Source organism: Flavobacterium psychrotolerans (assembly GCF_003097635.1).
Classification (GTDB): domain Bacteria; phylum Bacteroidota; class Bacteroidia; order Flavobacteriales; family Flavobacteriaceae; genus Flavobacterium; species Flavobacterium psychrotolerans.
This window is the reverse complement of the sequence record NZ_QCZI01000001.1, coordinates 1-57,671: the sequence shown is the minus strand read 5'-3', so window position 1 is coordinate 57,671 and position 57,671 is coordinate 1. Positions and strand designations below refer to the sequence as shown.

51 protein-coding genes (1 of these 51 running past the window's edge) are annotated in these 57,671 nt (G+C 35.3%); 36 read left to right on the top strand and 15 right to left on the bottom strand.

The genetic code is table 11. The features are described from left to right. The 18 genes from gyrB to DB895_RS00170 all read left to right on the top strand — a co-directional run. On the top strand, positions 1-1,546 hold the 3' portion of the coding sequence (gene gyrB, locus DB895_RS00255; RefSeq protein WP_116723340.1) for a DNA topoisomerase (ATP-hydrolyzing) subunit B. 395 nt of this gene lie to the left of the window's left edge; 1,546 of the gene's 1,941 nt are visible here — the last part of the coding sequence; the start codon falls outside the window, past its left edge; the stop codon is at positions 1,544-1,546. Between the two features lie 94 nt (positions 1,547-1,640). Next, positions 1,641-2,576, top strand: coding sequence for a malate dehydrogenase (gene mdh, locus DB895_RS00250; RefSeq protein WP_116723339.1), 936 nt, complete (start codon positions 1,641-1,643; stop codon positions 2,574-2,576). A 226-nt stretch (positions 2,577-2,802) separates the two neighbouring features. Next, positions 2,803-5,775, top strand: a complete 2,973-nt coding sequence (gene secDF / locus DB895_RS00245) for a protein translocase subunit SecDF (RefSeq protein WP_116723338.1) — start codon at positions 2,803-2,805, stop codon at positions 5,773-5,775. Between the two features lie 150 nt (positions 5,776-5,925). Beyond that, the gene (locus DB895_RS00240) at positions 5,926-6,558 is read left to right on the top strand and encodes a Crp/Fnr family transcriptional regulator (RefSeq protein WP_116723337.1); all 633 of its coding nucleotides are present in this window, start codon (positions 5,926-5,928) and stop codon (positions 6,556-6,558) included. A 67-nt stretch (positions 6,559-6,625) separates the two neighbouring features. Next, the gene (locus DB895_RS00235; RefSeq protein WP_116723336.1) at positions 6,626-7,429 is read left to right on the top strand and encodes a sulfite exporter TauE/SafE family protein; all 804 of its coding nucleotides are present in this window, start codon (positions 6,626-6,628) and stop codon (positions 7,427-7,429) included. Between the two features lie 76 nt (positions 7,430-7,505). Then, positions 7,506-8,912, top strand: coding sequence for an MBL fold metallo-hydrolase (locus tag DB895_RS00230; protein ID WP_116723335.1), 1,407 nt, complete (start codon positions 7,506-7,508; stop codon positions 8,910-8,912). After that, positions 8,912-9,118 (top strand): hypothetical protein, encoded by a 207-nt coding sequence (locus DB895_RS00225; protein ID WP_116723334.1) that lies wholly within the window; start codon positions 8,912-8,914, stop codon positions 9,116-9,118. The genes DB895_RS00230 and DB895_RS00225 overlap by 1 nt, the downstream gene beginning before the upstream one ends. Beyond that, positions 9,111-9,413: a thioredoxin gene (gene trxA, locus DB895_RS00220; RefSeq protein ID WP_116723333.1), complete on the top strand. Its 303-nt coding sequence runs from the start codon at positions 9,111-9,113 to the stop codon at positions 9,411-9,413. Before DB895_RS00225 ends, trxA begins: the two co-directional genes overlap by 8 nt. Then, positions 9,410-9,607 carry a DUF6132 family protein gene (locus tag DB895_RS00215; RefSeq protein ID WP_116723332.1) on the top strand — a complete coding sequence of 66 codons (198 nt, stop codon included), beginning with the start codon at positions 9,410-9,412 and terminating at the stop codon, positions 9,605-9,607. Before trxA ends, DB895_RS00215 begins: the two co-directional genes overlap by 4 nt. Before the next feature lie 33 nt (positions 9,608-9,640). Then, positions 9,641-9,844 carry a YgaP family membrane protein gene (locus DB895_RS00210; protein ID WP_116723331.1) on the top strand — a complete coding sequence of 68 codons (204 nt, stop codon included), beginning with the start codon at positions 9,641-9,643 and terminating at the stop codon, positions 9,842-9,844. A gap of 258 nt (positions 9,845-10,102) precedes the next feature. Next, a complete protein-coding gene (locus DB895_RS00205) occupies positions 10,103-10,696 on the top strand; it encodes a TetR/AcrR family transcriptional regulator (RefSeq protein WP_116723330.1) in 594 nt (197 codons plus the stop codon). Beyond that, a complete protein-coding gene (locus DB895_RS00200; protein ID WP_116723329.1) occupies positions 10,693-11,955 on the top strand; it encodes a TolC family protein in 1,263 nt (420 codons plus the stop codon). The genes DB895_RS00205 and DB895_RS00200 overlap by 4 nt, the downstream gene beginning before the upstream one ends. 12 nt (positions 11,956-11,967) lie before the next feature. Next, on the top strand, positions 11,968-12,855 hold the full coding sequence (locus tag DB895_RS00195) for an HlyD family secretion protein (protein ID WP_116723328.1): 888 nt from the start codon (positions 11,968-11,970) through the stop codon (positions 12,853-12,855). Between the two features lie 40 nt (positions 12,856-12,895). Next, entirely contained in the window at positions 12,896-13,792 is an 897-nt protein-coding gene (locus DB895_RS00190; protein ID WP_116723327.1) for an ABC transporter ATP-binding protein, read from the top strand. 74 nt (positions 13,793-13,866) lie between these two features. Beyond that, entirely contained in the window at positions 13,867-14,607 is a 741-nt protein-coding gene (locus tag DB895_RS00185) for an ABC transporter ATP-binding protein (protein ID WP_116723640.1), read from the top strand. A 63-nt stretch (positions 14,608-14,670) separates the two neighbouring features. Further along, entirely contained in the window at positions 14,671-15,777 is a 1,107-nt protein-coding gene (locus DB895_RS00180; RefSeq protein WP_116723326.1) for an ABC transporter permease, read from the top strand. Between the two features lie 114 nt (positions 15,778-15,891). Beyond that, positions 15,892-17,016, top strand: coding sequence for an ABC transporter permease (locus tag DB895_RS00175; RefSeq protein ID WP_116723325.1), 1,125 nt, complete (start codon positions 15,892-15,894; stop codon positions 17,014-17,016). 7 nt (positions 17,017-17,023) lie between these two features. Then, positions 17,024-17,776 carry an LOG family protein gene (locus DB895_RS00170; protein WP_243694603.1) on the top strand — a complete coding sequence of 251 codons (753 nt, stop codon included), beginning with the start codon at positions 17,024-17,026 and terminating at the stop codon, positions 17,774-17,776. Between the two features lies 1 nt (position 17,777). Here DB895_RS00170 and DB895_RS00165 read toward each other — a convergent pair whose 3' ends face one another. Then, entirely contained in the window at positions 17,778-19,541 is a 1,764-nt protein-coding gene (locus DB895_RS00165; protein ID WP_116723324.1) for a response regulator, read from the bottom strand. Positions 19,542-19,608: 67 nt separating this feature from the next. Then, the gene (locus DB895_RS00160) at positions 19,609-22,596 is read right to left on the bottom strand and encodes a chemotaxis protein CheB (RefSeq protein WP_116723323.1); all 2,988 of its coding nucleotides are present in this window, start codon (positions 22,594-22,596) and stop codon (positions 19,609-19,611) included. 687 nt (positions 22,597-23,283) lie between these two features. Between DB895_RS00160 and DB895_RS14415 the strand changes: the two genes are divergently transcribed. Then, positions 23,284-23,457, top strand: coding sequence for a hypothetical protein (locus DB895_RS14415; protein WP_243694602.1), 174 nt, complete (start codon positions 23,284-23,286; stop codon positions 23,455-23,457). A gap of 76 nt (positions 23,458-23,533) precedes the next feature. On the opposite strand, the gene DB895_RS00150 is transcribed toward DB895_RS14415, so the two are convergent. The 6 genes from DB895_RS00150 to ric are packed head-to-tail and all read right to left on the bottom strand — an operon-like array spanning position 23,534 to position 28,952. Beyond that, entirely contained in the window at positions 23,534-23,968 is a 435-nt protein-coding gene (locus DB895_RS00150) for an RrF2 family transcriptional regulator (protein ID WP_116723322.1), read from the bottom strand. Positions 23,969-24,020: 52 nt separating this feature from the next. Next, a complete protein-coding gene (locus DB895_RS00145) occupies positions 24,021-25,247 on the bottom strand; it encodes a hypothetical protein (RefSeq protein ID WP_116723321.1) in 1,227 nt (408 codons plus the stop codon). A gap of 2 nt (positions 25,248-25,249) precedes the next feature. After that, positions 25,250-25,966 (bottom strand): anaerobic ribonucleoside-triphosphate reductase activating protein, encoded by a 717-nt coding sequence (locus tag DB895_RS00140; protein WP_116723320.1) that lies wholly within the window; start codon positions 25,964-25,966, stop codon positions 25,250-25,252. Next, positions 25,920-26,087: an anaerobic ribonucleoside-triphosphate reductase gene (gene nrdD, locus DB895_RS14495; protein WP_116723319.1), complete on the bottom strand. Its 168-nt coding sequence runs from the start codon at positions 26,085-26,087 to the stop codon at positions 25,920-25,922. The genes DB895_RS00140 and nrdD overlap by 47 nt, the downstream gene beginning before the upstream one ends. After that, on the bottom strand, positions 26,071-28,185 hold the full coding sequence (locus DB895_RS00130) for a ribonucleoside triphosphate reductase (RefSeq protein ID WP_116723318.1): 2,115 nt from the start codon (positions 28,183-28,185) through the stop codon (positions 26,071-26,073). The genes nrdD and DB895_RS00130 overlap by 17 nt, the downstream gene beginning before the upstream one ends. A gap of 35 nt (positions 28,186-28,220) precedes the next feature. After that, the gene (ric, locus tag DB895_RS00125) at positions 28,221-28,952 is read right to left on the bottom strand and encodes an iron-sulfur cluster repair di-iron protein (protein ID WP_116723317.1); all 732 of its coding nucleotides are present in this window, start codon (positions 28,950-28,952) and stop codon (positions 28,221-28,223) included. A gap of 304 nt (positions 28,953-29,256) precedes the next feature. On the opposite strand from ric, the gene DB895_RS00120 reads away from it, so the two are divergent. From DB895_RS00120 to DB895_RS00070, 11 genes are all read left to right on the top strand, one after another. Beyond that, positions 29,257-29,691, top strand: a complete 435-nt coding sequence (locus DB895_RS00120) for a c-type cytochrome (RefSeq protein WP_116723316.1) — start codon at positions 29,257-29,259, stop codon at positions 29,689-29,691. A 107-nt stretch (positions 29,692-29,798) separates the two neighbouring features. Then, a complete protein-coding gene (locus DB895_RS00115) occupies positions 29,799-31,133 on the top strand; it encodes a cbb3-type cytochrome c oxidase subunit I (protein ID WP_116723315.1) in 1,335 nt (444 codons plus the stop codon). 108 nt (positions 31,134-31,241) lie between these two features. Continuing rightward, entirely contained in the window at positions 31,242-32,024 is a 783-nt protein-coding gene (locus DB895_RS00110) for a CbbQ/NirQ/NorQ/GpvN family protein (RefSeq protein WP_243694601.1), read from the top strand. 45 nt (positions 32,025-32,069) lie between these two features. Then, positions 32,070-33,845, top strand: a complete 1,776-nt coding sequence (locus DB895_RS00105; protein ID WP_116723313.1) for a nitric oxide reductase activation protein NorD — start codon at positions 32,070-32,072, stop codon at positions 33,843-33,845. A gap of 7 nt (positions 33,846-33,852) precedes the next feature. Next, positions 33,853-34,818 (top strand): DUF438 domain-containing protein, encoded by a 966-nt coding sequence (locus DB895_RS00100; RefSeq protein ID WP_116723638.1) that lies wholly within the window; start codon positions 33,853-33,855, stop codon positions 34,816-34,818. A gap of 22 nt (positions 34,819-34,840) precedes the next feature. After that, entirely contained in the window at positions 34,841-35,422 is a 582-nt protein-coding gene (locus tag DB895_RS00095) for a cytochrome c oxidase subunit 3 (RefSeq protein WP_116723312.1), read from the top strand. Positions 35,423-35,424: 2 nt separating this feature from the next. Beyond that, complete coding sequence (locus tag DB895_RS00090) at positions 35,425-35,667, top strand: cytochrome C oxidase subunit IV family protein (protein ID WP_116723311.1); 243 nt, start codon at positions 35,425-35,427, stop codon at positions 35,665-35,667. A 43-nt stretch (positions 35,668-35,710) separates the two neighbouring features. Further along, complete coding sequence (locus tag DB895_RS00085; RefSeq protein ID WP_243694600.1) at positions 35,711-36,085, top strand: hypothetical protein; 375 nt, start codon at positions 35,711-35,713, stop codon at positions 36,083-36,085. A gap of 102 nt (positions 36,086-36,187) precedes the next feature. After that, positions 36,188-36,994: an MbnP family protein gene (locus DB895_RS00080; protein WP_116723310.1), complete on the top strand. Its 807-nt coding sequence runs from the start codon at positions 36,188-36,190 to the stop codon at positions 36,992-36,994. A 54-nt stretch (positions 36,995-37,048) separates the two neighbouring features. After that, positions 37,049-37,900: a hypothetical protein gene (locus tag DB895_RS00075; RefSeq protein WP_116723309.1), complete on the top strand. Its 852-nt coding sequence runs from the start codon at positions 37,049-37,051 to the stop codon at positions 37,898-37,900. Between the two features lie 89 nt (positions 37,901-37,989). Beyond that, entirely contained in the window at positions 37,990-40,005 is a 2,016-nt protein-coding gene (locus DB895_RS00070) for a TonB-copper family protein (protein WP_243694599.1), read from the top strand. A gap of 53 nt (positions 40,006-40,058) precedes the next feature. Here DB895_RS00070 and DB895_RS00065 read toward each other — a convergent pair whose 3' ends face one another. From DB895_RS00065 to lysS, 3 genes are all read right to left on the bottom strand, one after another. Next, complete coding sequence (locus DB895_RS00065; protein WP_116723308.1) at positions 40,059-40,421, bottom strand: DUF5615 family PIN-like protein; 363 nt, start codon at positions 40,419-40,421, stop codon at positions 40,059-40,061. Beyond that, positions 40,421-40,651, bottom strand: a complete 231-nt coding sequence (locus DB895_RS00060; RefSeq protein WP_116723307.1) for a DUF433 domain-containing protein — start codon at positions 40,649-40,651, stop codon at positions 40,421-40,423. Before DB895_RS00060 ends, DB895_RS00065 begins: the two co-directional genes overlap by 1 nt. Positions 40,652-40,747: 96 nt before the next feature. Further along, positions 40,748-42,457 (bottom strand): lysine--tRNA ligase, encoded by a 1,710-nt coding sequence (gene lysS, locus DB895_RS00055; protein WP_116723306.1) that lies wholly within the window; start codon positions 42,455-42,457, stop codon positions 40,748-40,750. Between the two features lie 226 nt (positions 42,458-42,683). Here lysS and DB895_RS00050 point away from each other — a divergent pair, with 226 nt between their 5' ends. Next, a complete protein-coding gene (locus DB895_RS00050) occupies positions 42,684-43,424 on the top strand; it encodes a hypothetical protein (protein WP_116723305.1) in 741 nt (246 codons plus the stop codon). Positions 43,425-43,440: 16 nt separating this feature from the next. After that, on the top strand, positions 43,441-44,145 hold the full coding sequence (gene lipB, locus DB895_RS00045; protein ID WP_116723304.1) for a lipoyl(octanoyl) transferase LipB: 705 nt from the start codon (positions 43,441-43,443) through the stop codon (positions 44,143-44,145). 41 nt (positions 44,146-44,186) lie between these two features. Here the strand turns inward: lipB and DB895_RS00040 are convergent, their stop codons facing one another. After that, complete coding sequence (locus DB895_RS00040; RefSeq protein WP_116723303.1) at positions 44,187-44,807, bottom strand: ribonuclease HII; 621 nt, start codon at positions 44,805-44,807, stop codon at positions 44,187-44,189. A 183-nt stretch (positions 44,808-44,990) separates the two neighbouring features. Here DB895_RS00040 and DB895_RS00035 point away from each other — a divergent pair, with 183 nt between their 5' ends. From DB895_RS00035 to DB895_RS00020, 4 genes are all read left to right on the top strand, one after another. Then, complete coding sequence (locus DB895_RS00035) at positions 44,991-48,050, top strand: SusC/RagA family TonB-linked outer membrane protein (protein ID WP_116723302.1); 3,060 nt, start codon at positions 44,991-44,993, stop codon at positions 48,048-48,050. 5 nt (positions 48,051-48,055) lie between these two features. Beyond that, on the top strand, positions 48,056-49,438 hold the full coding sequence (locus DB895_RS00030) for a RagB/SusD family nutrient uptake outer membrane protein (RefSeq protein WP_116723301.1): 1,383 nt from the start codon (positions 48,056-48,058) through the stop codon (positions 49,436-49,438). Between the two features lie 261 nt (positions 49,439-49,699). Further along, a complete protein-coding gene (locus DB895_RS00025; RefSeq protein ID WP_116723300.1) occupies positions 49,700-51,556 on the top strand; it encodes a S8 family serine peptidase in 1,857 nt (618 codons plus the stop codon). A gap of 225 nt (positions 51,557-51,781) precedes the next feature. Then, positions 51,782-54,031, top strand: coding sequence for a M1 family metallopeptidase (locus DB895_RS00020; RefSeq protein ID WP_116723299.1), 2,250 nt, complete (start codon positions 51,782-51,784; stop codon positions 54,029-54,031). 303 nt (positions 54,032-54,334) lie between these two features. On the opposite strand, the gene DB895_RS00015 is transcribed toward DB895_RS00020, so the two are convergent. The 3 genes from DB895_RS00015 to DB895_RS14350 form a co-directional block, all read right to left on the bottom strand. Further along, positions 54,335-56,356: a heavy metal translocating P-type ATPase gene (locus DB895_RS00015; RefSeq protein WP_116723298.1), complete on the bottom strand. Its 2,022-nt coding sequence runs from the start codon at positions 56,354-56,356 to the stop codon at positions 54,335-54,337. A gap of 47 nt (positions 56,357-56,403) precedes the next feature. Beyond that, entirely contained in the window at positions 56,404-57,054 is a 651-nt protein-coding gene (locus DB895_RS14355; RefSeq protein WP_116723297.1) for a TonB-dependent receptor domain-containing protein, read from the bottom strand. 127 nt (positions 57,055-57,181) lie between these two features. Continuing rightward, positions 57,182-57,469, bottom strand: coding sequence for a hypothetical protein (locus DB895_RS14350; RefSeq protein ID WP_145958728.1), 288 nt, complete (start codon positions 57,467-57,469; stop codon positions 57,182-57,184). Positions 57,470-57,671 lie beyond the last annotated feature (202 nt).

Below are 57,671 nucleotides of genomic sequence, written 5' to 3'. Positions count from 1 at the left end.
ACATTTGAGAGCTACTGTTCATAGAGACGGAAAGGTATATGAGCAGGAATATGAAAGAGGAAAATCGCTTTATCCTGTAAAACAAATTGGCGAAACTACAAAAAGGGGAACAATAGTTACTTTTTATCCGGACAATCAAATTTTTACCCAAACTACCGATTTTACTTACGATACTTTATCGGCGCGTATGCGGGAGTTGTCCTATTTGAATAAAGGAATTACCATCACTTTTACGGATAAAAGAGAATTGGACAAAGATGGTAAATTTGTTCAGGAAATCTTTCATTCTGATGAAGGGCTGAAAGAATACATCCGTTATTTGGATGGAAATCGGGAGCCAATCATTTCTCATGTTATTTCGATGGATTCCGAAAAAGGAGAGATCCCTGTTGAGGTTGCCTTGATTTACAATACGAGTTATACGGAGAATATTTTCTCGTATGTGAATAATATTAATACGCATGAAGGTGGAACGCACCTGCAAGGTTTTAGAACTGGTTTAACCCGTTCGTTAAAGAAATACGCAGATGCTTCTGGAATGTTAGATAAATTGAAGTTCGAAATTGCCGGAGACGATTTCCGCGAAGGGCTAACCGCAATTATTTCAGTAAAAGTAGCAGAACCACAGTTTGAAGGTCAGACCAAAACCAAATTAGGAAATAGAGAAGTTGTTTCGCCGGTAAGTCAAGCGGTAAGTGAAATGATCGAAAATTATTTGGAAGAAAATCCAAATGATGCCCGAATCATTGTTCAAAAAGTAATTCTTGCTGCGCAGGCTCGACATGCTGCTAAGAAAGCACGTGAAATGGTGCAACGCAAAACCGTTCTTGGCGGTGGCGGATTGCCAGGAAAATTATCAGATTGTTCAGAACAAGATCCTGCAAAATGCGAAGTATACCTTGTCGAGGGAGATTCGGCAGGTGGAACCGCAAAGCAAGGTCGCGATCGTGCTTTTCAGGCTATCATGCCATTGCGAGGTAAGATTTTGAATGTGGAGAAAGCAATGCACCATAAAGTTTTTGAAAACGAAGAGATTCGAAATATATTTACGGCACTTGGCGTAACAATTGGGACTGCGGAAGATAGTAAGGCATTAAATATCGAAAAATTACGTTATCATAAAGTCATCATTATGTGTGATGCCGATGTCGATGGAAGTCATATTTCAACTTTAATTCTAACGTTTTTCTTCCGATTCATGAAGGAATTAATTGAACAGGGTCACGTATATATTGCAGCTCCTCCTTTATATTTAGTAAAAAAAGGAAACAAGAAAGAATATGCTTGGAATGATGTGCAGCGAGATCAAGCTAATGAAAGAATGGGCGGAAGTGCCGCAATTCAACGTTATAAAGGTTTAGGAGAGATGAATGCGGAGCAATTATGGGAAACCACAATGGATCCTAATTTCAGAACTTTACGCCAAGTGAATATTGACAGTTTAGCAGAAGCCGATAGAGTGTTTTCTATGTTAATGGGGGATGAGGTTCCGCCAAGAAGGGAATTTATCGAGAAAAACGCAGTTTATGCCAATATCGATGCCTAAATAAAATTTAATCGTTAATTCGGTTATTTGTTTAACTGATTAGCGGAGTTAACAAATAATAGAATTAACAAATTAATAAATAAACACAAATAAAATGAAAGTTACAATAGTAGGAGCAGGAAACGTGGGAGCGTCTTGCGCAGATGTGATTTCTTATAGAGGAATTGCGAGTGAAGTAGTAATTTTAGATATCAAGGAAGGTTTCGCCGAAGGTAAGGCTATGGATTTGATGCAATGCGCTACCAATACAGGATTCAATACCCAAATTTCAGGAGTTACCAATGATTATTCAAAAACAGCCAACAGCGATGTAGTTGTAATTACTTCAGGGATTCCAAGAAAACCGGGAATGACTCGTGAAGAGTTAATCGGAATCAATGCCGGAATTGTGAAATCTGTAGTGGATAATGTTTTGGTTCATTCTCCAAACTCAATAATAGTTGTCGTTTCTAATCCTATGGATACCATGACATATTTGGCTTTAAAAGCAACAGGTTTACCAAAAAACAGAATTATTGGAATGGGTGGCGCTTTAGACAGTTCCCGTTTTAGATATTATTTATCAAAAGCATTAGACAAACCATCAAATGATATTTCCGCAATGGTTATTGGAGGTCATGGTGATACAACAATGATTCCGTTGACTCGTTTGGCTGCTTACAACGGTATTCCGGTTTCTGAATTTCTTTCTCAAGAAGAATTGGACAAGGTAGCTGCTTCCACTATGGTTGGAGGAGCAACATTAACGGGGCTTTTAGGAACTTCTGCGTGGTATGCACCTGGGGCTTCTGTGGCTTATCTTGTTGATAGTATTTTAAATGACCAAAAGAAAATGATTGCATGTTCTGTTTTGTTGGAAGGTGAATATGGTCAAAATGATATTTGTATTGGGGTTCCATGTATAATAGGTAAAAATGGAGTTGAACAAATTGTGGAAATTAAATTAAACGATGCTGAAAAAGCTTCATTTGCTAAAAGCGCTGATGCTGTTAGAAATATGAATGCTGACTTGCAATCAGTTTTAGCATAAGTTTTTATGCCATATATAGAGAAGACTGCAACATTGCAGTCTTTTTTTTGAGATTAATCAATAAATAAATTGGTTAATCTTTAGGTAAATTATATATTTGCTCGTTTTTAAAAAAAAACGGACGTGTATCAAATTTTTAGAATTAAGTTTTAAAATTAAAAAATATACATTTATTAGCGATTATTTTTAAAACTTACAAACAAAAAACAATTAATTATTAGCAATAATGCAGAATAGAGGACTAGTTAAATTTTTTGCAATTTTATTTGCATTGGTAAGTATTTACCAACTTTCTTTCACATTCGTTTCTCATAATATAGAAAGCGATGCCAAAACGTTTGCGAAAGGAAATTCTGAGAAAGAATTAAAATATTTAGATTCCATTGGGAAAGAAAAAGTATTTAATCTTGGGTTTACCGATTTTACTTATAATGAAGTAAAAGACAAAAAAATCAATAAGGGGCTTGATCTTGAGGGGGGAATCAATGTTCAACTTCAAATTTCGGTAAAAGACATAATTAAAGGATTATCCAATAATTCTAAAAACCCTACTTTCAATAAAGCACTGGCTGATGCTACGGCAAACAGACAAGGAAATCAGGATTACATTGATGCTTTTTTTGAAGCATTCGATAAAGCTTCTTCAGGAACTGTAAAATTAGCTTCGCCAGAAATTTTTTCCAATAAAATCATTGGTGATGAAGTAAACTTTAGAATGACTGACGACCAAGTGAAAAAGGTAATCAGACGTAAAGTAGATGAATCTATCGGAAGTGCTTTTGAAGTACTAAGAAAGCGTATCGATAAATTTGGAGTTACACAACCTAATATTCAAAAATTAGGGGAATCCGGAAGAATCTTGGTAGAACTTCCTGGTGCTAAAGACGTAGATCGTATCAAAAAATTATTACAAAGTACGGCTCAATTAGAGTTTTGGGAAACCTATAAAATTGACGAGTTAGGTAATTTCTTAATGGCTACCAATAATGCTTTGAAGCTTACAGAGAAATCAGCCATAGAAATTAAAGAAACCGCAAAAACCGGAATCGATACTTTATTGACTGATAAAGTAAAAGATACCGTTGCTCCTAAAAAAGGTCAAAATCCTTTGTTGGATAAATTTGTGAGTCAAGGAGGAGGTCCGGTTCTTGCTGTTGTATCTCCTAAAGATACTTCTGTAATCAATAGCTATTTCAAAAGACAAGATATTAGAGTCTTATTGCCAGCGGATAAGCGTTATGCTAAATTTGTTTGGGGAAAACCTTCGACAATTGTTGATGAAAAAACAAAGAAAGAAGTTGAAACAGTTGAATTGTATGCTCTAAAAGGTAACAGAGACAACCAAGCGGCAATGAGTGGTGGAGTGGTTACGGATGCCAAAGATTCCTTTGACCAGTTGGGTAAACCATCGGTAACGATGCAAATGAACGGACAGGGTGCGAAAGCTTGGGAAGAATTAACAGGAAAAGCATTTACTCAAAAAAGTAATATCGCTATCGTTTTGGATGATATCGTTTATTCTGCACCTGGAGTTTCTAGCGGGCCAATTTCTGGTGGAAGATCAGAAATATCAGGAGTTTTTGATGTTACTGAAACTAAAGATTTAGCGAATGTATTAAGGGCAGGTAAATTACCGGCTTCAGCTGAAATTGTTCAATCTGAAGTGGTGGGGCCATCACTAGGGCAAGAAGCTATTGATAACGGAACTAATTCTGCTATTATTGGTTTGTTAATCGTTTCGTTATGGATGATGGTGTACTATGGTAAATCAGGTTTGTATGCGAATATTGCTTTAGCAATTAACCTTTTATTCTTATTTGGTATTTTAGCGAGCTTGGGAGCGGTACTTACGTTGCCTGGAATTGCGGGTATCGTGTTAACTATGGGTACAGCAGTTGATGCTAATATCATTATCTACGAAAGAGCAAAAGAGGAATTGCGTGCCGGAAGAACAATTGAGGAAGCAATTAAAGCTTCATTTGGTTGGAAAGGCGCCATGCGCTCCATTGTTGATGCAAACGTTACGCACGTATTGACAGGAGCGGTATTGTTGATTTTTGGAACTGGACCAATTCAAGGTTTTGCTACGACATTATTAATAGGTATAGCTACTTCATTGTTTACGTCTATTTTTATCACTAGAATTTTATTAGACTGGAGCGTAAGCAGAGGAAATAAATTAACTTTTGTTACGGGCTTTTCTAAAAACTTCTTCACGAATTTCCATTATGATTTCCTTGGGGTTAAAAAATACACATACATTTTTTCAAGCTTGGTAGTGATAGTAAGTATCATCTCTTTATCTACTAACGGATTAAATTATGGTGTCGATTTTAAAGGAGGAAGAACTTTTCAAGTGCATTTTGAAAAACCAGTTGCTGCTGAAGAAGTGAAATTGGAACTAGTTAAAGTTTTTGATGGAAGTGCTGAAGCCAAAATTTTTGGTAAAGACAATCAATTAAAAATCACAACTAAATATAAAGTTGATGAAGCGGGTACTGAAGCCGATCAAGAGGTAAATAAAATATTGTACGATAACTTGAAAAAGCATTTCTCTGCCGATATGACTTACGAAAAATTCGTAAACAGTTACGATGGTAAAAAATACGGTATTTTGCAAGCCTCTAAAGTTGGTCCAACTGTTGCAGATGACATCAAAACCAACTCGTATTGGGCGGTTCTAGGAGCTATGGGAATTGTTTTCTTATACTTGATGGTAAGTTTCAGAAAATGGCAATACAGTTTAGGTGCGATTGCGGCGGTGGCGCATGATGTTATTTTCGTATTGGGAATTTATTCTTTATTGTGGAAATACATGCCTTTCGGAATGGAAATTGACCAGCATTTTATTGCGGCAATCCTAACCGTTATTGGGTATTCTATGAATGATACCGTAATTGTATTTGACAGGGTTCGGGAGTATTTAGGCGGTAAAGCGAAAGGAAATTTCAATTCTATCGTGAATCAATCTATTAACTCTACTATGTCAAGAACAATTAACACTTCCTTGACGATGATTTTGGTATTGTTAATCATGTTCATTTTTGGTGGAGAATCCATTAGAGGATTTATCTTCGCCATGTTGATAGGTATTGTTGTAGGAACGTATTCATCCCTATTTATAGCAACGCCAGTTCTTGTGGATACTATTTCTGACGCGGAACACAAAAGAATTGAAGAAGAGCATAACAAAGCATAATAATTTTTTATATACTAGAAAATGCCCGAATTGTTTCGGGCATTTTTTTTGGGATATCATGAATTTAAAAAATAAATAACTAATTTTAAAGGATTGTAAATTGAACTTCTTGTACCTGAAATATAAAACGTAATATAAAGCATAGCACGAATGAAAAACCTACTGAAAGAAACCTACGGAATGCTCTTTGAAGAAAAACTGATTGATGAAATCGCAGAAGTTTCTTTATTACGGGATTTTAAGGAGCAGGACGTCCTGATTGATTTTGGGGATTATATCAAAAAAATCCCATTGTTGATTACAGGTGCTATCAAGATTTTACGGGAAGATTTCGATGAAGGGGAATTGCTCTTGTATTTTATTGAAAAGGGAGATACCTGTGCCATGACAATGGCGTGTTGTATGGGTGAAACCAAAAGTGAAATTAGAGCCGTTGCTGAAACCAATGGAACTGTAGTGATGATTCCTGTGATAAAAATGGAAGAGTGGTTAGGAAAGTATAAAAGCTGGAGGACATACGTATTTAACAGTTATAACAATCGTTTGAAAGAAATGCTTACAGCCATCGATAATCTTGCATTCATGAATATGGACGAACGGCTACTAAACTATCTTCAGGAAAAGGTTAAAATTAACCATTCTAAGGAGATTCATACTACCCATCAAGAAATTGCATTTGATTTACATACTTCAAGAGTAGTTGTGTCCCGATTACTGAAAGCACTTGAAAATGAAGGGAAAATTCGCCTGCACAGGGCGTCAATAGAATTTCTAAAAAGTTAGTTTGTAACTTTAGTTGCAGAAGGAGTTTCTAAATAGGTGCACCTTTGTGGTATCAAAATAGTAACAGATGGAAATTTCTCAAGGTATAGGATATATTTTAGCCGTATTTGTCGGGATGACATTAGGAATGTTAGGCAGTGGAGGCTCTATTCTTTCGGTTCCCATTTTAGTATACGTAATGAGTATTGAACCCACTTTGGCCACTGCATATTCATTATTTATTATTGGGACAACCTCTTTGATTGGAGGCATTCAAAAAGCCAAACACAAATTAGTCGATTTTAAAAAAGTTATTTTATTTGGAATTCCTACCGTAATTACAGTTTTTATTACCCGAAAAATTATTGTTCCCAGAATTCCAACCATCATTTTTTCTACTGATTTTTTTACGTTGCACAAGTCGGTTTTAATCATGATTGTTTTTGCTGTGGTTATGATAGTAGCTTCAATCAAAATGATTAAGCCATCGGTCTTAATACCCATTTCTGAAGGTGAAAAATTAAACTATTATAAAATAGCTATTCAAGGTGTTTTTATAGGTTTGATTTCAGGTTTTGTTGGCGCTGGTGGTGGATTTCTAATTATTCCAACATTATTATTTATGACAAAAACCCACATGAAAATGGCTGTTGGAACTTCCCTTTTTATCGTGGCTTCCCAATCCTTAATCGGCTTTTTGGGTGACATACAAGGTAATCAGATTATCGATTGGAAACTGTTGTTAATTTTTACAAGTTGCTCCATCTTCGGAATTTTCATAGGAAATTTTATTTCCAGAAAAGTAGAAGGCAATAAACTCAAAATAACATTTGGTTGGTTTGTTTTGGCCATGGGAATATATATAATCATCAAAGAATTTTTTTGGTCTTAATGATTTCATAAATGTAACTTTTGTTACCATTTTGTGTTAAAAAATGAATTAATTTTAAAGTATAATAACTATAAAAATGAAAATAGAACAAATATACACCGGTTGTTTAGCTCAAGGTGCCTATTATATAGAAAGTAATGGAGAGGTGGCTATTATTGATCCCTTGCGGGAAGTACAGCCTTATATTGACAAAGCAAATCAAAATCATTCGAAAATAAAATACATTTTTGAAACCCATTTCCATGCAGATTTTGTTAGTGGACATGTTACTTTAGCTGAAAAAACTGGGGCGCCAATAGTTTTCGGACCTCAAGCAAATCCTAGTTTTAAAGCGCACATAGCCACAGATGAAGAAGTTTTTCACTTAGGTAAAATTACCATTACCGTTTTGCATACGCCAGGACATACCATGGAAAGTGCATGTTATCTCCTAAAAGATGAAGAGGGAAAAGACTATGCGCTTTTTAGCGGAGACACCTTGTTTTTGGGTGATGTAGGAAGACCTGATTTGGCTCAAAAAGCAGCTCATATGACAAAGGAACAATTGGCTGGAATTCTTTTTGACAGTTTGCGCAATAAAGTAATGACCTTGCCAGACGAGGTAATTGTTTATCCTGCACATGGTGCCGGAAGCGCATGTGGAAAAAATTTGAGCAAGGAAACCATTGGAACAATTGGTGAACAAAAAAAAGTTAATTATGCCCTTCGTGCCGAGATGACCCGAGATGAATTCATCAATGGAGTCACAGATGGATTGTTGCCTCCACCTGCTTATTTCCCGATGAATGTGAGACTGAATAAAGAGGGATATGAAAACGTGGATGATATCATTAAAGAGGCTATTGCATACGACCCCAAAACGTTTGAACATTTGGCTAATGAAACTGATGCTTTAATTCTAGACGTACGCCATCAGGATGATTTTGCCAAGGGACACATTCCAAAATCAATTTTTATTGGTATTGAAGGCAATTTTGCGCCTTGGGTTGGAGCTTTGATTATTGATAGCAAGCAACCTTTACTATTGGTAACGCCGTCGGGAAGGGAAGAAGAAACCATCGTGAGATTGGCCAGAGTGGGATATGACAATACATTAGGGTATTTAAAAGGTGGTTTTGAAGCATGGAAAAGTACAGGTTTAGAATACGATAGGGTCAATTCTGTTTCGGCGGAAGAATTAGAAGAAAAATTGCTGGAAAAAGTTCCCGTTTTTGACGTCAGAAAACCGGGTGAATATGACGCTGAGCATATTGTAGATGTTCCTTCAACCCCTTTGGATTTCCTGAACGAACATTTGTCTGAATTTCCAAAAAAAGAACCCTTTTATGTGCATTGCGCCGGGGGATACCGTTCTGTTATTGCAACCTCGATATTAAAGGCACGAGGATATCATAACGTCGTCAATGTTTTAGGTGGATTTGATGCGATTAAAAAAACGGGAATAAAAACTACAAATTATGTATGTCCTTCAACTTTAAAATAATGAAAGTACAACTTTTTACCAATTGGCATCTCATGCGCTGGGTTCGATTGACATTTGCCCTATTTTTATTTATCCAAGCGATAGTATTGCGGGAGTGGATGTTTATTACTTTTGGATTGTTTTTCTTCATTCAGGTAATTTTTAATCTGGGTTGCGGCGCTAACGATTGTACAATTCCTAACCATAAAAACAAGAAAGATGAGTAATTTCGATACGATTATCAAATCAGGAAAACCGGTTTTAATTGATTTTTTTGCCACATGGTGCGGGCCATGCAAAACGCTTGCCCCAATTTTGAAACAAGTCAAAGACGCCTTGGGAGAAAGGATCACGATATTGAAAATTGATGTGGACAAAAATCATCAAATGTCGTCCCAGTATCAAGTGCGTGGCGTCCCTACTATGATTTTGTTTCAGGAAGGAAAACAATTGTGGCGACAATCAGGTGTTTTGTCAAAAGAAGAGATTATCAAAATGATTATAGAGAAAACTAACAAATGACAAAAAAAGCATTCATCATCACAGGAATAGGAGTCGTTGTTGGAGCCCTTTCAGGGTATTTGTATTACTTTTATGTTGGCTGTTCTTCAGGAACTTGCGCCATTACTTCCAGACCTTTAAATAGTACTTTATATGGGGCGTTAATGGGAGGGTTACTCTTTAATATGTTCGTGAAATCACCAAAAAAATCATAAATACCGAAAATTAATCAATACAATTGAAATAAGATGAAAAAGAATATGGGGTTAACAGACAAAATTATTCGTATTGCGGCTGCAATTTTTGTTGCAATATTGTATTTTATGGGTACAATAAGCGGAATGATAGCACTCGTTTTAGGCATTTTTGCAATTATTATGGTTATAACCAGTTTCATTAGCTTTTGCCCATTGTATATTCCATTTGGAATTTCAACCCGCAAAAAAGAATAACTATATAAAGGAGCACAATAACGAGGTTTTTAATCAGATTTCTTTTGGATCAAAATTATTGGAATGCTAAATGCAAATCCAATTTATGAAAATGAAAATGTAACAAAATTTGATTGGTTTACGATCCAATACAAAATTGTTCTTTTGAATTTAAAAAGTAATTTAAAGTAACAATTTAAGTTTGAATAGAGTTTTCCTTGCGGAATGTATTTTTAGTTACCTTTGTTAACCAAATGGTTAAACAGTATAGTTAAATTAATGACCACTGAAGAAAAAATATTTAACGCGGCCAGGATTGTATTCCAAAAGAAAGGGTTTGCAGGCGCTCGCATGCAGGAAATCGCCGATGAAGCGGGAATCAACAAGGCGATGTTACACTATTGTTTCAAGAACAAGCAATTACTTTTTCAAGCCGTTTTCATGAATGCTTTTGGTCAATTGGCTCCGCAAATTAACGCCATTTTCAATTCTCAAGATACGGTTTTTGACAAAATAACGAAGTTTACCCATAGTTATATTTCGTTTGTAATTCTCAATCCCTATTTGCCACAATTCGTAATTCAGGAAATGAATAACAATCCCGAGTTTGTAATGTCTTTTATGAACAATGGAAACAGACCTAATCCTACCGTTTTGATTGCTCAAATCGAAAAAGAAATTGCGGACGGAATTATAAAACCCATTAATCCAAAACAGCTTCTGCTGGATATTTTTTCGATGACCATTTTTCCTTTTGCTGCCCAAATGATGGTCAAAGGAATGATTCAAATTTCAGATTCTCAATTCAATGAAATGATGGAAGAACGAAAAACCAGTGTTGCCGAACAAATAATTAATTCGATAAAAAAATGAAACCATTTTTGAAGATAACATTTGCATTATTACTGCTGCCTATTTTATCCCATGCACAGCAAACCTTATCATTGGAAAATTGCTATGATTTAGTCAATAAAAATTATCCATTGGCCAAACAAACGGAATTATTGCAACAAAAATCAGCTTTCGAAATTGATGCGCTCAACAAAGGAAAATTGCCAAAAATAGATTTAAATGCTCAGGGAACCTATCAATCGGCGGTTACGGAATTGCCCATTCATTTACCAAATGTGACGGTAAATCCGTTGAATAAAGACCAATATCGGGCGACTTTAGACGTAAATCAATTAGTGTATAATGGCGGAATGATTGATGCAAATTCCAAACTTAAAGAAGCACAAACTAAAACGCAACAACAACAAGTTTCGGTGAATTTATATCAAATTAAAACCAGAATCAATCAGTTGTATTTTTCGATTTTGTTGTTACAAGAACGAAAAGCGATTTTGATTTCTAAACAAAATCAATTGGTTACTAAAATAAATGAAGTGAAAATTGGGGTTAAATTTGGAGCTATTATTCCTGCTTCGGAGAAAGTGCTCGAAGCCGAAAACTTGAAAATTAAGCAGCAACTTGTCGAAATTCAATTTGATAAAAAACGATTGTTAGAAAATTTGTCAGTGCCAACTTTTTCGACAATTGACGATAATACAACTTTGGTTCAGCCAATGATTTTCAATGATTTTACTGTGGAAAGTAATCGTCCGGAACTGAAATTATTTGACATCCAAAACGAACAACTTGAAGTTTCTAAGGAGGTAATTTCTAAAAATAATTCACCAAAAATAAATGCTTTTGGTCAAGCGGGTTATGGAAATCCAGGATTGAATATGTTGGACAATTCGTTTCAAACCTTTTATATGGTGGGTTTAAAAGCCAATTGGAATGTGTTTGATTGGAATAAATCCAAAACCGAAAAACAAGCACTTTCTGTTTCAAAAGAAATCGTTTCGACAGAAAAAGAGACTTTTTTGCTTAACAATAAGTTACAATTACAGGAAATGGAAAACGAAATTCATAAAACGGAAGCGGTTATCAATACCGATTCAGAAATTATCACTTTACGTGAAGACGTAGTCAAATCTTCAAATTCACAATTGAAAAATGGTGTCATAACTTCATCAGAATATCTGGTGGAATTCACCAATTTATATGAAGCCAAAACCAATCAAAAACTGCATGAAATTCAATTGGCTTTGGCGAAAGCGAATTATAAAATTGTAAAAGGAAATTAAAAATATATAAAAATGAAAAAAATAATCACATTCGTACTTCTGACAAGTTTAGTTTCTTGTAATAAAAATAACGACAAAGCCGATGGTTACGGTAATTTTGAAGCTACCGAAGTTACAATTTCGGCGGAAGCCAACGGAAATATCGAATATTTAAAACTCGAAGAAGGCGAAATTCTGGAACCCAAAACACAAGTTGGCATGATTGATACTACCCAGTTGTATTTCAATAAACAACAGCTAATTGCTTCAATAAGCACTGTTTTATCAAAATCAAAAAATGTGTTGTCGCAAAGAAGTGTTTTGCAGGAACAACTCAAAACGACCTTGATTGAGAAAAAGAGAATCGAAAATATGTTTGCCGAAAACGCTGCAACTAAGCGGCAAGTTGACGAAATTATAGGCAAAGTGAATGTGTTGAAGGAACAAATAAAAAGCGTGGAAACCCAAAACGCGCCCATCGTAAATGAGGTAAAATCGATTGATGTACAAATCGAAAAAATCAACGACCAAATTGAAAAAAGCAAAATTATAAATCCCATAAAAGGAACGGTTTTAGCCAAATATGCAGAACCAAATGAAGTTACGGCGTTTGGAAAACCACTTTATAAAATTGCCGATATTTCCGAAATGACTTTGCGAGTGTATATCAGCGAAACCCAATTACCCAAAATAAAAGTGGGGCAAAATGTAAGCGTTAAAATTGATTCGGACAAAGAAATGAAATCGTATCTGGGAACTATTTCCTGGGTTTCATCGTCGGCTGAATTCACTCCAAAAGTGATTCAAACCAAGGAAGAACGTGTAAATTTAGTTTATGCCGTGAAAGTGAAAGTAAAAAATGACGGAGCTCTAAAAATAGGTATGCCAGCTGAAATGTGGATAAGTAGTCAAAAATCATAAAGCCGAAAAGGAAAAATTAACAATCTAATTCTCTTATAAATTGAGTATTCAAGTCCAAAATATATCAAAATCCTACAATAAAATCAAAGCCATTGATGCCATTTCTTTTGAGGTAAACGATGGAGAATTATTTGGACTTATTGGACCTGATGGAGCCGGTAAAACTACAATTTTCAGAATTCTCACAACGCTTTTATTGGCCAATGAAGGTTCGGCATCGGTTGCAGGTTTTGATATTGTCAAAGATTACAAAGCCATTCGGAATTCGGTGGGTTATATGCCCGGAAAGTTTTCCTTGTACCAAGATTTATCCGTGGAGGAAAATTTGAAATTTTTTGCTGCCATTTTCGGAACGACGATTGAAGAAAATTACGATTTAATCAAAGATATTTATATTCAAATCGAACCTTACAAAACGAGAAGGGCAAGAGCACTTTCGGGCGGAATGAAACAGAAATTAGCATTATGTTGCGCTCTGATTCACAAACCAAAAGTCCTTTTTCTTGATGAACCCACCACTGGAGTTGATCCCGTTTCACGAAAAGAATTTTGGGAAATGCTCAAGCGTTTGCAACAAAAAGGAATCACGATTTTGGTTTCTACGCCTTATATGGACGAGGCTGCTTTATGCGACCGAATTGCCTTAATCCAAAAGGGGAGCATCTTAAAAATTGATGAACCCAGAAATATTATCAAGGATTATCAGAAAATAATTTACGATGTTAAGGCTAAAAATAGGCACCAATTAATTCTGGATTTGAAAAAATATCCAAGTCAATACAGCGTTTTTGCCTTTGGGGAATACATTCATTATATTGATAAAAACGAGGATTTTAACGCTGCGGATTTAGATAATTATCTTAAAAAACAGCTTCATACGGAAATAGAAATTCGGATTTCAAATCCAACAATCGAAGATGTTTTTATGGATTTGTAATTAATTAAAAATCGGTAATAATCCTTTTGAATCTGTGGCAAGAAAAAGATTGCTTCGTGCCTCGCAATGACAACATGAACAAAGAAAAAATCATAGAAGTACAAAATCTTACCAAGCAATTTGGCAACTTTACTGCTGTCAAAAGTATTTCTTTTGATGTGTATAAAGGAGAGATTTTCGGTTTCCTTGGCGCTAACGGTGCCGGAAAAACTACGGCTATGAAAATGCTTATCGGAATTTCAAAACCCACTTCTGGAGAGGCTTTGGTTGCTGGCTTTGACGTAAAAACCAATACCGAAATGGTCAAAAAAAGCATAGGTTACATGAGTCAAAAATTCTCGATGTATGATGATTTAACCATCAAGGAAAACATCACTTTTTTTGGTGGAATTTATGGATTATCCAAAGCAAGAATCAAAGAAAAAACGATGCAATTAGTTGAAGAATTAAGACTCCATGACTCGATAGATAAATTAGTAGGTTCATTACCATTGGGTTGGAAACAGAAATTGTCTTTTTCGGTGGCCTTATTGCATGAACCCAAAATCGTTTTTCTCGATGAACCAACTGGAGGAGTTGACCCCATTACCAGAAGACAATTTTGGGAAATGATATATGCCGAAGCCAATAAAGGAACCACCATTTTTGTGACCACACATTACATGGACGAAGCTGAATATTGCGACCGAATTTCCATCATGGTCGAAGGAGTCATTGAAGCGCTTGATTCTCCAAAAAATCTGAAAAACAAGTATAATGTGGCTTCAATGAATGACGTTTTTTTGAAATTGGCGAGAAATGTGGAATCCCCATAACCCCCAAAAGGGTAACAAAAATAACCTTCGAGACTTTGTGTCTTCGTAGCAAAATAATATAAAATGAAAAGATTCATCGGTTTTGTAACAAAAGAATTCTATCACATTTTTCGGGATAAACGAACGATGTTCATCCTTTTCGGGATGCCAATTGCCCAAATTATGTTGTTTGGTTTCGCCATTACAAACGAAATCAACAATGTAAATATTGCCATTTTGGACAAATCCAAAGATAACGAAACACAGAAAATAATCAATAAAATTGGTGCTTCCAACTATTTTAAAATCAATCAGGAAATTACCAACGAGAACCAAATCGAAAGTGTTTTCAAAAAAGGAAAAGTAAAAGCCGTTTTGGTATTCGAAAAAGATTTCATCAAAAATATGCAAACATCAAAACAAGCCAAAGTCCAGGTGATTACTGATGCTACCGATCCCAATGTCGCCAATACTATATCGAATTATGTCAACTCCATTTTACAGAATTACACCCAGGAAATCAATAAAAACAACACGACAAGTCACCAAATACAAACGCAAATTCAACTGTATTATAACCCCGAATTAAAGAGTGTCTTCACCTTTGTTCCCGGAGTGATGACCATCATTTTAATGCTCGTTTCGGCAATGATGACTTCCATTTCCATCACACGTGAAAAAGAACTTGGAACAATGGAAGTACTGTTGGTTTCGCCTTTAAAGCCTTTTCAAGTCATTATTGGTAAAGTGTTTCCTTATATTTTTCTATCCATCATTAATGCCACAATTATCCTGCTTTTGGGTTTTTTTGTATTCAAAATGCCCGTCGAAGGAAACTTGTTTTTATTGGCTTTCGAAAGCATTTTGTTCATCACCACGGCACTTTCGTTGGGCATATTAATATCGACCGTTTCGCATTCGCAACAAACCGCAATGATGCTTTCCTTGATGGGATTAATGCTGCCAATAATCATACTTTCGGGCTTTATTTTTCCTGTTTCCAGCATGCCGTTGCCCTTGCAAATCATCAGCAACATCATCCCCGCCAAGTGGTTTATCATTATCATCAAAGCCATATTACTCAAAGGAGCAACACTAAATGTGATATGGAAAGAGACGTTAATTCTTATCGGAATGACGGTGTTTTTTATCGCAGTAAGTGTCAAAAAATATAAAATAAGGTTGGAGTAGAAAGAGATAAAAGATTATAGAGAAAAGACAAAAAAAATCATGTAAAACAGTTAAATCCGTGAACCAAAAACATTAGAAACCTTTATGATTTCACGCCTTCGTGGCTAACTAAAAATGAAAACAATACTATTCATCGTCCAAAAGGAATTCCGACAAATCTTTCGAAACAAAGGAATGCTTCCCATTATATTTGTTTTGCCACTGGTTCAATTGCTCGTTTTGTCGAATGCTGCCAGTTTTGAAATCAAAAACATTAAGTTTTCGTATATTGATAATGATCATTCCGTGGCTTCCAGAGAATTGATTTCGAAATTCCAAGCGTCCAGTTATTTCAATATTATTGAAAGGTTTCCTTCTAAAAAAGAAGCCGATTTTCAAATGCAAACGGGAACAGTAGATGTTATACTTGAAATTCCCAATCATTTCGAACGTGATTTAATCAAGGAAAATGGCACTAATTTATCGGTAAGTATCAATGCTATTGATGGTGCCGCAGCAGGAGTAGAGAATGTTTATATTTCACAAATCATAACGGGTTTCAATCAAAAAATACAAACGCAATTGTATCAATACAACGAAGCTTCTTACATGCGACCGGTTAATATTGTTACGATTCCTTCGTTTTGGTACAATAATACCTTGAACTATAAAACCTTTATGGTTCCCGGAATTTTGGTTTTATTGGTCACCATGCTCACGCTATTTTTATCGTCAATGAACATCGTTCGCGAAAAAGAAATTGGCACTTTAGAACAAATCAATGTGACGCCTATCAAGAAATACCAATTCATTGTCGGGAAATTATTCCCTTTTTGGGTTTTGGGATTGGTGATTCTGACTGTTGGCTTAACGATAGCCAAACTCATTTTCAACGTTCCCATATTAGGCAACATTGGCTTGATTTATTTCTTTACCTCGGTTTATTTGTTGGTCATTTTGGGCATCGGATTAATCATTTCCAACCATTCCGACACACAACAACAAGCCATGTTTATTGCTTGGTTTTTCTCCGTGATTTTTATTTTGATGAGTGGATTATTCACGCCAATAGAAAGCATGCCGGTTTGGGCACAAAACGTTACGTTGCTCAATCCTATTCGGTATTTTGTGGAAATTATCCGAATGGTAATGCTTAAAGGCGCTACGTTTTCGGATATTTCCAGACCATTTTATATGATTGTTTGCTATGCTTTTGCATTAAATGGAATAGCCGTTTGGTCATATAAAAAAACTATTTAGTATCTTTATGGGAGCTATGAAAACCACGCCAAAATATACGCTTTCAAAATCAGAATCCCTTTTTGTACAAGGGCCTTTGTCTCGATTTAAGGAGTTAGTTTTTATACTAAAAGTGGGGTTTAATTTCATCAAGGCTTTTCGGAAAATGCACTTTATTGGGCCCTGTGTAACCATTTTTGGTTCGGCGCGTTTTGGTCCTGAAATGGATCATTATAAAGATGCCGAGAAAATTGGTGCCGCAATGGCTAAACTGGGTTTTACCGTAATGACGGGTGGCGGTCCCGGAATTATGGAAGCGGCTAATAGAGGCGCTTACCAAGCCGGAGGTTATTCCGTGGGGTGTAACATTGTTCTTCCGATAGAACAAAAACCAAATCCTTATCTCCATAAATGGATTTACATTCCCTATTTTTTTGTTCGGAAGGTGATTCTCGTGAAATATTCGTTTGCTTTTATTGTGATGCCAGGAGGGATAGGCACTTTGGATGAATTGTTTGAATCCCTAACCCTGATTCAAACGAAAATGATTGCGGGTTTTCCTGTCGTGATTTTTGATACTAAATACCATAAAGATTTGTGCGAACATATTGATATGATGATTAGGCACGAAAGCATCAGCAGGGAAGATATGGAATTGCTTTTTGTGACGGATTCCGTGGAGGATTTGGTGGCACATATACAAAAACATGCCATCAAAAAATTTGGCTTGAAAAAAAAACACTATAATTCCAAATGGTGGTTAGGAGAAAGGAAAAGATGAATTACGATTTCTTTCTTGCAATCATTTTTTTGGTTGCCCATTTCATCATTTTTTGTTCCAAGTCCGCTTTCAGGAATGGTTTTGAGAGATAATCATCCATGCCAGATTCTAAACATTTTTCTCTTTCTCCTACCATAATTCCAGCGGTTAAAGCAATTATGATGGTCTTTTTTGATTTTTCTAGCTTTCGGATTTCAGCAGTAGTTTCATAGCCGTTCATTATGGGCATTTGAATGTCCATCAAAATAAGATCCGGTTTTTCCTCCTTAAACTGCCGAATCGCCTCATTTCCGTCTGAAGCTTCAAAGACGGTACAATCCGGCATAATTTTGTTTAAAAGCGTTTTTGCCAATAACATATTAATCGTATTATCCTCAACTACTAATATTTTAAGGTTATTAGGCATTTCTATTTTTTTGTCCGTTGTTTCAAGCGTTGGGTGTATTAGGACTGTATTGGCGTTTTTTTTTGCTGTTGCTTTTTTAAATTCAATAGTGAAATGGAAATGGCTTCCTTTCCCATATTCACTAATGAGTTCTAAATTGCTGTTCATTAAACCCAATAGTTGATTGGAAATAGTTAATCCTAAACCCGATCCGCCAAATTTCCTTGAGGTAGAACTGTCTTCTTGTACAAAAGAATAAAATATTTTTTTTTGATTTTGTTCCTTTATTCCTATTCCGGTATCTTTTACTGAAAATTGTAAAATAGTTTTGTCTTCCTTAGAAACCGCGATTTGTCTAATATCCAATCGTATTTGTCCGGAAGCGGTAAATTTTAAGGCATTGCTCAATAAATTTACTAAAATTTGCGTTAATCGGATAGAATCAGCAAAAATAAATTGAGGAACGGCATCTTCAATATTTAAAATTAAATCTATTTTTTTTTGATTTGCTAGATGTTTAAATAAGTTAATCGAGTGATGTGCCAGTTCAAAAAGATCGATTTCTTCGACATACAATTCTAAATTTCCGGATTCAATTTTAGAAAAATCTAAAACATCATTAACTACACTCATTAGTATGGTGGCAGATTCATTAATGGTGCTCGTATATTCCAATTGGCTCTTATCAAGTTTTGTATTCATTAACAAATGTGTAAACCCGATAATTCCGTTTAATGGAGTTCTAATTTCATGGCTCATGTTAGAAAGAAAATCCGATTTGGCTTTATTGGCCGTTTCGGCTAGTTCTTTTGCCTTGATTAATTCCATTTCCAACCGTTTGCGTTCGCAGATGTCAACCGCTGTAATCAAGCACTGCTCCCCGTTTTCCGTTACAACACCCGAAAGTATAACACATTTTATTGGATTATCCTTTATGGATATGGATACTTCGCATGATACTTTACCGTGGCTGTTAAATATTTTTTCAAAAAACTGATTGAATACAGGTTTAGTGTCTTCGGAAACAAAGGACACAAAATTACGGTTTATTAAAAACATCCGTTCTAGACCCAATATTTGGGATCCGGAAAGATTGAGTTCTAAAATTTTGCCTTCTTTAGAAAGGGTAAAATACCCGGAAGGGGCAAAGACGTACAGTTCCGCATATTTTTGGTGTGATGCTTCTGCTCTCTCTTTTTCCATGATGAGTTCTTCATTCTGCATTTCCAGCTCAATCTTGTGCACTTCCAGTTCATGAATGAGTTTCATCGTTTCGGTCTCAAAAAGTTTAGCAACTGATATTGCTTCTTTCTCTTTTAGTACCTTTTCCGCTTTTTGGCGAAGAATTACTGCTTTTGATTTATAATTGTCAGTTTTCATGATGATTCCTATTTTGAATTAATACTTTATTGCGGACTCGATTCGCGATAAAGGCTATATTTATTTTTTAAGCAGTGCCTTCGTCCATTTTCTTCATGGTAGCGTCACGAATAAAGCATTGTATTACTTTATGATCATCTACAGAATATACATTACTGACGAATTCAACATTAATTTCTTTTCCGTCGACTGTTTCAAGGGGCAGGTTTTTATACCTTACAAATTCTTTTTGCTGGAGTTCTAAAAATTTGTCCTTATTGGCAACTACATCTTTAAAGAAACCAATCTCCCAAATTGCTTTTTCAACGAATTGTTCCTTTGAATACCCCAGCAAGTTAATCAAAAACGGATTCACATCCATAATCATTCCCGAATCGGCATTAAGGATAAGAATGCCTTCTTTTGCCGCTTCAAACAGGCGATGGTAGTGGATTTCCGATTCCTGAAGTATTTTTTCTTTTGTTTCTAGGGTTTCATTTGTATTTTTTAGTTCTAATTCCAATTTTTTATATAAAGTAATATTAAAAAAAGTGATTACCAGTCCTTCAATGCGGTCATCAATCGTGCGGTAGGGCATGATTCTTACATTATACCATCTTCCGTCAGATGTAGGGATTGGTGTTTCAATAAAGGCTAGTGTTTTCAATACTTGCCTGGCATGACTTTCTATTTTAGGGTATTGTAAATCGGATACCAAATCGGTAAAAGGTCTTCCAATATCAGAACTACGCAATTTAAATATTTTGGAAACATGATCCGTAAATCTTCTGATATTTAATTCTTTGTCTAGGAAAAGGACAGCAATCTCGGTACTATTAAGTAGGTTTTCCATGTCATTGTTAGCCCGTTCAAAATCTCTTATCCTGTTTTGCAATTCTATATTTATGGATTGCATCTCTTCGTTCATGGATTGCATTTCTTCCTTAGAGGTAGTAAGTTCCTCATTGGTCGATTTTAGCTCTTCCTGTGAGGTTTGCATCTGTTCCCGAGTGCTTAGCAGGTCTTCATAACTTCGTTGGAGTTCAATTTCTAATCCATATTGTCCTCCCTGTCTACTTTGATTTTCTGTTTTCGGATTCAGGGCACCTTTTTCGGTTACTTCCGGAACCTCTTTAAAAACTAATAAAATCATGTTCTTAACCAATTCGGGGCTTTCCAGACGCTGAACGGTTACATCCAAAAACTTACTACCTCCATTAGTACCTATTTTAACGTTATGCAGGATTACTGGATCATTGTTCTGTTTCGTTTTTTGGATAGCAGCTGGCAGTTTGTTGCGCAAATCTTCACGAGCCATGGCATAAATATTCCAGTTGGCTTCCCCCGCAGCCGGTTCAAGGTATTCCCCAGTGCGGCCGGTAATGTAAATGATTTCTCCTTTTTCGTTCACCAATATGCTGGCGGGAGTAAAGCGTTGAAGCAAAATTTGATTAGCTATTGTTTGTATGTTTTCAATGCTTTTTTGTGTAGTTTCAGTTTCCGCTTCAGTTATTCCCCTTTTAGGACTTATAAAGGAACTCGGAAAATCAATGAGTTGTTTTTTTAGATGCGAATTACCACTTCCGTTGTGTTTGTAAAATTTTAGTTTGGGATCAAGTATCTCAAAACCTTCATTGCTGTTGCCTAGTGTTTCTGCGGTGCCTAGCAGCATGATTCCTCCGGGATTAATACTGTAATTAAACAATGATATTATTTTTCTCTGCAATTCAGGTTCCATATAAATCAGCATGTTCCGGCACGTGAGAATGTCGAGTCTGGTAAAAGGGGGATCCTTAACCACGTTTTGGGTAGCAAACACCACCATTTCGCGTATGTCGGTATTGATGCGGTAGTTTGATCCATCAACAGAAAAAAACTGGTTGATGCGCTCTGGTGATACATCGGCAATAATGTTAGAGGGGAAAACACCTTTTCGGGCATTTTCAATAGCTTCACTGTCAATGTCGGTGGCAAAAATTTGCAGCGTAAGGTTTCTGATTTTTTTTTGTTTCGCAAGCACCTCTTTAAAAATAATAGCAATAGAATAAGCTTCTTCCCCGGTAGAGCATCCAGGAACCCAAGCCCGTAGTGCATATCCGTTGGGCAATTCATCTAATAATTCTGGAAATATTTTTTCCTTTAGCAGCTCCCAAACGGGTGGATCCCTAAAAAAGCTGGTGACCCCAATCAATAATTCTTTGAAAAGAATTTCCACTTCTTCAGGGTTTTCCTTGCAAAAGCGGACATAGTTTTCAATCTTATCAATCTGATGTACAAGCTTGCGCCTTTCAATGCGCCGAAACATGGTGGGCTTTTTATATAAAGAGAAGTCTTGACCGGTTTGTTGGCGTAGCAAAATGATTATTTTATCAATATTGCTGATGCTTTTGAAATCAATATCTTGATAGGATTGACTCACAGGAATGTGCTTAAGGAGGGCTATCAGTCTAGCGGGCAATTCTTCAACGGGTGCCACAATATCAGGAACTATGGACTGAACAGCACTGCGGGGCATGCCGTCAAATTTTGCTGTGGAAGGTTCTTGAACTAATACAATACCATTTTTTTCTTTAATGGTTTTTATTCCTAAGCTGCCATCGGATCCCATTCCCGAAAGGATAACGCCAATGCTTTTTTCCTGCCTGTCTTCAGCTAGGGAGCGGAGGAAAATATCAACAGGTAAACGCAGTCCCCGTGTTTCAATAGGCTCAAACAAATGCAGTGCACCATTAACCAAGGTCATACTTTTGTTGGGTGGAATTACATAAATGTAATTTGGTTTCACTTTTAGATTGTCACTGGCTTCCATCACTTTCATTGTAGTCGCTCTTTGCAACAACTCGGGTAAAAGACCCGCATGAGTAGGGTCAAGATGTTGTACAACGACAAATGCCATACCATTATTTTTAGGCATGTTTTTAAAAAAAAGTTCAAATGTTTCCAGTCCACCAGCTGATGCGCCAATGCCTACAATGGGGAAATTATTGTTCTCTTTTTCAGGAACCTCATTACTTGGGGGTATTTTTGAAACCATATTTTTTTTGAGGCCAGTTAGATCGTCATCGCTTGTTTTCATTTCGAAATTATAATTTTCTAAAGCTATAGATTTATTGAATGGGACTAGTGATTTTGTATTTGAAATACAAAAATGAACATAAAGGTACTATTATTTCAATTGTTCCCAGATATTTTTATTAACATTTTTTATCTATGAGACCTATTTTTAGAAATTATATTTTGTTAAATTACTTAAAAAAAAGATTTTTCATTTTGTCACCCAACTGAACACTCATTACTGTAAACTCAAAATGACCAACCTATTTTTGCGTCATCATTCAGATAAAAACAATTATGAAGAAAATAAATTTAGTGCTACTCTTTGGAACTCTTTCCATTTCTGCTTTAGGATTCGGTCAAGATACTCTGACAATTTTAAAAATGGACATTTGACAAAAGACTTCCGATAAAAACTTGCAAATCAAACTTGCCAATCAGAATTTCAAATCGGCACAAGCAGATTACAGACAGTCCCATGCATTATTCTTACCCAGTATTTTCGCTTCTCATACAGCATTCTCTACCACAAATCCATTGATGTCTTTTTGGTTCTAGATTGAATCAGGAAATTTTAACAGCCGCAGATTTTAATCCGGCTTTGTTGAATAATCCGGCTAAAACGCAAAACTTCGCTACCAAAATTGAGGTATTATAACCTTTGATTAATGTGGATGGATTGTACGGATGACAGGCTGCTAAATCCAAAATGGCTGCCTTTCAATTGCAAACGGAACGCACCACGGAATATTTGGAATTTGAAGTCAATAAATCCTTTATGCAATTGGCGTATAAAGCGGTAAAAGTAATGGAAAAAGTAAATGCTACGGCTGATGCCAATTTAAAACTGGTAGAAAACTATTTCAAGCAAGGTATTCTGTAAAAAATCGATTTATTGTAGGAGCAGGTTCGTTAATACTTAACTTTCTGTGAAAATTCTAAGTTAGTATGTACACTGATTAATACCTCAAAAAAGTATCACCCGATTTAATACCCAAAGCGAGTTCCTCTAGATTGGTGCTTTCCAACATAAAAGCCAACTCGTTTCTAATTGATTTGAATTTTTCGTGGACGGGACATGGATGTTCTTCGGAGCAGTTATGTAACCCCAATCCACAACCAGTAAAAACGGTGTCACCATCCAATGCGGTTACAATTTGGGAAAGGGTAATTTGGTTTATATTTTTTTTGGGGATTTCAAAACCGCCACCAACGCCTTTTATGGAGTTGATAATATTATTTCGGGCTAATATTTGTAAAATTTTAGCAGTAAAAGCTTCTGGAGAATCAATTTTTTTGGCGATATCTTTTAATCCAACCCGATTATTTTGAAAGGATTCCGAGGCAATAAAGATGGTAGCACGAATCCCGTATTCACACGTTTTAGAAAACATATTGTTTTTTTTACAAATTTAAAGAAATAAGATGTACTGTCTCATACATTTTTTACAGATTTAGCGCTTCAGAAATTTTATATTTTTCTAGATGTAGGCTAGTCACAATCATCAAAAGACCAATTGGCAAACTGATGCTGGTCACAAAAAGATTTTGGTAATACATTTTAAACACACCAAGATTCAAAAACAAATAGGCTCCTTGTACAAAAAGCAACAATTCAGTTGCAATAAATCCCAATAGGAATAGTTTAATTCCCCAGTTTACAAGATTTTTTTTTCCTTTTATAAAGTTATTTTGTATAGCAAACCCAAACAAAAAACCCGTGATAATACCCAACATGGTTAAATGGATGTAGCCAATTACAAAATTCCGAATTTGATGTGAAATCTGGGCGAATTCGGGTACTAAAACCACCAATTGGATTCCGATTTTTAAAAATAAGGAAGTTAACGCAAAACCGTAAACCAGTTTTTCAATAGGCTGTAACGTATTAAAAAATCCTTGATAATGTGGTCGAATCATTTTAATAAAAATTAAAAAAGCCAGCAATTGAAGTGTTACGCCAATGCTGTTAATCCAATAAAAAATAGGATTGGCAAGGTACCAACTTATCGGTAAAGCCAAAGTTAAAACCGTAGCTACAATTAATAATCTATAAAACAATCTGAACTGGAACTCGTTAATATTCGCTTGAAATTGATGAAAAAACAGTGCTAAAACCGCAAACAAAAACCATCCGTTAAATTGGAAATGCAAAAAGAACTGAATTGCAATTTGATAAAAAGGGCTTGCTTTTCCGAGTAGTCCAACTGCTGGGCCCAAACACCAAACGCCAAGCGTGGAAAAAACCATGAAAAACAGCGCAGTTTTTAAGAGTTGCTTTTCGGGGAGTGTGGTTGGTTGTGCATCTTTCCAGATTAAAAGACAAAAATAGTAACTGCAAAAAATGTGTAGGGTGGAAAAAGTGATTGAAAATAATGCATATCCCTGAATGGGAAAATGAACCATCATTCCGATAACAGCGAATTGGGTAATCCAAAATAATCGATTATAAATAGGTTTTTGCTGCGCCTCTTTCGGAACAAAGAAGTGAACAATTAAACCATATAACATCAAATACACCCATCCCAACATAGCAGTGTGCGAATGACCGTGCATTAAAAATTGGAAGTTGACCCATTCAATGGGTGTAACATACATCAAACGAAGCAATAAGCCCATCAATGAAGCGATGAAGAAATTTATAAAACACGCCAATAACCAACTTTTCCTCATAATTATCCTCTATAATGTACTTGAATATTTTCTGTTGAAAGATTTTTGCCGTCCAATTCTCGGAATGAATAGCCCAGTTTTTCTATTGTTGTAACGCCATTCACAAAGTATTGAAGATAATAATCTCCAATATAATTATTGTTTTCCAAATAGTCAATCATCAACCTTATTTCCTTTTCACAAATTAAATCAGAATGAACCGTTGTTCGCACTTCAAATGGAACTTGGCTTTCGAGCAGTAAATGTAAGGATTTCTGAAAAGGTTGAAAAAGTTCCGAGACCGTAATTTTTTCAAAATGAGAGGGTAGTGCTTTAAAATCTAAAGCGACGTAATCAATCAGATATTGGTCAATCAGCTCTTGTAAAATTTTTGGTTTGGAACCGTTAGTATCAATTTTGACTAAGAATCCCATTTTTTTAACCGAAGCAATCAGTTCCTGAATATTTTTATGGAGCAAGCATTCGCCACCACTAAAGACGACAGCATCCAATAAGTTTTTTCGGGTGAGAAGAAAAGCAAGCACTTTTTCGAAAGAAATAGTTCCTTTCCCTAATACAATTTCGGGATTATAACAATACAAACACCGCATATTACAGCCTGCAAACCAAAGAATGCAAGCTGATTTATGGGGGTAATCCAATAAGGTGAAGGGTGTTAAACTGTAAATAGGTTTAGCAGCACTTTCCTTCGGTAAAATGAGTTCGTTGTTTGTGTTCACCTTTTTTGCCAATATTAAAGCTTTCTACGGGTCTGTGATAGCCCATAACGCGAGTGTAAACCAAACATTTGGTTCTTAAATGCATGTTTTTTTCTAAAATCGGATTAGTTGTTGGTTTCATATATTTCGTTTTTATGTTTTTCTAGTAGTGCTTCGTCACATTTTGGACAATATTCGTGTTCTCCGTTTAGATAACCATGAACGGGGCATACGCTAAATACTGGTGTAACGGTAATGTAAGGCAATTTGAAATTGGAGATTACTTTTTTGACAAACTGTTTGCAGGCTTCGGGTGAACTGATTTTTTCGCTCATGTATAAGTGTAAAACGGTTCCGCCGGTATACTTACATTGCAATTCGTCTTGTAAATACAAGGCTTCAAAAGGATCTTCGGTATGATCCACCGGAATTTGGGAACTGTTGGTATAATAAATGTTTTCGTCTTGTCCCGCCTGAATAATATTTGGAAAACGTTTTTTGTCTTCTTTGGCAAAACGGTACGTAGTACCTTCAGCAGGAGTGGCTTCGAGATTGTACAAATTTCCGGTTGCTTCCTGGAATTCTTTCATTCGGTTGCGAATATGATCCAGAATTTCGGAGGCAAATTCGATTCCAGAATTAGAGGTAATTACATCTTTATTTTCGGTAAAATTCACAATCATCTCGTTCATTCCGTTTACACCAATAGTAGAAAAGTGGTTTCTAAAATGTTGCAAATAGCGTTTGGTGTAGGGATATAAACCTCGGTCATACATTTCTTGAATAAACACGCGTTTTTTCTCTAAAGTCGATTTAGATATGTATAATAGTTTGTCTAATTGCGCGAATAATTCGGCTTTATTTCCTTTAAATAAATACCCCAAACGTGCCATGTTAATGGTAACTACGCCAATGCTTCCCGTCATTTCGGCACTGCCAAAAAGTCCGTTTCCACGTTTTAATAATTCCCGTAAATCCAATTGTAAACGGCAGCACATACTACGCACCGCATTGGGTTTATAGGCATTAGGATTTTCTTCTTTATTGCCGTTTTCATCTAATACATATTGGCTTCCAATGAAATTTTGGAAATAGGATGAACCAATTTTTGCGGTATTTTCGAAAAGCAAGTCGGTATTCTCTCCGTCCCAGTCAAATTCTTCGGTGATATTCACCGTTGGAATCGGGAAAGTGAACGGTTGTCCATTTGCATCGCCTTCGGTCATTACCGTATAATAAGCTTTGTTGATGAGGTTCATTTCCTTTTGGAAATGTTCGTAACGCAAATCGGTAAGTTTAGTAACACCGCGTTCTTGGGCTCTTACTAAAAGGTCGTATTGAAAATTATTTTCAAAAAAATGCAAGTCGTTTTTGGTTGGAATCTGTGTTTTTAAATCTTCCGGAACTACCCAGTCTAATGTAATATTTGTGAAAGGAGATTGTCCCCAGCGCGCGGGAACATTTAGATTATACACAAAACTCCGAACGGCTTTCAACACATCATCAAAAGACAAATCGTCCTTGAAAACGTAAGGAGCCAAATACGTGTCGAACGAACTGAAGGCTTGCGCACCAGCCCATTCGCTTTGCAAAATCCCCAAGAAATTTGCCATTTGTCCCAAGGCTTCCCTAAAATGAGATGGTGCTTTACTTTCTACACGACCACGAATGCCGTTGAAACCTTCGTTAAGCAACACGCGCAAACTCCAGCCGGCACAATATCCGGTCAAACAATCTAAATCGTGAATGTGAATATCGCCATTGCGGTGTGCATAGCCTTCTTCTTTGGTATAGACTTTATCCAGCCAATAATTAGCAATGATTTTGCCAGCTACATTGTTGACTAAACCAGCATTAGAGTAGGAGGTATTTGCATTGGCATTGATGCGCCAATCCGTTTGTTCAATGTACTCTTCAATGGTTTGGGTGCTATCAACATAGGTAGTATCTTCATTTAATCCATGAATATGTTCTCGTTGTAATTTGCGTGTATGTCGAAACAACATAAAGGAACGCATGACCTCAAAATACTGTTTCTCAAAAAGATTTTTCTCGATTAAATCTTGAATTTCCTCGACCGCCCATGTTTCTTTGGTTTGTAAGTCGCTAATGGTATTATTAAAAATGGTTTCATCAATTGCCATGGAAACACTCTGGAAGCTTTTTTCAATGGCGTCTTTTATTTTAAAAGGTTCAAAAGGTTTATATTCGCCGTTTCTTTTGATAACATATTTTTCCATAGCATTTGATGAGTTAAGGTTAAGTTTCTTTGTTTTTATTTTTGAGCTAAAAATTCTTTTTCTAAAACTGCCGCTTGTGGAAACAAAATGTTGTTTTCCAAATGGATGTGTTTGTGCAAATCCTGCTCAAATTCTTCCAACATGGAAAAAGTGACGCGATAGGTATTACAGGCATCCGCCGGTGGCGTATAATTATTGGTTAACAAAGCAATTTTACGGAAACGTTCCCCTTCATTATCATGTTCTTCCATCATCATAGCAATAGGATTTTGGACAGTTCCAAAATGAGGCGGAGCAATCAGTTCATCAGTAAGGGTTGCCGCCACCATTTTTTTTATGAATGGAAACAAAATCAGTTCTTCTTTTTTCATATGCTGAGCTAGCTCACCAGCGCAACCTATAAATAGTTCGTTGATTTCGAATAGTTCTGGATGATGGACACCGTGCACATTACACAATTTGTCTAAAAACGGAAGAATTGCTTTTGTTTTTTCTTCCACATAACGGTGATGTTTTTTTTCAATGTAATCGGCCAATAAATCTAAAGGCCAAGATTTAAAATCGATGTTGTTCTCGTTTTTGGTCGTTAAAATAGTATTTAACTGTTTTATCAACTGGGAGGTATCTATGTCTTTTTTATCGCAGGCTTCAGCAATTGTTCTATTGCCTTTGCAGCAAAAATCGATGCCGTATTTTGAAAAAAGAGCTGCTGTTCTGAAATCTTTTGCTACATATTCTCCGATTGTGATTCTCTCTAAAACTTCCATAGGATCTGTTTTTAATTAAAAATTTATTTTACAAAAATAATCATTATTTTTAATAAAAGATAAATTTATCCGAAATTAAATATTTAAATTTAAACTATTTGTTGAATATTGATATTCAGGTATATGTGTTTTTTAGAAGTCTTTTTTTATAGTTTATAATTTTACAAATAAAAATATATCCAAAAGATGATTTTTATCATGTTTTACCTTTTTATATAATCTTTAATTTGCAGAACATAAATAAAAGACAATTTTATCTTTTATTAAAATAGAGTAATATTATTAACTAAAAAAATTAACATTTATGCTTTCAAAATCACAAGCAAGAGCATTTTTTTTGGGAGGAACTTTGGTCACCTTTTTAATCTTTATCGGATTGACCATTTATTCGTTCATGCCCCGAAATGATCAAACCAATTACAGCACGATTGACAAAAATGTGGTAAGGGGAAAAGAAATTTGGGAACGCAACAATTGTATGGGTTGCCATACTATTTTAGGAGAAGGAGGTTATTATGCTCCGGAATTGACAAAAGTAATTGACCGTCGGGGAGAAGGTTATGTTAAAGCGGTTTTAATGTCTCCCATCCCATGGAGTCCAAACGGACGAAAAATGGTTGCCTATAACATGAGTGACGCCGATGCAAATGCGGTTGTTGCCTACTTTAAATGGATTGGCAAAATTGACTTAAACGGGTTTGACCGAGTGGTTTCTCCTTTATCTAAAGCAAATAATTAAAAAACTATATTATGAAATCGCCATATACAACAGGTTTGCGGATGCAAAACACCTATTAATACTATAGCGATAACAAATTTGACTACTAATAAATAAATTTTACAAATATGAAATATAAATCACAAAAAGTTGCCTATTGGTTTTTTGCCTTGTGCATGCTTTTGTTCTCCTTGCAAATCATTTATGGCTTCATCATGGGATTTGACCGAATAGGAATACAAGGATTACATGAAATTATCCCTTTTAATGTGGCACGAGCGGTTCATACCAATTTACTGGTAGTTTGGTTGTTAACCGGTTTTATGGGTGCTGCTTATTATATTATTCCTGAAGAAGCCCAACGCGAGTTAATTAGCGTAAAATGGGCATATGTTCAACTAATTTCATTGGCAATTGTTGGTGTAGTTGCCATTATAGGTTTTCACTTTAACCATTGGGAAGGTAGAAAATTTCTTGAAATCCCAAGAGAATTAGATTATCTTGTTGTAGTAAACGTGTTGCTTTTTCTAGGTTTAATTTTGGGAACACTTTTCAAAGGAAAACGTCAAACCACTACAGCTTTAGTATTATCCATGGGATTGCTTTTCGCCGCTTTACTTTACATTCCCGGAATGATTTGGTTTGATAGTCAGGTGATGGATTCATTCTTTCGTTGGTGGGTAGTTCACTTGTGGGTTGAAGGGGTTTGGGAATTAATTATGGGAGGTATTCTTTCATTCTTATTAATCAAATTAACTGGAGTGGATAGAGAAGTTATTGAAAAATGGCTGTACGTAATTGTTGGATTAACTTTCCTTTCGGGAGTTTTAGGGACAGGACATCATTATTATTATATAGGTGTAAATAAAATTTGGTTAATCGTAGGTGGAATTTTCTCTGCTTTAGAACCATTAGCGTTCCTAGCCATGGCATTATTTGCTGTGAATATGTACCGAAAAGGGGAGAAAAGTCATCCGAACAAGATTGCCTTATTCTGGACCATTGGTTCGTCTATTGTTTCTTTTGTTGGTGCCGGATTACTTGGTTTTGCACACACTTTGCCACAAACTAACTTATACACACATGGTACTTTAGTAACTGCTATGCATGGTCACTATGCGTTTTGGGGAGCTTATGCAATGATAGTTTTAGCGATGATTAGTTATGCATTACCCAATTTAACAGGACGTAAACGGTATGAAAGTACAACAGGAATGATGGCTTTTTGGTTGTCTAACATCGGAATGTTGGGAATGACTGTCGCTTTCGGCGTTGCCGGGGTAGTTCAAGTTTATTTAGAACGAAAAATGAAAATGGAATTTATGGTGGTACAAAATGAAATCAGCATTCACTTTGTCGTATTGTTGATATGTGCTACTATGTTTACTGTTGGAATCAGCTTATTTATTTTTGATTTCGTTAAATATGGCAGACCTACAGATGAAGCTTTAGAAATTGAATAATTATAATAATTGAACATATTTATTGCTGGAACACTTTAACGATAATTTTTTAGAATTTCCCCCAAAAAAGTAAAGGTTAAAGTGTTCTGGCTTTTTTAATAAAAAAAAATGATGTTACAAGAAATACCTTATTACCATGCCGTAGGCAAAGAAAAAGAAGTCTTTGAACATGCTTATAAAAATAAAATCCCTTTTTTGTTAAAAGGCCCGACTGGGACAGGAAAATCCCGTTTTGTGGAATATATGGCCCATCAATTAGATAAAAAAATCATCACTATTAGCTGTCATGAAGAAACTTCTTCTACAGATTTGATTGGCCGATTTATAATTAAAGGAGCCGAGACCATTTGGATCGACGGACCATTGACCACTGCCGTAAAAGAAGGAGCAATTATTTATCTGGATGAAGTTGCCGAAGCCCGACCTGATGTAATTGTGGCCATTCATTCCCTGACTGATCACCGGCGCGAATTGTTTATAGATAAACTAGGAGAGACCGTAAAAGCACATAACGATTTTATGTTAGTTGCGTCGTTTAATCCCGGCTATCAAAGAGGGTTTAAAGAACTTAAACCATCTACTCGTCAACGTTTTATTGCAGTTTCATTCGAATATCCAGAAGCTAAAATTGAAACAGAAATTTTGGTTAATGAAACTCAAATTGACCATGACACGGCCAAAAAATTAGTCGCCATTGGGAACAAAATTAGAAACTTGACAGAATTAGGATTGACTGAAACGGTTTCTACGCGATTGTTGGTAGATGCCGCAAAAATCATTCACAGTGGATTACCGAAAAGATTAGCTGTTCATGTAGCTGTGGTGGAACCTTTAACGGATGATTTGCAAACGGTAGAAGCACTAAAAGATTTGTGTAATTTGATGATATAATGTAGGAACAACTCGAGATTTGTCCCTACATACAAATAATAAAAAATGGGTTTCGAAATAGATGAATATTTAGTCGGGAAATTCTTTAAACACTTAAAAAAAAGTAAAAAAGTAAATCCTGAGATCCTTGCCAGAACGGTTACGCTCAGCGAAATAAAACCGAGACTGACTATTTTGGCTCGTGCTTTGACTGGAAAACCAATCGAAATTTTCCCTGCCGAACGAGAGGGAGGGTATAAAAATAATAATTTTTTCCTGCCTATTTCGTTTGCTGAATTTTCAACTGTCGAGGAAAATAGCAATTTTTACCTTTTCAGAATTTTATATCTCAGCCTGCAACAGCGTTTGGATTTGAATTGGAAATCCTCCGAAAAAGAACAATCATTGGCACTTTCGCAACAAAAAGCATTGGAAACCTCCGAAGAAATTCTAGATGTGTTATTTGAAGAATTTACAGTTGCCGAAGAAATCTATGACAAGGTAAAACGGCATTTTGAACAAAAATCGAATGCGAAAGAAGTCCCCGATTTTTCCTGGATATACGGAAAATGGATGCGGAATGAAACGGAACAAAAAACGGATTCGGTTCTAGAAAATTTCTCAGAGAAAACTAAAAAAGCCAATGAAAACCAAGCTTTAACCACGCTAAAAGCGAAAGCAGTAGAAGAAGTAATCACGATTGAAGTCGATAAAAAACAACAGGAAGATTATGTTTTGTTGCACAATTTCGAGAAGGTAGAAACTGCTGAAGAGTTCAATGGAACTTGGCGAGATTTTGATGGTTCCGACGAACTACATGATCATCAGGAAGCTTTGGAAGAGTTGAATATGAAATTTACAGTTCGTGTTGATGACACAGCGCATTCTGTTTATCAGGCAGATTTTATAGAGAACACTTCTATCTCCGAAAGTGCGGAGGTTGATGCCAAAGGTTTTCATTTGACCTATAACGAATGGGATTACAGCAAACGCACTTACAAAGAGAATTTCTGCAAAGTATATCCCAAATCACAACAAAAAACGGATCCCAATTATTACAAAAACACCATTACAAAAAACGCTTCGACACTTATGGGCTTGCGCAAAATGTTGACTAACGTGAACAACAAAATGCACCAGCAAAAACGCCAAACTCAAGGTGATGAATTTGATATCGATGCTATTACCGACTTGTATGTTGACGTGCATTCGCAAAGAACACCATCAGATAAAATATACATTTCTAACCGGAAAAAAGACAAGGATTTATCCATTTTAATCCTTTTGGACATAAGTCTTTCCAGTGACGGTTATGCAGCAGGAAACAGGGTAATTGATGTAGAGAAAGAGGTTTCCATTCTTTTTGGGGAAATCTTGAACGAATTCAATATTGATTTTTCAATTGACAGTTTTTATTCGAAGACGCGCAACTTTTCGACCTATTTGACGGTGAAGGATTTTGACGAAAATTGGAATACCGCCAAGCAGAAAATTGGAGCGATTGAACCGAATGGCTATACTCGAATTGGAGCAGCTTTGCGCCATGCCGGTGCCCGATTGGATAAGAGAAATACCAAAAACAAATGGGTGATTGTGATTTCTGACGGCAAGCCCAACGATTACGATAAATACGAAGGCAAATACGGAATTAACGACGTGAAGCAAGCGCTTCGGGAACTCAACGGAAGAAATATTAATTCGTATGCCTTGGCCATTGAAGCAGAAGCAAAATACTATTTGCCACAAATGTTCGGGCAAAACCACTATCAAATTTTAACGACTCCGGTAGAATTGTTGCAGTCGTTAGTGAAATTGTATGAGAAAATTAAACATCAAAAATAAATACATAATGAATAATAACATAGATATAGCAACGCTCCCAGAAGGACATCCGGTGAGTATTTATTACCAAGAGAGAGAAATTATTATTGGTCTTTGTGAAGAATTATCAGCCGCGGATGCCGAAGCTGAATTACAGAAATATACAAATATTTTCAATCAACTTCAAACCATAGAAAAGCGATTTGCTAGAAAAGAAAATCAACTTTTTCCATTTTTGGAAAAAAAAGGCTGGAATGGTCCTTCACAAGGAATGTGGTCGTTTCACGATAATTTAAGAGAACAATTTCGTTTGATTCAGTATTATCTTAAAACAAATAACCCGAAAAAAATTAACGTTAATACTCCTTTTTTAGTTGATGGAATTTATCGATTGATGCAAGTGGAAGAAACCGTATTGTTTCCGAATGCCTTGGATTTGTTAGACGAAAAGGATTGGATTATTATGCGCATTGGAGAAGAAGAAATTGGCTGGATGCTTCCAGAATTTCCCATTCCTTTTCCAAATCTAGAATACATCCATCCAAGTGAGGATTTTACCAAAAGAGAAATGACGTTTTCGCTCGAAAACACTTCGCATTATGACGAAGGATATATGACTGTGGAGCAGGTAAATTTGCTTTTTAAAACCATGCCTTTGGATTTGACTTATGTCGATGAAAATGATAAAGTTATTTTCTATAATCGCGGAGAAGAACGCGTGTTTCCAAGAAGCTCCGGAATCATAGGCCGAGAAGTTAAATTTTGTCATCCGCCCAAAAGTGTAGGTACTGTTCTAAAGATTTTAGAAGAATTTAGAAAAGGAACCAAGAATGAATCTTCCTTTTGGATTAACTACAAAGAGCGACTCATTTACATCCGCTATTTTGCCGTTAGGGATGTTGATTTGAAGTATAAAGGAGTGATAGAAATGTCTCAGGACATCACCGATATCAAGAAAATTGAAGGCGAAAAACGCTTATTGGACTGGGATTAGATTGTAACTAAAACATAAAATTATGACTACTCTTAAAATCGATTACAAAAATATTTATTATCCTCCGGGAGGCATCTTGATGTGGATTATTATTTTCTTGGAATTGATCACTTTTGGAATGGCGCTCGTGGCATTCTCTTTTTACGCAAGCGAACAGCCAGAATTATTTCATCACTCGCGTTTGCATCTCAATACCACTTTTGGGGCAGTAAATACTGTTTTCTTGTTGACAAGCGGTTTTTTTATGGCCAATGCCGTACTTGAATTTAAAGAGAATAATCGAAATAAATCTTCGCTGTATTTTAAATTGGCCATGCTTGGCGGATTGTTGTTTTTAATCCTGAAAAGTGTGGAATACTATCAAAAACTGGAAGCGGGTTTGACACCGGAAACCAACGTTTTTTTTGCTTTTTATTGGTTGCTGACCGCTTTTCACCTTATTCACGTCATCATGGGACTGGTAATCTTAGTCTGGACCAATTATGGAATGATGAGAAAAATTTCGGATACCAGCATAGAAGACGTTGAGGCTTGCGCCGCTTTTTGGCACATGTGCGATTTGATATGGCTTTTATTATTTCCTGTTCTCTATTTAATCCTATAATTATGAAAAAATCGTTAGTTATAACCTATGGAACATTGATTTTACTGACTTGGACAACAGCTTTAATTTCTGCTTCAAATGCAATTTCTGAAATTACTTTTTTTCTAATTATGGGAATTTCTGCAATTAAATTTTTAATGGTTGCCTTCCAGTTTATGGAATTAAAAAAGGCAAATCCATTTTGGAAAACCAGTCTGAGTATTGCCTTAGCATTGATCATTCTATTAATTGTGTTCGTCGGTTAGGTTGTTTTAGATTTTTCACACCAAAAAAGGTTACATTTGCAAAATGAAAATTAGCATATTCATATTAGCGTTATTGATGCTTCTGAAACCAATAATTCCGGTTTTGGAATATGCTGTTAATTATGATTATATTTCAAAAGTACTTTGTGAAAATCAAGACAAACCAACAATGCATTGTAATGGGAAATGCCATTTAATGAAAGAATTGGCGAAAGCTTCTGAAAACGAAAAGCCAATTTCATCTGATAAAAAATCGGCATCCCAAGAAAATGAAGTACTTTTTTTTCAAAATGTTAAATCATTTCAAATCAGGGCTCTTTATTTTCAAAATTCAGCAAAAATAAACGCCAGCTATTCTAACTTATATTCTCACCTGAATAGTTACACTATATTTCATCCACCTACAATTATATCATAAATTTTATCGAATTATAATTTGCATTGTTATCATCGGACAAAAGTCTTTTGATGATTTCAATTTGCACATACAATTTAAAAATAACTTTTAAGAATATAATAAATGAAAAATACATTTAAAAAGATAGTAGCAGTATTAATAGTTACAATAGTTCTTGTTTCTTGTACGAAAGATAAAGATGAAGTTTCAGAAAAGGGGAGTTTAAAAATTCAATTTGAAAATGGATTTGCCGAAAATGGTCTTGTTTTAGGAAGTCCAACAGTTGCCACTTCAAACAACGAGGTTTTAAAAATCAGTAAAATCAAATTTGTTATCAGCACTGTTATTTTAACAAAAGCGGATGGGTCAACATTTACTTACCCAAAAAACCAAAGTTATTTTATTGTGGATGAATCAAAACCAGCAAGTTTGCAAATAGCCCTTAGCAATGTCCCAATTGGGGATTATAAAAAAATGACCATCGGGATTGGAGTTGACAAGTCGCAATATGACCTTGGCGAATCTAACCAAGGGAATCTTTGGACACAGGCCCAAGCCGGAGGAATGACTATGACAGGAAGTTGGTCAGGTGGATATAAATGTATTGATTTTGTAGGTACATTCACTTCTCCAACAGTTACTTCGGACGCATCTTTTATGATCCAAAATGGGAAATCAGGAGCTGATTATAACTATACCGAAGTTTCGTTAGGCTTGACAACCAATGCTTTGGTCAGAAATAATAGTACACCTCAAATTCACATGAGTACCGATTTGTCTCAAATTATTGATGGAACGAACAAAATCGATCTTACTTCTAGGAATCATATGGGAATGGTAATGATTATGGATGGTGCAGATTTACTTCTTATGACGGAAAATCTATCTTCAATGTTTTCTGTAGAACATGTTCATAACGACCCCAATTAAAGAGTTAAAAAGAAGAGCGTTAAAAAAAGCGTATAAACTTTAAAAAAAATCAAAATGAAATTTCAACTAAAAAATATACTAGCTGTAGTGGCGATAGCATTTGCATTATTTTCTTGTTCCGATAATAAGGATACGACCCCAACCATTAATGAATTAGATGGACTGACAAAATTTAAAGAAATAACAAATACTTCACATACTATTGAATTATATACTCATGCTGGAGCTTTAGAACAAGGATATAATGAAATCAGTTTAAGAATAAAAGACAATGCAAGTGGTCAATATGTAAAAAATGCCACCATTAGCTGGGTACCAATGATGCACATGATGACGATGACACATTCTTGTCCAAAATCGGAAGTAGAGAAAACAACTACTGAGGGAACGTTATATGAAGGAAATATTGTTTTTCAAATGGCACAAAACGCTACCGAATATTGGGATTTAAAAGTAGATTACACCATTAACGGGACTGCTTACACGGCAACTTCAGTAATTGATGTTCCAGCTTCGGTCAAACAAAGAGTGACTACTTTTACGGGTTCCGATAACGTAAAATACATTTTGGCTTTTGCCGAACCGCATCATCCCAAAGTGGCTTTGAATGATATAACCGTTGGTGTTTATAAAATGGAATCGATGATGTCATTTCCTATCGTTGATAATTTCAAAGTTAAAATTGATCCCAGAATGCCAAGTATGGGAAATCATGGTTCACCCAACAATGTTGATTTAACGCAATCTACTTCTGATAAATTATACCATGGAAAATTTTCATTAACCATGACTGGTTTATGGAAAATTAACCTGCAGCTTTTAAATACTTCCGATGTCGTTTTGAAAGGGGAAGCCATCACGGATTTAGTTCCGGCAAGCAGCATTTATTTTGAGATAGAGTTTTAATTCTGTTTCCTTTTCTTAATTAAAAGAGGCCAAAGAAATCAAATGCATTGGTAATTGTTCTGTTGGCCTTTTTTATAATTTTATCTACTATGAAAATAAAATTACAAGCGTTTCTAATGTTGTTTTTTATTTCAATCCCTCTTTTTGCACAAGAACAAACCAAAGATTCCCTCGTGCCAAAAACACTTCAAGAAGTTATCGTAATTGGCAATAAAGCGCAATTGTATCAAAAGCAATCCAAATCATTGGCTACAATAGATGATTATTTACAAAAGTCCGGAAAAGTCGAAATGATTAAAAGGGGTGGTTATGCCTGGGAGCCCATCATTAACAGTATGGCTACCGAAAGAACGTTGATAACTATTGACGGAATGCGTGTTTTTGGGGCTTGCACCGACAAAATGGATCCCATCACATCTTATGTTGAGGTTTCTAATTTGTCAGAAGCTACCGTTACTTCAGGCCAGCAAGGGGGCTGTCATGGAGCGACTATTGGAGGATCGATTGATTTAAAAAGAAATCGAAGCGGATTTCTAAATTCTGGTTGGGATACTTCCATAAATTCTGGTTTTGAAACCAACAGCAACCAAAAAATTATTGGGACTGCCTTGAATTATGCGGAAAGTTCATTTTATGTCGATACTGATTTGATGTTTCGGGATGCCGATAATTATACTGCAGGAAACAATCAAGAAGTTTTGTTTTCCCAGTTCAAGAAATTCAATGTTTCAGGAACCTCTGGTTTTTCTTTCGATAAAAACAAACTGGTGGAAGCTTCGGTCATCTTCGATAAGGCGACTAATGTGGGTTATCCGGCACTTCCAATGGATGTTTCTTTGGCAGAAGCTTTAATTACTTCGCTGAAGTTCGAATTTGTTCCGAAAGCAGAAAAAATTACTTCGGAGCTCACGTTAACCAATTGGGAAACCAAAATATATTACAATACTGTCACGCATAGGATGGACGATACCAAACGTCCTTTTGTCCCCATTCACATGGATATGCCGGGTTGGAGCGATACTTATGGGTATTATTCAAAAATAAAGGGAGTTTTTAAAAATCATCATTTTTTGGCCGACTTGAATTCGTTCTACAACCGTTCCGTTGCCGAAATGACCATGTTTCCAAGTGATCCAAACGAAAGTTTGATGTTCATGTTCACTTGGCCGGATGTGCGAACGCTTTATAATGCCCTGTTTCTGGAGGATAATATAGTCTTGAATTGTCATTCTAGTTTGAAGTTTTCGACAAGCATTGCCCATCATTTTAACAAAGTTTCCAGCCAACTGGGTTTGGAAAGTTTGCAGATTTTTTATCCGAATATGAAAGGCACTAAAAGTAGCATTCTAAAGAGTATAACTGCGAATTACTCTTACGATTTAAACGGCTTTCAGTATGGTTTGGGATTGGGTTATGGGGAGCGTGCTCCATCGGTATCTGAAGGATTCGGTTTTTATTTGTTTAACAGTTTTGACCGATACGATTACATTGGGAATCCGGAATTAAAGAACGAAAAATCTGTGGAAGGCAATGCTTTTTTGGGATATAAAAACAAAAAAATGAGCACTAAAATTTCGTCATCCTATTTTCATATTTCGGATTATATTGTGGGGAAACCGGATGCAACTTTAATCCCAATGACTATTGGCGCAAGCGGAATAAAAATCTATACCGCATTGGATTATGCTACCATTTTTAACACCGATTTGAATGTGGATTACCAATTGAATACAGAAATTAAATGGTCGGGACAATTGGTTTATAGTTACGGGAAAGACCATGAAAACAAGAATTTACCCTTTATAAGTCCGTTGCGTTATTCCTCTTCTTTTATTTTTAAGAGAAACAAATTTTCCTATGAAATCGCCGTTCATGGAAATGCAACCCAAACGCAATACAGCCCATTTTATGGGGAAGACAGAACACCGGATTATGCGATTTTGAACTTCGCATCGAGTTATTCGTTCCGTTGGGATAAAAGCAAATGGAATGTCGGAGCGGGGGTAGAGAATATTTTGGACACCTATTATTCTACTTTTTCAGATTGGAACAACATTCCTCGAAAAGGAAGAAACTTCTTTTTGAATGTTAGTTTTGGGTTTTAACAGTTTTGAATTATAGTCGTAAAAAAGTAAGGAGCTTCGATTGAAGCTCCTTATTAATATGTCAATAAATTTAAGTATTCTTTATCAATCTCGATCATGAAGTTATTGTGTTCTTTATCTATTGATTTGATTTTTTCGAGATTAAGACTAAAAATTTCGATTAGTTTTTCATTTGAAATATTTCCTAAATTTATCTTAATCAATTTTTTTGGAGATTTATTAACTAGAAATGAATTTTTGAAATCAAAATCTTTAGTGATCAAAATGAAATTATTTACATCCGAAAATTTAGCAATTGTATAATCTGCTGTGAACCATTTGTCAAGAATGGTATTAATATGTACACATTCTATACCCGAATTGTTTATGTGTTTGACAAATTTAATTGAAATATGAACATCACAAAGAAATTTCATTAACTTACTTTTTTTAATACGTTGCCTGAAATAGATAATTTAGCATAATATATTGAGGCTAAAATATCTTCTTTTTCTAATTCAGGATGGTCATCTAAAATTTCATTTATTTCCATACCAGAGCCAAGCATATCTAGTATAACTTCTACCGGCCAACGCATATTTCTAACCGTTGGTTTGCCATGACAAATTTCTGGGTTGATTGTGATTCTTGAAATAAGATTTTCCATTGGTTGTAATTTTTAATCAAATATAGAGAAAATGAATTTAAAAAAAAAATCTGCCTTTGATGCAGATTTTTGATTTTTAACCAATTGAATGAAAACTTATCCAATCAATTCCACAATTTTATGATCATCTACTAAGATCACTTTTACCAAACCATGTTTCGCCAAGCCTTTCATGGCAGCATCCCATTTCTTGCCGCTCAATTCTGATTTTACTTTTAATAATCCCAAATCCATTTTGTCATTATTGATTTTCAAAAGGTCGATGATTAATTTTTCTTCGTCTTCCAACTCAATTTGAACCTGTTTTTTCTCTGGTCTCATTTGTGGGAAGAGTAACACTTCTTGAATAGAAGCATTATTAGTCAAGAACATCATTAAACGATCCATTCCAATTCCTAGTCCGGATGTTGGTGGCATTCCATATTCTAAAGCTCTAAGGAAATCTTCATCGATAATTCCGGTAGCTTCATCATCTCCTTTTTCAGATAATCGCATTTGGTCTTCAAAACGCTCTCTTTGGTCAATTGGGTCATTTAATTCAGAATAAGCATTCGCAACTTCTTTACCGCAAACCATCAATTCAAAACGTTCCGTCAATTCCGGATTGTCACGGTGTTGTTTGCACAAAGGCGACATTTCCTTTGGGTAATCTGTGATGAATGTTGGCTGAATGTAATTTCCTTCGCATTTCGCGCCAAAAATCTCATCAATCAATTTTCCTTTACCCATAGTTTTATCAACGTCAATTCCCATTCCTCTTGCAGCTTCAAACAATTCGGCTTCGTTTTTCCCAGAAATATCGAAACCAGTAAAATGTTTAATAGAATCGGTCATCGTAACTCTTGCATAAGGTGCTTTGAAGTTCACGGTATGTTCTCCAAAAGTGGCTTCGCTAGTTCCGTTTACACCAATTGCGCAATGTTCCAACAAGTTTTCGGTGAATTTCATCATCCAGTTGTAGTCTTTGTAGGCTACATATATTTCCATGGCAGTGAATTCAGGATTATGCGTACGGTCCATTCCTTCGTTACGGAAGTTTTTCGAAAACTCATACACACCGTCAAAACCACCAACAATCAATCTTTTTAAGTACAATTCATTTGCAATACGCATGTATAAAGGCATATCAAGAGAGTTGTGGTGCGTGATAAAAGGACGCGCTGCAGCTCCACCAGGAATTGGTTGTAAAACAGGAGTTTCTACTTCTAAATAACCTTTATCGTTAAAGAAAGAACGCATCGCATTAAACAATTTTGTTCTTTTGATAAAGGTTTCTTTTACGTGGTCGTTTACGGTTAAATCCACATAACGACGACGGTATCTTTGTTCAGGATCAGAAAAAGCATCGTGAGTTTTTCCATCAGCATCCGTTTTTACAACAGGAAGTGGTTTCAGGGCTTTTGCCAAAACGGTCAATCCATAAATATGAACGGAGATTTCCCCCACCTGAGTTTTGAAAACCGTACCGCGAACCCCAATAAAATCGCCAATATCCAATAGTTTTTTAAAAACTACATTGTACATTGTTTTTTCCTCATCATCAGAAATGTCATCTCTCGAAACATAGATCTGAATTCGTCCTTCAGCATCTTTCAATTCTGCAAATGATGCCTTTCCCATGATGCGCTTTCCCATCAAACGTCCTGCTAAAACAACTTCCTTTCCTTCGTACTTCTCGAAATCGGCTAGGATTTCGCTGGAATAAGTGGTTGTGATAAATTCGGCTGCTGGATAAGGTTCAATACCTAAATTGCGTAATTCGGTGAGAGCTTCTCTACGTAGTATTTCTTGTTCGGATAATGCCATTTTATTCTGATTTTAAGAGCGCAAAGATAGGCAAATTTGAAAATGTGGCAATTTGAAAAGTTGAAAATGATTTTAGATTTTTTTGGAGCAGAAATTTGGGTCTTTCTGTTGTCATTTGTCCCGCTATTCACTATATCTGCGCAAAAAAAAGCGCAGGATGTCGCTGCTATCAGGGCTAGTATTTAAACTTTTTTGTACTTTTGAAGCAATAGAAAGAAGGAAGAACATGAAAAAAACATTTTTAGCATTCATTATCGGCTTCAGTTATTGTTTAACCAGTTGCACCTTAACGGAGAATATTTACATCAATGACAATGGCTCTGGGAAGTTTTCCGTCGAAATGGATGGTTCGGGATTGATGGCCATGATGCCAAAAGATTCCTTAAAAGGTGAGAAAAGCGTAGATTCCATTTTTTCATTCAAAAAAATATTTATTGAGAGAAAAGATAGTATTGCCAAACTTTCACAAAAAGAACAAGACGTTTTGAAAAAACTTGAAAATTTTAACATGCGCATGAAAATGGATCTGGTAGCAAATCAATTATTGTTTTTTATGAATACGGATTTTAAAAGTGTTGCAGAACTTCAAGATATAATGGCAACAATGAACACCTACAATAGCTTTCAAAACACCATAAAAAGCAAAACGGAAGCCAATTCATACATTCCAAGTAGTGGTTTTGGCAGCAACAATTCTGTTTTGAGTTATTCTTATGATAGTAAAAAATTCATTAGAAAGGCAACTCTCATCCCAACGAACAAGGTATTGAAGGATTCAACCCAAAATTTCAAAATGGTATTTGATGCTTCAAATTACATCCTTAAATATCATTTCCCAAAACCCGTTAAAAAAGTTTCAAATGCCAATGCCTCATTTAGCGAAGACAGAAAAACAGTGACAATTCAATATCCGTTTAATGTATATATGGAAAATCCAGACAAATTGAATTTAGAAGTTGAGTTTTAATATTTGAAAAAGACAAATGAACAAAAATATCCAGCTTCAAGATTTAGGTTTGAAAGGCTACAAGGAAACATGGGAATATCAGGAAGAATTATTCAAGGGTGTTGTCGATATAAAAATCAGAAATAGGAGAGAGGATGCCAATCTGGCAACACCAAATTATTTTCTTTTAGTAGAACATCCGCACGTCTATACTTTGGGGAAAAGTGGAGATTTATCCAACTTGCTTTTGTCCGAAAAACAACTCGAAGCCAAAGGTGCTACGTTCTATAAAATCAATCGAGGTGGAGATATCACTTATCACGGACCGGGACAAATTGTGGGCTATCCTATTGTTGACTTAGAAAATTTCTTTACCGATATTCATAAATATTTACGCTTCTTAGAAGAAGTGATTATTCTTACACTCGAAGAATATGGAATTGCTTGCGGCCGAAGCGAAGGAGAAACCGGAGTTTGGTTAGATGTAGGGACACCATTTGCCAGAAAAATTTGTGCGATGGGCGTTCGGGCTTCCCGATGGGTAACCATGCATGGATTTGCTTTAAATGTAAATGCCGATTTGGGTTATTTTGACAATATCATTCCTTGTGGTATTCGAGGAAAAGCCGTTACTTCTTTAAACGTAGAGCTTGGTGTGGAAAAAGTGAATGAGCAAGAGGTGAAAGAGAAAATCCTAAAGCATTTTGCAGACTTGTTTGCAGCAAAGTTTGTGACTTCTTAAAAACTTAAAAAACTTTGCTGCAAGAAATTAAATCTCCAATTTCATTGCTTTTCCTTCTCCTTTGGAGAGGGCTGGGGTGAGGATTCCGGCAACAATCGGAATGTCATTCGGTGGTATTTCGTAATGCCATATTTCCTAATCGCTTCACGGTGTTCTTTAGTCGGATAACCTTTGTTTTTTTCCCAATTGTACATCGGAAATTCCTCGTGAATGCGGTTCATGTATTCGTCACGATAGGTTTTTGCCAGTACGGAAGCGGCGGCAATACTCGTGAATTTTGCATCTCCTTTTATGATGCAACTGTGTGGAATGTCTAAAACGGGTTTAAAACGGTTGCCATCCACAATAATATATTCGGGTTTTGGCTCCAGTTTTAAAATGCTTTCCTGCATGGCTTTTATAGACGCATTCAGGATATTGATGTCATCTATAACAGAATGGTCAAGATGGGTTACGGCAAATGAAACGGCTTGGGTCTCTATTATAGGTCTTAACGTTTCTCTAACTTTTTCAGATAATTGTTTGGAGTCATTTAACAAAGTATTCAGGAAATCATCAGGTAGAATAACTGCTGCAGCAGTAACCGGACCGGCCAAACAACCGCGACCGGCTTCATCAGTGCCTGCTTCTAAGCTTAAACTTGAAAATTTTAGTTTTAACATTCCATTAATTTTGATAAAAATATAAAATTACATTCAATTCGGTATAATGTTTTTGCATAACGATAGGTATGGTGTGCTTAATCTAGGTATTTAACAAAATTAGAAAGAATAATTAACATATAACATTAGTTTAATTAAGATAAATTTAAGAAGTTTGCAGGCTAATTAATTTAAAAAAATGATATGAGATTAAAATTCAAGTGGATTATTACGCTAATAATCGCATTAACAATACAGATTTCGTTTGCTCAAGAGAAAACTGTTACAGGTGTAGTTTCAGACAAATCAGGAACACTTCCTGGTGCAAATGTTGTTGTTAAAGGTACAAAAAGAAGTACACAAACGGATTTGGAAGGTAGATTTTCTATTAAAGTAAAATTAGGAGAAACCTTAGTTTTTTCTTTTATAGGGATGACTCCGTCAATTATTGTTGTGAGTTCTTCTGATCAAATGAATGTGAAATTAGTTGAAGAAGGAGAGAAGTTAGGTGAAGTTATCGTTTTAGGATATAATTCATCCAAAAGGAAAAATGATATTACGGGCAACTATGTGAAAATAGGAGGTGATGAGCTTAATAAAGTTCCAATGGTGAGCATTGATCAAGCTTTGCAAGGTAAGGTTGCTGGACTAACCATTTCCGCTACATCAGGAACACCTGGTTCTGTTCAAAACATTAGAATAAGGGGTGCTCAGTCACTATATGGGGGTAATGAGCCCTTGTACGTAATTGACGGAATGCCTGTCGCTTCCGGAGATGTTTCAGGTGATAGCGATAGTTCTTCATTGAGTATATTGTCGTCATTATCATCGGACAATATTGAGTCAATGACCGTTCTTAAGGATGCAAGTGCAACTTCTGTATATGGAGCAAGAGGTACAAATGGAGTTATATTGGTGACAACAAAAAGAGGAAAAGGCGGTGATACTAAGTTTTCAGCCACATCTACAGTAGGTTTTCAAAATAATGCGGTTAAGGGGTTAAGACCATTAAATGGAAGGGAAAAGCAAACGTTGTTAGAAGAAGGGGTTTACAATACTTTTGGTGATTTTGGAGCAAGTTTCACAAGAGACCAATCTTACCAATATATTGTTGATAATAGTATAGACCCATCTCTTGTTGACTGGGTTGCTGGAGGTTCAAAAGAATATAATTGGCCAGAATTAATGAAAAATAAGGGAGCATTGCTTAATAGTTTAGATTTCAGTGCCCAAGGAGGAAATCAAAAGCAAAATTTTTACATGTCCCTTGGATATAACAAGACGGAAGCTACTGTAATAGGTGCTAATTTCAAAAGAATTACGGCCTCTTTGAATTATTCAAATCAGCTTACAAATAAGGCAAAATTTACTAATAATTTATCGGTCTCTAATGTAGATCAGAATGGTATTCCAGAGCAGTCTGCTTTTTTTGCAAATCCAAACTTAACAAAGTATTTTATGAACCCATGGGTTTCTCCTTATGGTACTGATGGTTCTTTAAATACCGATATGTCTGGAACATCCCTTTATAATACAATCTATTTGTCAAAACATGATATAACAAATAATAATCTAACAAGGATTTTAAATAATACAAACATTACTTATGAATTCATGAAGAATTTGAAATTCACTTCAAGTCTTGGTATTGATTATTCTATAAATTCATATCGTAACTTTCAGAATTCAATTCATGGAAATGGTTCCGATACCAATGGCTATATTCAGGAGAGTATAGATAAAATTTTTAAATATGTTTCTCAAAACTCTTTTGACTATAATTTTAGAATCAATGATGACCACAAATTTGAAGCAAAAATTTTAATGGAATTTGACAAAACTAAATTTACAGGGTTATATGGATATGGGGAGGATTTAGTGCGTCCTGAATTTCAGTATATAAATGGAACTAGCGCAAATTATCAAGCATCTTCGTACTTCACGGACGCAATGAATCTTGGGTATTTAGGATTAGTAAACTATAAATTTAAAAATAAATATATATTAGATGTGTCTTTTAGAAATGAGTCAAGTTCTAGATTTAATAAAGAGACAAGATCTGGTAATTTTTATTCAGTAGGAGCAGCGTGGAATATAAATGAAGAATCCTTTTTGACGAACATAGAGTCAATAAATTTATTAAGAATGAGAGGTTCATATGGGACTACAGGTAACTCGGCAACAGGCGGAGTTCAATATCAATCAACTTTAGGGGCTGCTTCATATAATTCTGCTGGGGCAATTAGTCCATCTTCATTTGGTGGTAAATTACAATGGGAATTGGCAAATAAATTTGACGTAGGTGTTGAATTTGAATTGTTAAAAAGTAGAATCAACGGTTCCGTTGCTTATTTTAAATCAATTACTTCTCAAATGCTGCAACCAAATTTCCCTCTTTCACCTACACAGGGATTTGATAGTTATGCTACTAACGGAGGTAAAATGTACAATAAAGGAATAGAGGTTTCTTTAAATTTTGATTTAATACAATCTGACAAATTCAATTGGTCTATAGGCGGTAATTATTCAACTGTTGATAATGAAATTACCGAGTTAAGACAAACTGACGGGTCACCTTATGTTATTACTACTGGAACAAGAAGAAATGAAGAGGGACATCCTGCGTTTGAATGGTATATGAGAAAATGGGCTGGTGTAGATTCTGCTAACGGAAATCCATTATGGTTTATTAATGGAAAAGATGGCGCAACAACCTCAGTTTATAACGATGCAGAAGTTGCTTTTCAAGGGAAAAATGCACTTCCAACTTTTTCAGGAGGTTTTAATTCCCACATAGAGTTGAGTGATTTTTTCTTTGACTTTAGTTTTTATTTTGCTGGGGGTAATAAAGTGTTCCAAGATTGGGCTTCTTATACTTCAAATGAATCACTTTCATCTATAAGTACCTATAATGGTACTGAGGATTTGTTAAATAGATGGCAAAATGCGGGAGATGTCACAGACGTTCCTAAAGTTGAAGCAACCGCTACAGGAAGTGACGCCTCAAAAACATCTACCCGTTTCCTATATGATGGTGATTATGTTAGGCTAAGAGATGTAACTGTAGGTTATAACTTTAAATCAAATATATTATCAAAATTTAAGTTAGATGGATTGTCATTTTCTGTAAGAGGTACAAATATGTTAACCTGGGTAAAAGATTCCAGATTAAAATATGACCCAGAAGTTGATGCAACTGGATTTACTAGTTTGACTTCTCCTCCTGTTAAATCTGTTGTATTTTCTGTTAACGTTAAATTTTAAAAATTATGAAAAAGTTTATATATTATAGTATATTTTTTGTTTCCGTATTAATTTTAGAGTCATGCTCTAAGGACTTATTGGAGCCCACTTTGGATAATGAGATTACACCAGAGTCTATTAAAACTTCTAGCGACATAAGATTAGTTGCTAACGGTATGTATAAGAGTATGAGAGCTACGGAATATTATGGAAGGGACTACATTATTTATGATGAAGTTAGAAGTGATAATGCGTTTTCGAGCGGCAGATCAGGCCGTTTTGTTACTGTTGGGGCTATGAGTATGACAGATAACGATAGTTATTCAGGAGGGACTTTTTCGGCTATCTATACACCAATTTCAAATGCAAACATCGTGATTAATTCAGATGTGACAGGTGATCCTACAGAGATTAAGCATATTAAAGGAGAAGCATATGCAGTTAGGGCTTTGTGTCATTTTGACTTATTAAAACTTTTTGGGCAACAAAATATAACTGGTCAAGGAGGAATGGAGTCATTAGGTGTTTCTTATATTACAGAATATAAGGGGGCAAATGTATTCCCAGTTAGAAATACTGTTTCTGACGTCAAACAAAAGATATATGCCGACTTAGATGCTGCAATAGCAAATATGTCTGAAGATTTAAATGATAATGAAGGTGTCTATATGACAACCTATGCTGCTCACGCCATAAAATCAAGAGTTGCTATATACTTTAAAGATTGGGAAATAGCTAAAACTGAATGTGAAGCTGTTATGGCAGGGAATTATAATATTGTTTCAGCAACGGCATATGCAAGTTCATTTGGATTGTCATCTACTTCAAATAATAGAATTTTCGAATTAAAATCTACATCTAATGATAGTAATGGAATTGACGGATTGGCCAATATTTATAGAGGAAATTCTTATGGGGACATAAATGTCCTTTTAGATTTAAAAAGCAAATTCAGTACAACTGATGTAAGAGGAAAATCTACAATGATTAATTCTGTTGGTGGAAAATTAAGGAATATTGGGAAATATCCTTCCGGAAGCCCTTTTGCCGATAATATCAAAGTTATAAGATATGAAGAAATTGTTTTAAATTATGCCGAAGCTTTATTTAGATTAAATCCTTCTGATTCAGAAGCTTTAACTCAGTTAAATTCTATTCCAAGTAATAGATCAGCTGCTCTTTATACTGTTGTAAATGAAGATAACATTCTTTTAGAAAGAAGAAAAGAACTTTGTTTTGAAGGATTTAGATTTACCGATTTAGCAAGAACGGGTAGAAATATTCCATTAGTGGATCCAATTAAACAAACTCATGGAGGGGTAGATTTCGGTAATTTCAATTTTGCGTTCCCTATCCCAATTAAAGAGATTAATTCAAATACTAGTTGTATACAAAATAAAGGATATTGATAAATGTTTTGTATTACGATTTAGTAGTATTTTTATAAATCATTAAATAACGGAGTTTTTTAACTCCGTTATTTTTTTTTAAATTAAATTTTAAGTATTTAATATATTGTATTTTATAAAAAAATCATAATATGTATATGATAATCTAATAAATATATTAAAACTTTATAGACAGCTGTTAAACTTTATTTACTTTTGTCTGTAAAATTAATTCAGATATGAAAATTTAGTTCTTAAATTTCTATAATTCAATAAAAAATCATGAAAAAAATATTTTTACTTTTATTATGCCCTTCTTTTTTGTTCTCGCAAACAGTATCAGAAAGAAGTTCAATTATTAAGTCCGTTGATAAAAATAAATTATTAGATTTAATAGAGAACAGATATCAAGATAATATAAAACAAAGTGCTCTAATTGAATCGTTTTTAATAAAAAATAGTTCAGCGCGAAAATTAAAAAATTCTTTAAAAAGAATTTACAATAACATTCCTATATATTATAAAGAATATAATTTAGGCTCTTCAATTACAATTGGAGCTAATGAATTATACCCAGGAGGCTCTTTGGGACTAAATGTTACAGGTCTGGGGATGGTAGCTGGTGTTTGGGACGGGGCTAAAGTCAAAAATACCCATCAGGAACTAACCGGTAGAGTAACACTAAGTGATGCTGCATCTACTTTTAGTGAACACTCTACTCACGTTACGGGTACAATTATTGGTAAAGGAATTAAACCAACTAGCAGGGGAATTGCTTACCAAGCCTCAGTTTTAAGTTATGATTATGCTTCCGATACTGATGAAATGATATCTTTTGCAAATAAGGGTTACTTAGTATCTAATCATTCTTATGGATATACTCCCGCAAATTTACCGAATTGGTTATTTGGTAGTTATGATGATTCATCCGTTGCTTCTGATGATATTGCTTTCACTTTTCCTTATTATCAGATTGTAAAAGCTGCTGGAAACGATAGAGAAGATACCTCTTTATCTCAAGTAAATAATAAATTTGGATATGATTTATTGACAGGAGATGCAAATTCAAAAAATGTACTTACTGTAGCCGCTGTTCAAAATTTGCCCTTATACATTGATAGTGGCGATGTAATAATCTCTTCATTTAGTGATTTTGGACCTACAGATGATGGAAGAATAAAACCAGATATTTCAGCAAAAGGAGTTGACGTTTATTCATGTATAAGTTCAAATAATAGCTCTTATGGTTCTTTAAACGGAACATCAATGGCAACTCCAGCAATTACAGGTATGATATTGTTGTTGCAAAAACATTATAATAATTTGAACCCTAATAAATTCATGCTTTCATCTTCAATTAGAGGCTTGATATGTCATTCAGCTCGAGAAGCTGGTAACAATATGGGACCTGACTATGAATTTGGATGGGGACTTGCCAATACAATGCAAGCAGCTGAAATAATTTCAAATAGAAATGGGAATACTATTTTAGATGAAAATATTTTGAATAAGAATCAAGTTTTTACTAAAAACATATATATTAATTCAGTTCAGGATTTAAGCGTCTCAATTTGTTGGACCGATCCTGCCGGAATAGCTAATTCTGCCGATGTAGAAGACGATCGATCTCCTCGATTAATCAACAATTTAGATTTAAAAATTATCAAAGATGGCGAAGTTTTCTATCCTTGGAAATTAAATCCAGACGATCCATCAGCCGCCGCAACAAGAGATTCGGATAATGAAGTTGATAATATTGAAAAAGTTCAAATTGATAATGCGCAACCGGGAACATACACTATTCAGGTAACACATAAAGGGACTTTAAAAGGGGATTTACAGTCCTACTCGTTGATTGCGAGCGGTACCTCAGGGTTGACTCTATCAAGCAATAAATTTGATTTTGATAATAATATCGTTCTATATCCAAACCCGGTATCTAATATTTTAAATTTTTCAGTTCCTAGAAATATTCCTATTTCTGCACTTACAGTGTTTGATGTTTTAGGCAAAGTCGTGAATACAAATTCGCAACTACAGGAAAATGCAATCAATGTTTCCCATTTGGCAAACGGGATCTATTTTGCTAAATTTTCTTATGAAGGGAAGTTTATATTGAAAAAATTCATCAAACAATAAGCTTTTCAAATCAAAAACAAGCGTGTTTCACTTATTTTAATTAAATAGATATTTTTGATTTTTTTCTAAACAGATAATTACTCTAGCGAATGATTGATTAATATTTTGGTAAAATTATTGATTTTCTTTTTTAATTTAATATAAAGTATTTAGTTTGTATAACTTTTAATCCAATTGATGTACTAATAAAGAATTCACTTCAATAAAAACAAATAATAGCTACTTATGAGAATTAATTATTTTAAAGTCGTATCCTGTTTGACTTTATTTTTTCAAATGTCAATGGCTTCGGCACAACTAGGCACGACTGCTTCAAATTACAATTATCATGATGCTTTCGCTCCTCTTTTTTACACAAAAAACGGGACGGAAACCCGATCAGCAAGCGGTCAGCCCGGAGCAAAATATTGGCAAAACAGAGCCGATTATCAGTTAACGGCGAGTCTGAATGATAAAAACAGTGAAATTACGGGTTCGGAAATTTTGACCTATACCAACAATAGTCCTGATAAAATATCTTTTTTATGGATGAATGTAGATCAAAATTTATTCAAATCGGATTCCCGAGGTAATGCAGTAATTCCGGTTTCCGGAAGTCGTAACGGGGCAAAGGGGGAAAGCTTTAATGGGGGACATGACATTAAATCGGTAAAAATTATCACAACCAATAAGGGGAAAATTGCAGAGGTAGACGTGCCATTTTCTATAACCGATACGCGCATGCAAATCACTCTTCCTCAGGAACTAAATGCCAATGGAGGAACTGTTAAAATTAAAATTAATTTCACTTATATTTCACCAAAATACGGTTCGGATCGAACAGGTGTTTTGGATACTAAAGATGGAAAAATATTCACCATTGCCCAATGGTACCCTAGAATGTGTGTGTATGACGACATTAAAGGATGGAATACGCTTCCTTATTTAGGAGCGGGAGAGTTTTACTTGGAATATGGAGATTTTGATGTCAATATTGTCGCTCCGTCTAATCATATCGTGGTTTGTTCCGGCGAATTATTAAATCCTTCAGAGGTCTATACAGCGGAACAACAAAAACGTTGGCTTGCTGCTTCAAAAAGCGATAAAACCATAATAATCCGTTCAGCAGAAGAAGTAACAAACCCTACATCAAGACCATCGGCAAAGCCAACATTAAACTGGCACTTTAAAATTAAAAACGCCCGAGATGTTTCATGGGCATCATCAGCAGCCTTTATTGTTGACGCGGCCAGAATTAATTTGCCAAGCGGAAAAACAGCAATGGCAATCTCTGCCTATCCATCCGAAAGTGCAGGGGATAAGGCTTGGGGAAGATCTACAGAATATACTAAAGCATCCATAGAAAATTATTCCAAACGATGGTTTGAATATCCGTATCCAGCGGCAACAAACGTAGCGGGTAATGAAGGCGGAATGGAATATCCGGGAATTGTTTTTTGTGGTTGGGAATCTAAAGGTGAAGAGCTATGGGGAGTTACTGATCATGAATTTGGACATTGCTGGTTTCCAATGATTGTTGGTTCCAACGAGCGCTTATTTGCCTGGCAGGATGAAGGGTTCAACACTTTCATCAACTCATTGAGTTCGGTCGATTTTAATAAAGGGGAATATAAAACTCCAGTAACGGACATGCACCAAATGGCCGAAGCATTTACCAGTCAGGATATAGAACCCATCATGACTGCTCCTGACGGGTTGAAGGAAGCTAATTTAGGTATCTTAGCATACAATAAACCTTCTTCAGGTTTAGTTATGTTAAGAGAACAAATATTGGGAGAGTCTCGATTTGATTTGGCATTTAAAACGTATATATCGCGTTGGGCTTTCAAACATCCCACGCCGGATGATTTTTTCAGAACAATAGAAAATGTTTCGGGCGAGGATTTAAACTGGTTCTGGAGAAGTTGGTTTGTCAATAATTGGCGTTTGGATCAAGGAATTCATTCCGTTCGCTATATGAAAAATGACCCAAAACTAGGTACTTTCATTACGATTGAGAACTTAGAAAAAATGCCGATGCCCGTAATTTTGGACGTTAAAACCAAAAGCGGAAAAACCACCCGTGTTAAATTGCCCGTAGAAATATGGCAGCGAAATAACGAATGGGTTTTCAAATTTAATCCTTCCGAAGAAATCGAAAGCATTACACTAGATCCCGATCACGTATTTCCAGACAGCAATGAAGGCAATAACACTTGGACATCAGATAAAGATTTGATTGAAAAAGACCTTATTCTGGATGAGTATTTGGGTACATTTACGAATGCTAAAGTTCCTATAAAAATTATATTTACAGAGAACAATGGTTTGCTAAGTGTTGCCATAACCGGTTACCCAGAGTTCATTGTAATGCCAATTGGTAAAGATACTTTTGAATCCAAACAAGCGGGACTTAAATTTCAATTTAATGAAAGTAAAAAAGGATTTGATATGTTATTGACTGATGGACAAAAAATACCATTTACAAAGAATTAATACAAAATTTTGAATTGTATAAAAATGCCAGCTATTTTGCTGGCGTTTTTGTTATTATGCATTCGCGAAATATTGAGAATTTAATTCACGAAAGTCAAAATTTTAATAAAGCATGAGTAAAGTCTGATTCTCACCACTACAATTGCCCTGCAAAGGCTTAAGAAGAAAGGCTGTCAGTTGATGTTGGAAATTTATGTGGAACTCAATGAACCGTCATATATGAGAACCGCTTGGTTTTTCCAGTGTGAAGCTTAAAGGGATTTAGTTGTACTTAGGTTGATATTTTTATTCTATTTAATTTTTTTAAAACTTCATTCTTTGAATTCTCATTGCGTTTAAGATGGCCAATAATGCCACACCAACATCAGCGAAAACGGCTTCCCACATTGTGGCAATTCCACCAGCACCAAGAATAAGCACAGAGGCTTTTACTGTGAATGCCATCCCGATATTTTGCCAAACGATTTGTTTTGTTTTTTTTCCAATATTTATGGCTGTAAATATTTTATATGGTTGGTCATTTTGTATTATGATGTCCGCAGTTTCTATAGTGGCATCGCTACCTAAACCTCCCATTGCAATTCCTGCATCGGCAAGGGCAACTACTGGTGCATCGTTTACACCATCGCCTACGAAAGCAATTTTTAAGTTTTGTATTTTGAGTTCTTCTACTTTTTCTACTTTATGTTCGGGTAATAAATCACCGTGTGCTAAATCGATCTTGAGTTCTTTGGCAACGACATTTACAACTGCTTGCTTGTCACCTGAAAGCATTACGGTTTTGATATTTATTTTGTGTAAACTTTCAATAGCTTGTTTTGCATCTTCTTTAATTTCGTCAGCAATTATAAAGTAACCTGCGTATTTTTTATTGATTGCAATGATGATTATTGTAAATGGGGTATTGTCAATTTCAATGTCATACGTGATTTTGAATTTTTCCATCAATTTGGTATTCCCTGCTATTATTTCTTTGCCATCCACTTTTCCTTTTAGTCCGTGACCTGCAATTTCTTCAACATCAGTAACGCTTACATTTTTTCCTGCCCCTTTTGCATATTCTATAATAGCTGTTCCAACAGGATGAGTAGATTTGGTTTCGAGTGCGGCTGTATATTTTATTAAATCGGCTTCGGGAATAGCAATGGCAACCACTTTTTGAACTTTGAAAACACCTTTGGTCAGTGTACCTGTTTTGTCCATCACAACTACTTGAATGGATGCCATTATATCGAGAAAACTGTAACCTTTGAAGAGAATTCCGTTTTTACTTGCTGCACCGATTCCACCAAAATAACCTAATGGAATTGAAATTACTAATGCGCAAGGACACGAAATAACCAAGAATACTAATGCTCGGTATAACCAATCTTTAAAGACGTAATTTTCGACAAAAAGTATTGGTACTATACAAATGGCAATAGCCAAAAAGACGACTATTGGTGTATAAATTTTCGCAAATTTTCTGATAAATAATTCGGTTGGGGCTTTTTTGGCAGTTGCTTTCTGCACCATTTCGAGTATTTTAGATAGCTTACTATCGGTATAAGCCATTGTAACTTCAACTTGAGCAATCGTGTTTAGGTTTATCATTCCTGCCAAAACAGTTTCGCCTTTTAGTTTGCTTTCAGGTTTGCTTTCTCCTGTTAATGCTGCTGTGTTAAACGTTGCATTGTCAGAAAGTAATTTTCCGTCTAATGCTAATTTTTCTCCAGGTTTTAATTGGATGATTTCTCCAATAGTTATATCAGATGCCTTTTCAGAAATAGCAACATTCTCTTTTAAAATGGTAGCTTCATCTGGTCGTTGGTCTAACAATAATTTGATGTTTGATTTTGCTCTTTGTACCGCCAAGGTTTGAAATATTTCACCAATGGAATAAAACAACATTACGGCTACACCTTCGGGATATACGCCAATACTAAATGCTCCAATTGTGGCAATACTCATTAATAGAAATTCTGAAAATATTTCGCCTTTTTTTATAGATATAATAGCATCTTTGAGTACAGGAAATCCAACAAGTAAATAAGCTAGACTATACCACATTATTCGTATCCAACTTGTGAACCAAGTTTGAAGAAAATAATTATCGAATGCAATTGCTATAAGCAATACTATAAAACTAATTATTGCTGGTAAGAACATTTGAATGATGGTTTGGTCCGTGCCTGAATGGTCGTGACCGTCATGTTCAGGATGATTTTCGGGTTCATTGTGAGTGGTGCAGCATTCCGTTTGTTTATTGGTTTCACGATTTATTTTTTCTTCGAGTGTGCAACAAAGCTGTTTGCCGTTTGCATCATATTTATGTATGTGTTTCATTTTTGAATATTTACAATCCGCAAGGCAATTGTCTTGCGGATTGTATTTTAGTATTTTAATTTTATTCCTCCATTTATTGTAAATCCTTCAGTATGTGTCCAAATATCGTCAAAAGTTGGATTGCTATGTGAGCCATTTACAACTGGTTTGTAATTGCTTTGGCGTGTGTCTGTAAAATTCTCGAAGTTGATAAAAAGCGAGTAATTTTTCCGCAAGGTTTTTTCAGCCATAAAACCAAATTCCCAAAAGCTAGGTGTCTGATTTCCGTTGTAAAGAAATTGTCTGTCGGTAAAATAACCTTCTAAACCCATTTTAAAATTATTTTCTTTCTCGTAAATCAAAGCTAAATTTAATTTATTTTTTGGTAATAAAGGTAAAAATTGATTTGCTGTTAAATATTTTGCTTTGGCATCTGTAAAAGTATAACCAATGAAGAATTTAAAATCTTCTTTGAAAATAAATTTGATATTAGTTTCAAATCCTTTACTCACAACTGGTTCGGAAGCATTTAAGAAAAAGGAGTTTGTCCCGTTGTTTTGCAAAACCAACGGTTTGTTTATTTGGGTTAGGAAAAACATTTGGTTTAAACTGATTGATAAATGTTCTATAATAGTGGTTTTGAAATTAACATCGGCTGTTTCTCCAATGCTTTTTTCGGCTTGAACATTATTTAATGCCAATACTTTTTGGTATTGCATTATTTCAGTTTGTTCGGTAAAAAATGGTTGGAATTTTATAGCCTAATCCACCACCAATTCGAGAACTCCAATTGTTATTGAATTTGAATAATGCCGAAATTTTGGGCAACACGAAAGTTTGATTATTTTAGAAGTTTGGGTTGGAATAATTTACATTGTCAATTCTCAAACCGTTTTCCAATTTTATATTTTCGGAAACATCCCAAGTATGCTGAACGTATGCACCTGTGGTAAATGATTTTGAATCAAGATTTGAAATGTCTTTCTCTTTGAAATTATCGTATAATAAATTTAAACCTGCAATTACAGTATATTTTTCTTTGTTCCAAAGATAGGTACCATCGGTAAAGGCTTCTATTTTAGTTTTGGGGTAGGATAATTTGAAGATTTTAATGGGGAAAAGAGGTTTTTTCACAGCCTGACGTTCTGGCACTACAGCGGGTTTGGGACTAAATTAAGCCCTGTTTTCGGATTTGCCAAATCTTCCAAATACAAAACCAATTTCAAATTAAGCCTAATACCCAAATTGCTTGTAGCGTGTGTGTGTGCCTTGCATGCACTTCCAATTCCTCAAAAGTAGGAATTTTATCTAGAGGGTGCAAGTCCCTTATCGGCAA

What these genes read in the sequence shown, in the direction of transcription:
- mdh (WP_116723339.1), top strand. Translation starts at nt 1,641, where the DNA reads ATGAAAGTTACAATAGTAGGAGCAGGAAACGTGGGAGCGTCTTGCGCA.
- secDF (WP_116723338.1), top strand. Translation starts at nt 2,803, where the DNA reads ATGCAGAATAGAGGACTAGTTAAATTTTTTGCAATTTTATTTGCATTG.
- DB895_RS00240 (WP_116723337.1), top strand. Translation starts at nt 5,926, where the DNA reads ATGAAAAACCTACTGAAAGAAACCTACGGAATGCTCTTTGAAGAAAAA.
- DB895_RS00235 (WP_116723336.1), top strand. Translation starts at nt 6,626, where the DNA reads ATGGAAATTTCTCAAGGTATAGGATATATTTTAGCCGTATTTGTCGGG.
- DB895_RS00230 (WP_116723335.1), top strand. Translation starts at nt 7,506, where the DNA reads ATGAAAATAGAACAAATATACACCGGTTGTTTAGCTCAAGGTGCCTAT.
- DB895_RS00225 (WP_116723334.1), top strand. Translation starts at nt 8,912, where the DNA reads ATGAAAGTACAACTTTTTACCAATTGGCATCTCATGCGCTGGGTTCGA.
- trxA (WP_116723333.1), top strand. Translation starts at nt 9,111, where the DNA reads ATGAGTAATTTCGATACGATTATCAAATCAGGAAAACCGGTTTTAATT.
- DB895_RS00215 (WP_116723332.1), top strand. Translation starts at nt 9,410, where the DNA reads ATGACAAAAAAAGCATTCATCATCACAGGAATAGGAGTCGTTGTTGGA.
- DB895_RS00210 (WP_116723331.1), top strand. Translation starts at nt 9,641, where the DNA reads ATGAAAAAGAATATGGGGTTAACAGACAAAATTATTCGTATTGCGGCT.
- DB895_RS00205 (WP_116723330.1), top strand. Translation starts at nt 10,103, where the DNA reads ATGACCACTGAAGAAAAAATATTTAACGCGGCCAGGATTGTATTCCAA.
- DB895_RS00200 (WP_116723329.1), top strand. Translation starts at nt 10,693, where the DNA reads ATGAAACCATTTTTGAAGATAACATTTGCATTATTACTGCTGCCTATT.
- DB895_RS00195 (WP_116723328.1), top strand. Translation starts at nt 11,968, where the DNA reads ATGAAAAAAATAATCACATTCGTACTTCTGACAAGTTTAGTTTCTTGT.
- DB895_RS00185 (WP_116723640.1), top strand. Translation starts at nt 13,867, where the DNA reads ATGAACAAAGAAAAAATCATAGAAGTACAAAATCTTACCAAGCAATTT.
- DB895_RS00180 (WP_116723326.1), top strand. Translation starts at nt 14,671, where the DNA reads ATGAAAAGATTCATCGGTTTTGTAACAAAAGAATTCTATCACATTTTT.
- DB895_RS00175 (WP_116723325.1), top strand. Translation starts at nt 15,892, where the DNA reads ATGAAAACAATACTATTCATCGTCCAAAAGGAATTCCGACAAATCTTT.
- DB895_RS00170 (WP_243694603.1), top strand. Translation starts at nt 17,024, where the DNA reads ATGGGAGCTATGAAAACCACGCCAAAATATACGCTTTCAAAATCAGAA.
- DB895_RS00165 (WP_116723324.1), bottom strand. Translation starts at nt 19,541, where the DNA reads ATGAAAACTGACAATTATAAATCAAAAGCAGTAATTCTTCGCCAAAAA.
- DB895_RS00160 (WP_116723323.1), bottom strand. Translation starts at nt 22,596, where the DNA reads ATGAAAACAAGCGATGACGATCTAACTGGCCTCAAAAAAAATATGGTT.
- DB895_RS14415 (WP_243694602.1), top strand. Translation starts at nt 23,284, where the DNA reads ATGGCTGCCTTTCAATTGCAAACGGAACGCACCACGGAATATTTGGAA.
- DB895_RS00150 (WP_116723322.1), bottom strand. Translation starts at nt 23,968, where the DNA reads ATGTTTTCTAAAACGTGTGAATACGGGATTCGTGCTACCATCTTTATT.
- DB895_RS00145 (WP_116723321.1), bottom strand. Translation starts at nt 25,247, where the DNA reads ATGAGGAAAAGTTGGTTATTGGCGTGTTTTATAAATTTCTTCATCGCT.
- nrdD (WP_116723319.1), bottom strand. Translation starts at nt 26,087, where the DNA reads ATGAAACCAACAACTAATCCGATTTTAGAAAAAAACATGCATTTAAGA.
- DB895_RS00130 (WP_116723318.1), bottom strand. Translation starts at nt 28,185, where the DNA reads ATGGAAAAATATGTTATCAAAAGAAACGGCGAATATAAACCTTTTGAA.
- ric (WP_116723317.1), bottom strand. Translation starts at nt 28,952, where the DNA reads ATGGAAGTTTTAGAGAGAATCACAATCGGAGAATATGTAGCAAAAGAT.
- DB895_RS00120 (WP_116723316.1), top strand. Translation starts at nt 29,257, where the DNA reads ATGCTTTCAAAATCACAAGCAAGAGCATTTTTTTTGGGAGGAACTTTG.
- DB895_RS00115 (WP_116723315.1), top strand. Translation starts at nt 29,799, where the DNA reads ATGAAATATAAATCACAAAAAGTTGCCTATTGGTTTTTTGCCTTGTGC.
- DB895_RS00110 (WP_243694601.1), top strand. Translation starts at nt 31,242, where the DNA reads ATGATGTTACAAGAAATACCTTATTACCATGCCGTAGGCAAAGAAAAA.
- DB895_RS00105 (WP_116723313.1), top strand. Translation starts at nt 32,070, where the DNA reads ATGGGTTTCGAAATAGATGAATATTTAGTCGGGAAATTCTTTAAACAC.
- DB895_RS00100 (WP_116723638.1), top strand. Translation starts at nt 33,853, where the DNA reads ATGAATAATAACATAGATATAGCAACGCTCCCAGAAGGACATCCGGTG.
- DB895_RS00095 (WP_116723312.1), top strand. Translation starts at nt 34,841, where the DNA reads ATGACTACTCTTAAAATCGATTACAAAAATATTTATTATCCTCCGGGA.
- DB895_RS00090 (WP_116723311.1), top strand. Translation starts at nt 35,425, where the DNA reads ATGAAAAAATCGTTAGTTATAACCTATGGAACATTGATTTTACTGACT.
- DB895_RS00085 (WP_243694600.1), top strand. Translation starts at nt 35,711, where the DNA reads ATGAAAATTAGCATATTCATATTAGCGTTATTGATGCTTCTGAAACCA.
- DB895_RS00080 (WP_116723310.1), top strand. Translation starts at nt 36,188, where the DNA reads ATGAAAAATACATTTAAAAAGATAGTAGCAGTATTAATAGTTACAATA.
- DB895_RS00075 (WP_116723309.1), top strand. Translation starts at nt 37,049, where the DNA reads ATGAAATTTCAACTAAAAAATATACTAGCTGTAGTGGCGATAGCATTT.
- DB895_RS00070 (WP_243694599.1), top strand. Translation starts at nt 37,990, where the DNA reads ATGAAAATAAAATTACAAGCGTTTCTAATGTTGTTTTTTATTTCAATC.
- DB895_RS00065 (WP_116723308.1), bottom strand. Translation starts at nt 40,421, where the DNA reads ATGAAATTTCTTTGTGATGTTCATATTTCAATTAAATTTGTCAAACAC.
- DB895_RS00060 (WP_116723307.1), bottom strand. Translation starts at nt 40,651, where the DNA reads ATGGAAAATCTTATTTCAAGAATCACAATCAACCCAGAAATTTGTCAT.
- lysS (WP_116723306.1), bottom strand. Translation starts at nt 42,457, where the DNA reads ATGGCATTATCCGAACAAGAAATACTACGTAGAGAAGCTCTCACCGAA.
- DB895_RS00050 (WP_116723305.1), top strand. Translation starts at nt 42,684, where the DNA reads ATGAAAAAAACATTTTTAGCATTCATTATCGGCTTCAGTTATTGTTTA.
- lipB (WP_116723304.1), top strand. Translation starts at nt 43,441, where the DNA reads ATGAACAAAAATATCCAGCTTCAAGATTTAGGTTTGAAAGGCTACAAG.
- DB895_RS00040 (WP_116723303.1), bottom strand. Translation starts at nt 44,807, where the DNA reads ATGTTAAAACTAAAATTTTCAAGTTTAAGCTTAGAAGCAGGCACTGAT.
- DB895_RS00035 (WP_116723302.1), top strand. Translation starts at nt 44,991, where the DNA reads ATGAGATTAAAATTCAAGTGGATTATTACGCTAATAATCGCATTAACA.
- DB895_RS00030 (WP_116723301.1), top strand. Translation starts at nt 48,056, where the DNA reads ATGAAAAAGTTTATATATTATAGTATATTTTTTGTTTCCGTATTAATT.
- DB895_RS00025 (WP_116723300.1), top strand. Translation starts at nt 49,700, where the DNA reads ATGAAAAAAATATTTTTACTTTTATTATGCCCTTCTTTTTTGTTCTCG.
- DB895_RS00020 (WP_116723299.1), top strand. Translation starts at nt 51,782, where the DNA reads ATGAGAATTAATTATTTTAAAGTCGTATCCTGTTTGACTTTATTTTTT.
- DB895_RS00015 (WP_116723298.1), bottom strand. Translation starts at nt 56,356, where the DNA reads ATGAAACACATACATAAATATGATGCAAACGGCAAACAGCTTTGTTGC.
- DB895_RS14355 (WP_116723297.1), bottom strand. Translation starts at nt 57,054, where the DNA reads ATGCAATACCAAAAAGTATTGGCATTAAATAATGTTCAAGCCGAAAAA.